The organism is Sphingobacterium sp. UBA1897 (assembly GCF_002337775.1).
Classification (GTDB): domain Bacteria; phylum Bacteroidota; class Bacteroidia; order Sphingobacteriales; family Sphingobacteriaceae; genus Sphingobacterium; species Sphingobacterium siyangense.
On sequence record NZ_DDGR01000025.1, the window covers coordinates 11876 to 69546 of the forward strand.

Consider the following 57671-nt stretch of genomic DNA (forward strand, 5'->3'; position numbering starts at 1 on the left):
ATGGATGGATGGATGGATGGACCGTTAACTGGTATTAGTAAGCGGGAGCTGTTTGATAAATAGCAATACTGGAATAAAAAATATATGCAAGCATAGTAAATATTTTGTATATTTATTCAGAAGCTATGCATGCTATAGCCGTATGGTCATCAACGATTATGCGTGTCATGTATGACGGTTGCCGATGGTGGAAAAGAATTGAAAGACGTACTTAAGTCATTTAAACAGGTGATAGTCATTTAAACAAGCGATCGGATCACCAATAGCAGGGAAAATTGAAAGAATTAAGTTCATAAAATAATAGACCCATGAAGAAAATTATGATGTCATTCATAATGCTGCTGATTACAGTAGCATTATTTGCGCAAACAGATCCCATCATCGGAAAGTGGGAAAACCCAAGCGGCGAAGGCCGCGTTGAAATTTACAAGAAAGGCGATAAGTTTTTCGGTAAGCTCTATTGGCTGAAATTTCCAAATAATGAAGCCGGTCAGCCGAAGAAAGATATAAAAAATCCAGATAAAGCACTGCAGAGTAGAAATGTACAAGGGCTAGAAATCTTGACCAATTTTGATAAAGATGGCAATACGTATGTTGACGGAAAGATCTATGATCCGAAGTCGGGCAAAACGTATAGCTGCAAGATGACCTTAAAAGGCGATAAGCTTGATATCAGAGGTTATGTGGGTGTGAGCTTGCTTGGACGCACCGAGACATGGAAAAGAATTAATTAAGATAGAAAATGGCTGCAAAATCAAAATAATCCGCTTGCATGGATAGGTCAGATTCCACCAAAAAGGCAATTTATTTCTAGGAAGTAAATTGCCTTTTTGGTTTTGTGCTGGAATTACAGTATTTTCATCCCTACAAATTATAAATACCAGCTCTATGGCCGTAAAAATGTCTTATGTTGAAAATGTCAAGCTTGCACTACAGTCCATTGTAGGGAATAAGCTGCGGACATTTTTAACAGCACTGATCATTGCCATAGGGATGATGGCATTAATAGGAGTATTGACCTCGATTGATGCCATGAAAAACTCGCTGACAGATTCCTTTTCGTCGATGGGATCCAATTCCTTCAACATACGCAACAGGGGATTGAATGTTCGGATCGGTAATGAAGGGACTCGCTCAAAAGTCTTTGCTAATATTACCTACGCACAGTCTGCAAGGTTCAGACAGGATTTTCACTTTAATGCGTTGACATCAATCAGTGCCAATGTGAGTTGGAATACGACCGCAAAATATCAATCCAAAAAGACAAACCCCAATATCGGCCTGATCGGGACAGATGAAAATTATCTGCAGACATCAGGGTATGTTGTCAGCGAAGGCCGTAATTTTTCTACGCGGGAGGTTGAAACAGGTAGTGGCGTGATCATCATCGGTAGTGAAGTGAGTAAAATGCTATTCAACGAAATTATTGATCCAATAGGACAGTTTATTACGGTTAACAATATCCGCTATTTGGTGATAGGAGTCTTAAAAAGTAAAGGTTCCTCTGCCGGGATGGGTGGGGACAGAGCCTGCTTTATTCCCCTGATCAAGGCCCGGGCAGTGATGCAAGGTACCGAGCCTTCCTATGTGATCACTGTTTCTTCCAATGACCCCATGCGATTGGAAGCCGCAATCGGCGAAGCTACCATCGTATTTCGAAATATTCGCGGATTGGCATCACGGCAGTCAAATGATTTTGAAATCACCAAATCAGATGCGGTTGCCCAGATGCTGATGCAAAATATGGCTATGGTTACTTTGGGTGCAGTGGTGATCGCTTTTATAACCCTTGTGGGAGCTTCAATCGGATTGATGAACATCATGTTAGTTTCGGTCACAGAACGTACGCGAGAGATCGGTATTCGTAAGGCAATCGGTGCAACACCGAGTGTTATACGTAAACAATTTCTGATGGAAGCCATTGTGATCTGTATGATTGGAGGTGTCGCCGGGATCTTTATTGGTATCTTGATTGGTAATATTCTGGCGCTGCAGCTCGGCACATCTTTTATTATACCTTGGGGAGCGATTATTTTGGGTTTTGCGGTATGTGGACTCGTCGGTATGCTATCGGGCTATTACCCGGCCTCAAAAGCATCTAAACTGGATCCAGTCGATGCGCTTCGTTACGAGTAATTCACATTGGCCCCCCTATCGCTCTATTTTTACATACACCCTGCTTGCAGGACGAAGATGTCTAGGGCTTGCCGCCCAGTTGCTCGCGATCAAAGCAAAAGGAAAAGTAGATCGATTGAAAAAAGAAATTTTATGCAATCGGTTTAATGTTACCAAATCATTGATTTGGGGTGAATTCTCCGTGAATAGCCCTTGTCTCGAAAGGTGAAGCAACTTATTCCAATGAAAAAACTGTAATATTGTATAAAAAAATAAAATCGAATTATGTACAATACATTACAACCAGTTTTAGAAAAGGAATTGGAAGCAATCAAAGAAGCGGGATTGTATAAACAAGAGCGAGTGATCGTTACTCCCCAAGGAGCAGACATCAAAGTGAGTACAGGACAAGAAGTTGTCAATTTTTGTGCGAACAATTATTTGGGTCTGTCTTCGCACCCAAAAGTAATCGAAGCTGCTAAGAAAGCGATTGATACACACGGTTATGGAATGTCTTCCGTACGTTTTATCTGTGGTACCCAAGATGTGCATAAAGAGTTAGAAGCAAAAATTTCTACGTTCCTCGGAACAGAAGATACTATTTTATATGCAGCGGCATTCGACGCTAACGGTGGGGTGTTTGAGCCATTATTTGGTGCCGAAGATGCCATCATTTCAGACGAATTGAATCACGCCTCTATCATTGACGGTGTTCGTTTGTGTAAAGCACAACGTTTCCGTTATAAAAATGCAGATATGGCTGATTTGGAAGCACAATTGCAGGCTGCATCCGGTGCTCGACATAAAATCATTGTTACAGATGGCGCATTTTCGATGGATGGATCTGTAGCTCCATTGGATCAGATCTGTGATCTTGCGGATAAATACCAGGCGCTCGTGATGATCGATGAATCGCATTGTACAGGATTTATCGGTGCAACTGGACGTGGTACGCACGAGCTTTTCAATGTAATTGATCGTGTAGATATCATTACAGGTACGTTGGGTAAGGCGCTAGGTGGTGCTTCCGGTGGTTTTACTTCTGGTAAAAAAGAGATCATCGATTTGTTACGTCAGCGTTCACGTCCTTATTTATTTTCGAATACCCTAGCACCCGCAATTGCAGGAGCTTCTGTTGCGGTCTTGGACATGCTGAGTGAGACAACTGCATTGCGTGATAAACTGGAATCCAATACGATCTACTTCCGTGAAAAAATGACGGCTGCTGGATTTGATATCAAGCCAGGTTTCCATCCAATCGTGCCTGTGATGCTGTATGACGCGAAATTAGCGCAGGAGTTCGCAGCCAAGATGTTGGACGAGGGAATTTATGTGATCGGTTTTTACTATCCCGTTGTACCTCAGGGAAAAGCTCGTATCCGTGTGCAGATTTCGGCAGGACACGAAGTCGCTCACCTGGATAAAGCAATCGCCGCCTTTACCAAAGTAGGTAAAGAATTAGGTGTAATTAAATAAAATACACATAGTTATAAATTTTATGGTGCAAAATGTTTATCTTTGCACCCTAAAATTTTATAAAAATATTCTTGCTCAATGCAAAACATTAGAAACATTGCGATCATCGCTCACGTCGACCACGGTAAAACTACGCTTGTAGACAAAATTTTATATTTTACCAATCAATTCAGAGAAAATGAAAATGCTGGTGAATTAATCCTAGACAATAATGATTTAGAGCGTGAACGCGGGATCACTATTGTATCTAAGAACGTATCAGTAACATATAAAGGTGTTAAAATCAACATCATCGATACCCCAGGTCACGCCGATTTCGGTGGTGAAGTAGAACGTGTATTGAAGATGGCCGATGGTGTAGTACTATTGGTAGATGCTTTTGAAGGACCAATGCCTCAAACACGTTTCGTTACAGGTAAAGCTTTGGGATTAGGTATCAAACCTATCGTCGTTGTCAATAAAGTCGATAAAGAAAACTGTCGTCCTGAAGAAGTATACGAACATGTTTTTGACCTATTCTTCAACTTAGGTGCTACTGAAGAGCAATTGGACTTCCCAGTATTGTACGGTTCTTCAAAACAAGGATGGATGTCTACCGATTGGAAAAATCGTACTGAAGACTTCACGGACTTGTTGGAAGCCATCATCAAATATATCCCTGCACCAGAAGTCTCTGAAGGTACTTTGCAAATGCAGGTAACATCATTGGATTATTCGACGTTCGTAGGACGTATCGCTATCGGTCGTGTTGCTCGTGGTACAATCAAAGAAAACCAACCTGTTTCTTTGGTGAAACGCGACGGAAAAGTTGTGAAATCACGTGTAAAAGAACTACAGGTATTTGAAGGCCTTGGCCGCATCAAAGTGCCTGAAGTACATGCAGGTGATATCTGTGCCGTAGTAGGTATCGAAGGTTTCGATATCGGTGATACCATTGCAGATTTTGAAAATCCAGAGCAATTGGAAGTTATCAGCATTGATGAACCAACAATGAACATGTTGTTTACCATCAATAACTCTCCTTTCTTCGGTAAAGAAGGTAAATTGGTAACATCACGTAACATCTACGATCGTTTACAAAAAGAGTTGGAGAAAAACTTAGCACTACGTGTCGTTCCTACAGAGTCTCCAGATGCTTGGTTGGTATACGGACGTGGTATCCTTCACTTGTCGGTATTGATCGAAACAATGCGTCGTGAAGGTTATGAATTGCAAGTAGGCCAGCCACAAGTTATCATCAAAGAAATTGATGGTCAAAAATGTGAGCCAATCGAAGAACTTGTTGTTGACGTTCCTTCTGATGTGTCAGGAAAAGTAATTGAGTTGGTGACCCAACGTAAAGGTGAGTTGTTGATTATGGAAGCTAGAGGAGATATGCAACATCTTGAGTTCTCTATCCCTTCTCGCGGTATCATCGGTTTACGTAACAACGTGTTGACAGCAACAGCTGGTGAAGCTGTTATGGCACACCGTTTGAAAGGTTACGAGCCTTGGAAAGGTACAATTCCTGGTCGTTTGGCTGGTGTATTGATCTCTTTGGATACAGGTTCAACAACAGCATACTCCATCGATAAGTTACAAGACCGTGGTCGTTTCTTCGTAGATCCAGGTGTGGATGTATATGAAGGACAAATCCTAGGTGAACACATCCGTGACAATGATTTAACGATCAACGTTACTAAAGGAAAACAGTTGACAAATATGCGTGCTTCTGGTTCTGACGACAACGTACGTATTGCACCAGCAATCAAATTCTCATTGGAAGAATGTATGGAGTATATTCAAGCTGACGAGTATATTGAGGTGACACCACAATCAATGCGTCTACGTAAAATCTATTTGACTGAAAACGAGCGTAAAGTTAACGCGAAGAAATTTCAATAGTCAATAGCGAAACGCGATAAAAGAAAAGCCCCCGAACATTGTTCGAGGGCTTTTTTTGATGATTTAAATCCTCCCCTTGGCAGTGCCTTAGGGAGATATCACGTTTTTTTGTTCTTTCCTCCCCGGTACAGTAAGTATCATCCGGCAGAAAACCGAATAGCTTTTTAATTCAAAGGAATATAATCAGCCAAGAATACGTAACTTTGTGTGAGATAAGGATTATTATGAGTAAACAGGTGGAGCACACTCCAAAAGAATATATTCAGATAAAGGGCGCAAGAGTTAATAACTTAAAGAATATTGACGTCGATATCCCTAAAAATAAATTAGTTGTTATCACTGGAATGTCGGGCTCAGGAAAATCATCCTTAGCTTTTGATACGCTCTATGCCGAAGGACAGCGACGTTATGTCGAAAGTCTTTCTTCGTACGCAAGACAATTTATGGGACGGATGAATAAACCGGAGGTGGATTACATCAAAGGTATCGCTCCTGCAATTGCCATTGAGCAACGTGTCATTACGTCCAACCCCCGTTCGACGGTGGGGACATCCACCGAGATCTATGATTATCTGAAATTGTTATATGCCCGGATCGGCAAGACAATTTCTCCTATATCAGGCCGCGAGGTGACCAAAGACAGTGTGAGTTCAGTGGTGGATTTTGCGTTGAATTTAGAAGAGGGGACAACGGTGACACTTCTCGCGCCACTTATTCCTGCTCATGGACGTAAACTTAAGGAAGAACTGTCGCTCCTGTTACAGAAAGGTTTTGTGCGTGTCGTCTTTGGGGATAGTATGCAGAAAATCGAAGCTATTATCGATGATAAGGCCATCGCCAATAAAGACCTTCAGGATGGTGAAGTGCTTATTGTCGTCGACCGGGTCCGTGTTGAACAGGACGATGATATCGTCAATCGACTTTCTGACTCTGTCCAAACAGGTTTTTTCGAAGGTAAGGGGGAGCTCTATATGGAAGAAAATGGTCAAAGACATCATTTCTCCCATAAATTTGAACTTGATGGAATAACATTTGAAGAACCTACACCAAATTTCTTCAGTTTTAATAATCCGTATGGTGCCTGTCGCCGATGTGAAGGTTATGGAAAGATCATTGGTATTGACCCTGATCTTGTTATTCCAGACAAAAGCCGTTCGGTCTACGATGGTGCAATTGCTCCCTGGCGAGGGGAGAAAATGGGGGAGTGGCTACAAGTGCTTGTTAAAAGTTCACTGAAATTTGATTTTCCCATACATCGTGCCTACATGGACCTGACTGCGGCGCAGAAAGAGCTGCTGTGGACGGGAAATAAATATTTTGCGGGTCTTACCCAATTCTTTGAAGAGCTCGAAGCTCAGACCTATAAAATTCAATACCGGGTGATGTTATCGCGCTACCGCGGGAAAACAGATTGCCCGGATTGCCGCGGTACCCGTTTACGCAAAGATGCGACTTACGTGAAAGTAGGGGGCAAGTCTATCACCGATATCGTTTTGATGCCGCTTGAAGAAGCCTTGGAATTCTTTAAAACCCTACCGCTGGTGGGTAATGAACTGGTCATTGCCAAAAGACTTCTTGCCGAAATTAATAATAGGTTGCAATTTTTGTGCGATGTTGGATTAAGTTACCTGACCTTGAACCGGCTATCGAATACCCTTTCTGGAGGGGAATCACAGCGGATCAATCTGGCAACTTCATTAGGAAGTTCACTCGTAGGCTCTATTTATGTGTTGGACGAGCCAAGTATTGGACTTCATCCACGTGATACACAGCGTCTGATTTCTGTGCTGAAATCCCTGCGCGATGTTGGTAATACGGTTGTGGTGGTCGAGCATGAGCAGGAGATGATGGAGGCGGCTGATTACCTGATCGATATCGGACCGGAAGCCGGGATCAATGGCGGCGAAATGGTCTTCGCAGGTACATATCAGCAGATTCTGAAAGATACAAAGAGCCTTACGGGGCAATACCTCAGTGGTAAAAGCCAGATTGAGGTACCCCAAAAGCGCCGCCCATGGTCCAAGAGTGTGACCATTAAAGGAGCGCATGAGAATAACCTCAAAGGGATTGATGTACAATTTCCATTGAATACGTTTACTGTGGTGACAGGTGTTTCAGGATCAGGTAAGACCTCCTTGGTCAAACGTATCCTTTACCCAGCATTGCAGAAGTCGATAGGCAATTACTCTGGTGAACAGACTGGGGTCTATGATGCGATCGAGGGGGATATTACCCAGATAGAACAAGTTGAAATGGTCGATCAAAACCCGATCGGTCGTTCTTCGCGATCCAACCCGGTGACTTACGTGAAAGCCTGGGATGAAATCAGGGCCTTATATGCCAACCAGGCAGCAGCCAAAGCTGCTGGACTGAAACCTGCGGCATTTTCATTTAATGTTGAAGGTGGACGTTGTGATGTCTGTCAGGGTGAAGGTGAAGTTAAAATTGAAATGCAATTTATGGCCGATATCGTTTTGCCATGTGAGGCCTGTGGGGGCAAGCGATTTAAACAGTTTGTGCTTGATGTACACTATAAGAACAAGTCGGTAGCAGATGTTCTCGAGCTGAGTGTTGATGAAGCGATCGTATTCTTTGCAGACCAGCCTAAAATATTAGCGAAATTGCAGCCTTTACAGGACGTTGGACTAGGCTACGTTAAGCTCGGGCAATCGTCAAGTACATTGTCTGGCGGTGAAGCACAGCGGATTAAACTGGCCTCCTTCCTCATTAAGGGAAATAATAGCAAGAAGACACTTTTTATCTTTGATGAACCAACAACAGGCTTACACTTTCAGGATATTAAAAAGCTATTGAAATCATTTGATGCACTGATTGCCTTAGGGAACAGTATATTAGTGATCGAGCATAATATGGATATGATCAAATCGGCAGATTGGGTCATCGATATTGGTCCTGAGGGCGGTAATAAAGGTGGAAAGCTCGTCTTTGCGGGACTTCCTGAAGAACTTATTCATTGTAAAGATTCTTATACAGGTCAATTTTTAAAGACACATTTAAAAGATTAAATCCTACTTTAGCGAAGTGAAGTAATCTGTCTCAGGACAACGGATCTGCCAATAAGTTCCGTTTATTGTTCCTTTTGTTAAGGTCTGATAGCATACTATACAGTAAATAAAAAACTAATATTTCAATACTTAATACGATTATGATTAAAAGATTTTTTTTAAGTGTCGTCCTTGGAATAGCGGCGCTTTCGTCCATGGCGCAACAACCGGAAAGACCAAAATTGGTTGTCGGCCTGATGGTGGATCAAATGCGTTGGGATTATTTATATCGTTTTGCAGATCGATATGGAAATGATGGTTTCAAACGACTTTTGAAAGAAGGATTCTCCTGTGAAAATACATTGATTAATTATATTCCGACATACACCGCTATTGGACACAGTTCGGTCTATACAGGATCCGTTCCTTCCATACATGGTATTGCGGGCAATGACTGGATTGAAGAACAGACGGGTAAAAATATGTACTGTACGCAGGACGATAATGTCGTTGGTGTAGGTACTACAGCCAAGGAGGGACAGCAGTCTCCACGTAATTTACTTGCATCGACCGTAACGGACCAATTGAAGCTCGCTTCTAACTTTAAATCCAAAGTGATCGGTATCGCGATCAAAGACCGCGGCGGTATTCTACCGGCGGGGCATTTTGCCGATGCAGCGTATTGGTTCGAAGCTAAATCCGGAGATTGGATCACCTCTAATTTCTATATGGATAAACTGCCAAAATGGGTGGTAGACTTCAACAAGAAAAAATTGGCTGAAAAATACCTGAAAGGCGACTGGAAACCAATGTATGATATCAGCACCTATGCTGCCAACAGTATTGCAGATGATAACATCTACGAAGGTAAGTACCCAGGTGAAGAAAAACCGACTTTGCCGCGTGCAACTTCTAAGCTAATGAAAGACGAAGGCTATGAGCTGATCAAAACCACACCAATGGGAAATCAGTTTACGTTGGATCTGGCTATGGAAGCAATCAAAAATGAGCAGATGGGAAATAACCCAACTAAAAATACCGACTTCCTTTGTGTGAGCCTTTCTGCAACAGACTACGTTGGACACCGTTACTCATTGACAGCAGTGGAGATTGAAGATATCTATCTGCAGCTCGATAAACAGCTTGCCGATTTCTTCAACTACCTCGATAAGACCGTGGGCAAGGGTAACTACACGTTCTTCCTGACAGCAGATCATGGCGCTTCTTATAACTCTCGTTTCTTTATGGATATGAAAGGAAACGGTGGTTATTTCTATTCCCGTCAGATTATCACAGGACTTAACAAAACCCTTAAAGAGAAATTTGGACAAGAGAAGCTTGTTAAAAGCATGATGAACTACCAGGTGCACTTAAATAATCAATTGATTGATTCTTTGAACTTGGATCGTGATAAAATAAAAGAGACCATCATTCGTGAACTTCGCCATACAGAAGGTGTCGCTTATGTTGCTGATATGGAAAAAGGGGAAAGTCTGATGATCCCGGCGCCTATTCGCGAAAAAATGATCAACGGTTACAACTTTAAACGTAGTGGTGCTATTCAGATCGTTTGTGAGCCACAATGGTATGACGGCACGCCGCGCTCGACCGGGACAACACATGGTACCTGGTCTGGCTATGATTCCCATATTCCTTTGGTATTTATGGGTTGGGGAATTAAACCGGGTGTATCTAATACGGAGGTACATATTGTGGATATTGCACCGACAATTTCTTCACTACTCCACATCACTGAGCCCAATGGTAGCATCGGAAAACCGATCACGGCGGTATTGGGGCAATAAGGAGACTGTTGCTGCATGCGTGAAATCATGAAGGTTTTATTCTATTGAATAAAAAACGTAAATTTGCAATTCAACAGGGGGTTAACAAATTATGCTGTCCAAAAAGACAAAATATGCAATAAAGGCACTGATGGTGCTTGGTCGTAATTACGGTAATGAGCCGATGCAAATCGTGAAGATTGCGCAGGAGGAGAATATTCCAAAAAAATTCTTGGAACAAATTCTACTTGAAATGCGAAATGCCGGAATTCTGTATAGCAAAAAAGGTGCTGGAGGTGGTTATAGCCTCAATAAGGCTCCCGAAGATGTTTTTTTATCGCAGGTGATGCGCCTGATTGATGGCCCCATAGCCTTGCTGCCATGCGTGAGCTTGAACTTCTACCGCTCCTGCGAAGAGTGTACACAAGAGCATGCCTGTGGCATACGCGATACTTTTGTCGAGGTGAGAAATGCCATGTTGCAGATTTTAAATGATACAAGTATTGCCCATTTAATCAATAAGGAAAAAGAATTGAACCTAAATGTAGATTAAAGGAAATAAAATATATTTTTCTATTTAGATTGGAGGCGTAACAAATAAGTTACGCCTCTTTTTTTATGCGGTAAAGTTATTGGTATAGCGTGAATTATCGTGTTTTATTTGACCGAGGTAAGTTTCATTTTTTAATTACATAATTATTTAACATTATTTTACGAATTTTCCGTAGCAACATTTATATATTTACCTCGACAATATATAAACGAAATTTATGAAACTAACCTATTCCCTAGTTTTGTTTCTTTTATTTTCAGTCCTGAGTTCCAAGTCCTATGCACAACATAAACTTGTGGGATCGGTGGCAGATATCAAAGATCTTGCAAAACTACATCAAGCTTCAATCGCGCTGCTCAGCCCCAAAGATTCGATTTTGGTTAAATTCGGTCGGACGAAGGAAAATGGAACATTCCAAATTGCGAATCTCGACACAGGTACCTATAAAATGGTGGTTTCCTATCCGCAGTATGCTGACTTGGTAAAAGATATCCATGTGGCCGCCGAAGATCTAGATATTGGTATTGTAAAGCTATCCAAAGCAGCGCTACTATTGGAGGAGGTGCAGGTGAATGGCAAAATTCCTGTGGTTATTAAAGGCGACACCATCGAATACGATGCCGGTAGTTTTAAAGTAGAGAAGGATGCTAAAGTAGAGGACCTATTGAAGGTCTTGCCGGGTATTACGATGGATGGATCAGGCAAGATCATTGCTCAGGGCAAGGAAGTAAAAAAGGTATTGCTTGATGGGGAAGAGTTTTTTGGTGATGATCCAACCCTGATTACCAAGAATATTCGGTCAGATATGGTTAGCAAGGTACAAGTGTATGAGAAGAAATCAGATCTTGCTGTACGTACCGGAGTAGATGATGGCGAACGAACGCAGACAATTGATATTAAGCTCAAAGAAGATAAGAAAAAAGGAATGTTCGGCCAAGCTGTTGCCGGAGCTGGTACAGATAAATATTATGGCGGAAAAGTCATGCTCAATAAGTTTAAGGGATCGCAGAAAATTGCAGCTTATGGCATTCTCGCCAATGATGGAATGGTCGGATTAGGATTTGAAGATAGCCAAAAATATGGTGTGGGCGGAAGCAGCAATGTACAGATGATGGACGGCGGCGGCATCATGATTTCTTCTAGTGGTGATGGCTCCGACGGTGGATGGGATGGTAATTACTATGGTGGTGGCGTGCCTAAGGCCGTGAACATGGGAGCAAGTTATTCCGACAAATCCAAAGATGATAAGCATAAGATCAATGTCAACTTCAAACGGAATCAGATCAATGTCACTAATACAAGTACCTATAATGCGCAGAACAATCTTCCTGAACGTGCGCAGGTCGATAATAATGTGACAGCATCTGAAACCGAAACACAGGCCAATATCGCGAATTTAAGGTATGACTATAAGCTTGATTCGCTCGCAGACTTGACTGTCACTATGGGCTTTACCAAATCTAGCCGCGACAATTTATCCAATTCCGAAGCAGACCAGCGTAAATTGGATGGCACATTGATTACACGGACTTCGTCCAAGACAGATTTAAATAACGATCAGGATAAGTTTAATGTCAATGCGATGCTTACACGTCGTTTTAAAAAGGACCGCCGCTCCATTACTTTCAATGTCAATGCGAATACAGATCAAAATCGTAACAAGACACAGTATTTTTCGGAAAATTTCTTCCAAAGTTCCGGAGATACAACCTTGATCGATCAATATAAAAATGATAAGTTGGCCAACAATACGTATGGTGCTTCAGTAACCTATTCGGAGCCTTTGTCTAAAAGGTTGACTGCTGCAATAGGTTATGCATTCAATCAAAATAAATCGGAAACACTCAATCAGTCATTTGATAGAGATCCGGTTACAGGAAAATATACGGTATTGGACCAAGACCTGCTAAACGATTTTGATTTTAACAGTTTAAAAAATGGTGTCAACGCCTCCTTGAACTACAAGTCCAACACATTAACTGTAAATTTGAGCAATAGGGTTGATTTTGAGCAGGTCAAGAGAACCTATAACAACCTGAATACAATACTACAGCGGAACCAGACTTCTGTTGCTCCAGTCCTTTCCGTCAACTACAAAATCTCGAAAAGCAAAAATGTGAGCTTCCGATACAGCGGCCGCACGAGCCAGCCATCGTTGACGCAAATAGAGCCGTTGAAACAAAATGCCCAGCCACTCGTCGAGTATTTGGACAATCCAGATCTGGAAGCGGGCTTTAACAACTCCTATTCAATTAATTTCAACAACTACAAGCAGTTAAAGGACCAGAGTATTTATTTTTATGTCAGTGCAGATCAAGGAAAGAAAAGTATCAACAATAGCGTACGCTATGATCTAGATAAAGGTACGCAGCAAATTTCCTACGTGAATATTGATAAAGACAATTGGCGTATGTATGGCGGTGGAGGATACAGTTTTGTATTGAAGAAAAAATGGGGATTAAAAATGAACTTGGGTATGAACGCGCAGTATAACAGCCAGTTTAGCTATTTATCTACTTACAACGAAGATCCTGAGCTCAATAGAAATCAAACATGGAGTGTGGCGCCGAGCCTTGGCTTCAGTCGGTACAAGGCAAATAAAATGGATTTTTACATCTCCATGAGCCCTGGTGTGGAGCAGATGAATTCCTATTTGCAACCTGAGTTAAATCGCACGACTTTTAAATTTAGGACGTTCTCGGAGATTACGTATTATTTACCAAAAGACTTCAAGATTTCCCTGTCGACAAACCAGAATTATCAGGCAGCGACGAAAACATTGCAATCCATTAATATCATTAATATGAATGGATATGTTTCCAAAAAATTATTGAAAGATAAGTCTTTGGAAGTACAGGTATTTGTCAACGATATTTTAAACAAAAATAATGGGGTGTACCGTTATCAAAATGGAACTTCATTTATCCAGACCAGCAACGATGTACTGCGTCGTTACGGAATGCTAAAAGTAATCTACAATTTTACAACAATGAAAGGAGATGCCAAATGAGTAAGTATATCAAGTTGATGGTCTGGGTATTATTGCTGAGCTCAGGAGCAGCCCATGCACAACATGCGTATTTTCCGAGCAGCGGAACGGTGACTTATGAACGGAAATTTCATGTGCAGAATTTCTTAAAACGTAATTACCTCAGCAAACCCGATTTAGATACCTGGGATAAGCTGATGGTCGACAATGCGGTAAAGAATGGGCCTGCAGAGGTGGTGACCCACCATATTCTGAAATTTTACGATAATGAAACCCTGTTTGAAACGGTGCAGGAAGATTATCCTGCAAATTATCGTCATGTGACTCACTATAATTCTATTCTTCCGGATTCAAAAACGTACATTAATTTCCAGAATCAGGAATTCTTAAAATTGCTCCCCTTTGGAGATGATCAGCTCTTGCTTAAAGATTCATTGCCTGCGGTTAAATGGAAATATACGGATGAATACCGAAATATTGCGGGATATGATTGTCGGAGAGCCAATGGAATTATTCAAGATTCGGTCTATGTAGTAGCTTTTTTTGCGGGACAAATACCAATCTCTGGTGGGCCTGAGCTTATCCATGGGCTCCCAGGTCTGGTAATGGGGGTATCTATCCCGAGCATGAATGTCAATATGTTTGCCACAAAGGTGGAGATTACCAATACAGCATTTTCCAATGTGCTGACCAAAAAGAAAAAGGTGGTTGCGGAATCCAGAGCGGAGATCATAAAGAAGCTGAAAGATACCGTCTATGACTATATGGATGAGAAGGCCTTTAAAAAACGACTGCAGAGTATACTCTTTTAGGGGATAATCTTATACCGTTCTTGTCCCGTCGAGATGAAAAAAAAAGCCTGTTCATACGAACAGGCTTTTTGTATAAAAGAAATACCGGTTTTATATTAACGTACCGTACTTCCTACTTTAATTGTTGTATCCGGTTTGACAAAATCCAATCGACCGTCAGCATCTTCTGCCATCAGGATCATTCCTTGTGACATAATTCCTTTGATTTCACGAGGTTCAAGGTTAACCAAAATAGATACCTGACGGCCTACGATTTCCTCAGGACTGAAGAACTCTGCGATACCCGAAACGACCGTGCGTGTATCTAAGCCAGTGTCTATCGTCAGTTTTAACAATTTCTTGGTTTTGGCAACTTTTTCAGCGGCTGCAATAGTTCCAACGCGGATATCCATTTTAACAAAATCATCGAAGCTAATGTTTTCTTTCGCAGGAGCAACTTTTGCATTATCAGCTAGATTTTTTGCTTTTGCTTCAGCAAGTTTGTTTAGTTGGAAGTCGACTTGTTCATCGGTTATTTTGTCAAATAACAATTGCACTTCACCCAATTGGTGTCCAGCTTGGATCAAAGCATCTGAACCTGCGTCGTTCCAGTTCCCTTGTGGAAAATTAAGCATTTCAAATAATTTGATCGCTGTTTTCGGTAAAAAGGGCTGTGCAAGAACGGCAAGATTGGCAACGATCTGTGCCGCTACATTTAGGATTGTTTTGACACGTTCCTCATCTGTTTTAATGATTTTCCATGGCTCTTCATCGGCAAGGTATTTATTGCCCAGACGAGCTACATTCATAAATTCTGCCAATGCCTCACGGAAGCGGAATTGCTCCAAAGACGATTTGATCGAAGTAGGGTATGTTTTTAATTCATCCAGTACCGCTTGGTCTACAGCTGTTAGTGGCGAACCGTTCAATACCTTGCCATCAAAATATTTGTGAGAAAGTACCAAGACACGGTTGACAAAGTTTCCAAAAATAGCAACGAGCTCATTGTTGATCCGAGCTTGGAAATCTTTCCAGGTAAACTCGGCATCCGAAGTTTCCGGTAATATGGCTGTCAATACATAACGCAATTCATCCTGTTTGTCAGGAAATTCCTGTAGGTATTCATGTAACCATACCGCATGATTTCTAGACGTAGATAGTTTATCGCCCTCCAGGTTAAGGAATTCGTTGGCGGGAATATTTTCTGGTAAAATATAGTCGCCGTGTGCATGAAGAATAGCTGGGAAAATAATGCAGTGGAAAACAATATTATCTTTTCCAATAAAATGGATCAGCGTAGAATCGTCTGCGGGGTTTTCATGGGTTTTCCAATAGTCTTCCCAGTTTTTACCATGGTCTAAAGCCCACTGTTTTGTTGCGGAGATATACCCGATAGGTGCATCTAACCAAACATATAGTTTTTTACCCGCTGCTTCAGCCAAAGGTACATCGACGCCCCAATCCAGATCTCTTGTCATTGAACGCGGCTGTAAACCGGATTTAAGCCAAGATTGACATTGGCCAAAAACGTTGGACTTCAGGATATTTTTCTTTCCTTCGATCAGCCATTTTTCAAGCCAAGGCTGGTATTTATCCAAAGGTAGATACCAATGTTTCGTTTCTTTCAAAACTGGCGTTTTTCCGCTTAACGTTGAAATCGGGTTGATCAAATCTGTTGGGCTAAGTGATGTCCCACACTTTTCACATTGGTCACCATAGGCGCCTTCGGACTTACAATTTGGACAAGTTCCCGTAATGTAACGATCGGCCAAAAACTGATGGTATTCCTCATCGTAGTACTGCTCCGAAAATTTCTCCACAAATTCGCCTTTGTTGTAAAGGTTCAAGAAGAAATCCTGCGATAACTGGTGGTGTATGGGCTCCGACGTACGGTGATAGATATCGAAAGAGATACCAAACTCCTCAAAGCTTTCTTTGATTTGTTTATTGTATTTGTCAATGATTTGTTGCGGGGTGATGCCCTCTTTTTTTGCACGGATGGTAATCGCCGCACCATGCTCATCTGAACCACATACATAGACTACATCTTTTTGATTCAGACGCAAATAGCGGACAAAGATATCCCCTGGGATATAAGCTCCGGCAAGGTGTCCAATATGTAAAGGACCATTGGCATAAGGTAATGCCGATGTGATGGTATAACGTTTTTTATCTAGAATACTCAATGCTTGAAAGTATATTAAAGTGTGTACTTGTTTTCTTTGGCAAACTTAGATAAATTGCTGTTTATATGCAATATAAATGCGTGTCATATCGAACAATTTATTCTTGAATTCTTGTTTTGACTTATTTCTACGATTGTTTCAACTTGATTAAAATGCGCTTTCACTTAACAGCTTGTTATCGTAGAAATATTATTCAACATAGCGGTAGAAAACTTAGATAAATTTACGTTTATTTGTACATATAAGCACCATATATCAAGTATATTTCTAATCGGACTTTGCAAAGTAGCGGTCCTTTTTTTTGAAAGTGTTTGATGTTATTGGCCAGAAAGATTCTTCAGTTCGCTTGCATAGCTGTTGCTGTCTTCGAAGCCATGAAGGTTTTGTTTGATCATTAGCGATAAAAAAGATGTCCAAAATACCTGATTTTCTGAAAGAAGGCGATAAAGTAGCTATCGTTTGTCCTGCGAGTTTTATACGTGGCTCTATTGATGTTGGCATAAAAACATTGGAGAACTGGGGGCTGGAGGTTGTGGTTGGGAAGACTGTTGGGACATCGTTCCATCAGTTTGCCGGAGATGACAATTTACGCGCTGCCGATCTGCAGTGGGCACTGGATGATCCGTCGATTAAAGCGGTTTTTGCCGCGCGCGGAGGTTACGGTTGTGTTCGTATTGTCGATCAGATAGATTTTTCGAGCTTTGAAAAAGATCCCAAATGGTTGGTGGGTTTTAGCGATATTACCGTATTGCATAGTCATATTCAACGGAACTATAAAATTGCAACAATACATGGACAGATGCCAAAGTCTTTTGAAACGGGCACAAAAGCATCGTTGGAAACGTTAAAAAATGCATTGTTTGGTCATACTATGGATTTTGACTACGAGCAAACGTTATTCCCCAATCGTGCGGGTAAAGGCGAAGGAAAATTGGTCGGCGGAAATTTAGCAATCTTACTATCTGTACTTGCTTCTAATTCGGATGTCAATTACAAGAATAAAATTCTATTTATTGAAGATGTCGGTGAAGCCTATTACTCCGTAGACAGAATGCTAAGGGCGTTGAAACGCGCGGGGAAATTAAAAAAATTGAATGGTCTAATTGTAGGTGGCTTTTCTGCGATGAAAGACAATGATCCTGCTTTTGGGCAGCGTGTGGAGGAAATTGTGTGGGATATAGTTAAAGAATATGATTTTCCGGTAGCATTTGGCTATCCTGCCGGGCATATTGATGATAATCACGCCCTGGTATTTGGGCGAAAAGTAAAATTGCAGACTACAGCTGATTCTGTTCAGTTAACCTATTTGTAGTGGAAGCTGAACAGAATCTCGTTGTTTTATTTATTGATTATCCCGTTTATTGATTATCCCGAATGTACAGGGATGACCATCATGGCAGCCTGACTCTTCCAGGCCATCTTTTGCGCAATGCTCGTATTGAAAATTCGACTTAATAAGCCCTTGTCCCGATGGAAAGTGACCATCATGTCGATATGATTTTCGTTGATGTATTGGTTGATTCCTGCAGCAATGTCTGCGTTTAGGATATAACTATAGATGGGATGATAAGGCGCCAGTAAATCCTGCATGGTTTTTATTTCGGCATTTACCGCCTTATTTGCAGGATCTTCTTTAGTCACATGGACGACATAGACCTCACTTTTCCGTAATACTTCGGACGCATTAACCAAAAGACGGTTTAATTTTAGTTTTACCTCTTTGAGATTGGTGGCGATCAACATCTTTTTGGGTACCCGAAATTCTGCTCGTGCGGGGACCACCAGTAATGGTGTGTGACAATTTTCGATCAGCTTGAGGGTATTGCTTCCAAGAAGCAGTTTCTTTAGGCCACTTTTACCTGCAGTTCCGACGATGACAAGATCAATGTCCTCCTCAGCACAGGTACGGTTTACGCCATAGCTCAGTTCATATTCTTCAAGAACTGATTTCCAGGCAATGCCCTCAGGAAAAAGCAACATCAGTTCCTGTTGCCAGGTATTGAGGTCCTTTTGTTTTTCTTCCAAGATTTCTGAATTGCTGATGACAACAGGTTCAGTACCTACGGTAGGGATTACTTCGTATGTGTGGTATAGGACAACCTTTTCAATGCCCCAAAGTGGAGCTAATTGTGCGGCATATCGAGCAGCAGCATAGGCATTGTCCGAAAAGTCTGTTAACAAGAGTAGGTTTTTCATCCTTTAGTTATTTGTTGATCCATAATCCGTGGCTAAGGTCTTTTACGCTGTCTTAGCCGTTCCAAAGCATTATAATCGGGTCTATAATCATCAAATTACGCATTAAGTATTATAAATGCAATAGCTTTATTTATTATGGTGAGTACTGTGAGCTGTTCAATTTAAATAATTTCATTAATTTAGGGAGATCGGTAATTCAAGTTTTAATAAATTAAACGTTTTTTATGGCAATTTGGAATTCATTGGGTAAATATAAGGATACGGGACTTTTGGTCTTGCGTGTTGGACTTGGGGTGATGATGATCATGCATGGTCTGCCCAAATTGCAGGGCGGTCCTGAGCTCTGGGCAGGTGTCGGAAAATCAATGGGTAATATTGGTATTCATTTTATGCCTACTTTTTGGGGCTTTATGGCAGCTGCGACCGAAACTGTTGGAGGGCTATTTTTACTGCTGGGGCTCTTTTTCCGACCAGCGGCATTATTGCTTGCATTTACGATGGTCATCGCTGGATTAATGCATCTTTCTAAAGGAGATGGTATCTCTGGTGCATCACATGCGATTGAGCTTTGCTTTGTGTTTTTAGGACTTATCCTTATTGGGCCGGGTAAACATTCGGTTGACAAGAAATAAGAGATTTCTCGGGAAGAGATTTCCCGGAGGAACAACGATACGACAAAAACGCCGCAATTTAGCATACATTGCGGCGTTTTTGTCGTATAATTTGTTTCTATTGGACAACGAGTCCATCGCTGTGGATATGTACAAAGTACAGATTTCTACGATCTATCCATGGGAATAACCAGTAAGTTGGCCGCGCCATTCCAGGCTATTTTTTTAGAAATGCTTGTTTTGAATAGGCTCGCTAATAGTCCTTGCTTTTTATGGAATGAAAGTATGAGATCAATATGTTTCTCTTTGGCATATTCTTCAATACCTAGTGCAATATCATCATGGCTGATGTAGTCATAAATCGGATGATATTTATCTAGGCGTTCATGGAGGTGCTTTAATTCCTGTGCCAAGTCTGCGGCTGAACCTTCTTTTTTAGCAACATTCAACACATACAATTGTGCATTGAACGTATCTAACACCTGATCTAAATTGAATAAATCCAGTTTTCTGTCTACCTCCTTCAGATCGGTTGTCGCCAACACATTTTTGGGGACGGCAGGATTTACCTTATGGGAAACGATAAGCATGGGCTTAATGCAGATGTCCATCAGTGTAATAGCATTACTTCCGACCAAGATCTTAGCAAAACCTGTTTGTCCGGTGATACCCAATGCGACAAGGTCAATGTCGTGCGATTTACACATGTCATTGACTCCCAATGGCAGATCAACATCTTCCATCTGATGTGTTAGTTCCACTTGTGGAGGGAACAATAATCTAATTTGGTCAAACCATGCTGTCAGTTCTTTCTCTTTAACCTCTTTTACCTCATCATTAACAATGACAATAGGTTCGTTATTGACAATGGTAACACTGTTGTACGTATGGTAGATAATAACCTTTTGCGTTTTCCAGGCTTCTGTACATAGGGCTACTTGTTGTGCTGCCAGAAGAGCATTTTCTGAAAAGTCAGTTAACAGGAGGATACGTTTCATGATGTTCTTTTTTATACGTTTAACTTCTATAACCTGGTTGGTGCATCCTGTCCTGCAAAATCTTTAGCGTATGAGCTATGGGAATCATTCGGACTTTAAGCAGTACCGGTATATTACTAAAACAATGAATGTAGCGATAAGTTACAAAGAAAACGTGAATTTAATGTTAAACTCTCCCTATTGTGATGAGGGTCATAAAACCTTCATGACTTCGTAAGGCACGAACAGCGATAAAAGCGAACTGAAGGTTCTTTCTGGCCAATAAGATCAGACACTTTCAGAAAAAAAAAGGCAACCGCGATTACGATTGCCTTTTTTAAGAGAGAGTATACGTTCTATTTTTTTGCTTGAAAGTTGATGATATAATCGGTCATCACTTTGGCACTTTCATCTTTCACAAAGTCAAGATCGATTTTAGGTTGGGACTTACCTTCCTCCCAAGCTGGTTTACCCTGCAATTTCAATAAAGCGTTGATGCGGTCCCTATTTTTCTTGAGGTTGTCATCTTTCTCTTTCTTGAATTTGTTTAATTCCAATGGAATTTTAACATCCTCATCTTTTTGAGCTTCTTCAATATCTTCTTTCAGATACTTATATTCCAATGAGTTTTTAATGCGTGCCTCATGCATTGCTTCTAATTTTTTGTCAACAGCACTTAGATCAGCTACTTTTTTGAAATTGCTCGATTGAATCTGATCCCAAGGAAGCGCTGATTTTTCTGAGCTCTCGCCAAATTTCTCTGCGGAGAACTGTGAAGGGAATACGATATCTGGTGTAACCCCTTTATGTTGTGTACTGCTACCGTTTACACGATAGAATTTACCTAGTGTGATATTGATCTGTCCATATTGAGGAGCACCTTCTGGGGTGTCCGGATCTTTTTCACCTGAGGCCTTTAGCAATAAGCGGCTGGTTGGGCTGATAACGCGTGACATGTCGATTGCCGATTGCACTGTTCCTTTACCATAACTTTGAGATCCCAAGATAATACCTCTTCCATAATCCTGGATCGCTCCAGCAAAGATTTCAGAAGCCGAAGCCGAGAAGCGGTTGATCATGATGCCCAATGGACCATCCCAGGATACACCCGCGTTTTTATCTTCTTCGACATCGATGTTATTTTTTGTGTCTCTTACTTGTACAACTGGACCTTTGTCGATAAATAAACCTGTTAAATCAATGGCTTCCGGTAAGGAACCGCCACCATTGAATCGTAAATCGATAACCACAGCATCTACTTTTTCCTGTTTCAAGGTGTCTAAGATTAACCTAACGTCTCTCGTTGTGCTCTTATAGTTTGGATCGCGTCTTCTGTAAGCTTCAAAATCCATGTAGAACTTCGGAATATTGATGATACCCACTTTGTACGTTTTTCCGTCTGATCCTTTAACGCTCGTAATTTCTTTTTTCGCAGACTCTTCTTCAACAACGATTTTCTCACGTACTAAAGATACAATGCGCGGATGAGAGTTCATGGGCTGACCAGCAGGTATAATTTTCAGGCGGACAATGGTTCCTTTTGGACCTTTGATTTTTGCTACGGCTGCATCAAGTCTCCAGCCAATAATGTCTTCGAATTCACCATCTTTTCCTTGGGCTACAGCGATGATTTTATCATTGACATGAATGCTCTTGTCTTTGAATATTGGTCCACCGGGGATAATTTCAAAGATGCTTACCGCTTCATTATCGATCGATAATCTTGCACCGATCCCTTCAAACGTATTGGCCATTCCCTCATTAAACGCCTGGGCAAAGGATGGGTTAAAATAGGACGTATGTGGGTCAACAGCATCGGTCAATGCTTGCATGACCACCTGAAAAGCATCGTTTGCGTTGGTTTTTTTGGCCTGAGAGATCAAATTGACGTAGCGTTTTTTTAATGTTTCTACCTGTTTGGTTCGCGCACTGTCGGTCGATTTACCACTGGCAGTTTCTAAGTTCAGTAGGTCGTATTTTACGCGTTTACGCCATTGGTCGTTGGCTTCATCTGCCGTTTTAAACCAGCCCAGTTTTTCACGATTAGGTTGGTAATACTCATCCTTTGTATAATCCTGTTTCTTGTCAATTTCTGAAAGCGCATATTGCATTCTGTCCAGGTATCTCTTCGAATAGACATTAAAAATATGGAATGCCGCAGAAAGATCTCCATTTTTGATATCCTGCGCAAGATTGTTTCTGTACGCTTGAAATTCATCAACATCCGCTTGAAGCAAATAATTTTTTCCTTGATCCAAACTTTTGATCAGATTATCGTATATGATGCCCGATATCGAATCATTCATTTTGACCTTTTTGTAGCTCGCATTTTCCAATAATCCAGAGACTTCTTTAGCGATAATTTGATGTTGTGTGCTTGGTTTAAGCCCTCCATCATCAGGAAGCGCTACCCGTGGTTTTGAACCACAAGAAACAATGGATACAACAAAAAGTGCAAATATGAGTTTCCTAAACATATTTTCGACGGTTTTAATAATCATTTTTATTTAAAAAATATTCAGCTCTTATTGATAAGCGTGCTAAATTTAGTGAAATTCGTAACACATTATCGCAGAATCTAAAAATTTATTTGATTTATCCTTCAATATTTACAAAAAGCTTAAAATCTCTTTGTAGACGGCTCTTTCAACAGACCACTAGAAGGGGTAGATTGTTTTAAATGTTTCAATTGTACAATTCATTTTTCAACTGCGTATAGGCTTTGTAGGTCTGATCAGCAGCTGGATAATCTTTTAGCACAAGATATACTTCACCAAGTTTGTCCAATATAGCCAGCGACAGTTGTTTATTATTTTCATCTGAAGCCAATTCAGCCGCCTGCACAAATTCTTTGATCGCCACCTTATAATTTCCATCTTTTTGCTTGGATGAGGCCAGCAAGTATTCGATTTCAGCGAGCTCGCTATATAGTTTTTTTGCATTGGCCAAGTCGCGAGCCTGTAGCAGAAACCACTGAGCCTCGGTAAATTTATCTTGCTTAAAATAAATTTCAGCAAGCATTTCCCATGCAAAAATCTTCCCCTCATAGGCTTTGGCCTTATTGAGTAAAGGGATCGCACTGCGGATAATATTGTTTTCGGCAGTTTTATAATTTCCCTGACCGGCTCGTGCCATAGCAATTAGAAGCCAGGCGTTGGCTTGGTCTGCATAGCTTTTGCTCTTCATGGCATAGGTATGATAATTTTGTGCGCTCTCTTCAGCACGTACAAAGTCTCCACGATACAGCTGGAAATTGCTGATGTTCATATTAATGGTAGCAATATCATCCCTGTTATCGGTACGATTTGCCAAGGAAAGCGCCTGATATAGAAATTTTGAGGCATTGCTGCTATCGTTATTTTTAATTGAAAATAGGGCTGCTTCATTGGCAAGCGCATAGCCAGCAATCCAGTTTTCAGCTTTTATTTGCCTCTCTATAGCACTATCCCAGCTATTTGCCGCAGTGGGCATGGGGTTCATCAAATATTGAAAATGGCCCACGTTATTGGTGCTCCGCAGTTGCAATAACAGTCGCTGGAGCAGGAGCTGCCTAGCAATTTCTTTGCTGAAAGACTTCTTGTGTGCATAATTGTCTGCTAGTATTTCATTGGCCGTTTTTGGAGGTGGTAAAAAATAGACCTCTGGACCGATACCTTTAAAGGAAGCATCGTATTGTTTTATTGCGCCCGTATAATCTTTGGCGGCATCCTGTGCGATTACCTGACCTGGTATATTCGTGAATGCAGTCAAAGCGGTAACTATAGCAATCCAGTATTTTGTCATTCTCATAAAATATTACGTTATTATTAACGTCTACATAAATTTAGCTAAAGGACAATTTGAGCAATCTACTACTTCATTCGATAAACCTGTACGGTCGGTTATGCGCTGCCAAAAGCAATTTACATATATCATAGCGCAAATATGACGAAAAATTGTGTGAAAAAATGTTAAAGTAATATCGAACGGCGAATGATGACCCTCAAAACTATGCGTGTGAAAGCTTGATGCTTATCGCTTTGCAGAAGTCTTCATCGAAAAGTTTGGATGAATAAAGCTAAAATATTTAGTTGCTATGCCGTTTAATTTTTAACTTTGTGTTATGGCGACACGAATTCCATTAGCAGAACGACTTAGACCGCGGCAATTGAGTGATTATGTGGGACAACAAAATATTGTGGGCCCAGATGCGGTACTCTATCATGCGATCCAGCAAAAAAATATTCCATCCATGATTTTGTGGGGACCTCCCGGGGTTGGGAAAACAAGTTTGGCCTTGCTGATCGCAAGAGAGCTCGACCGGCCTTTCTTTTCATTAAGTGCAATTCAGGCAGGGGTGAAAGATATTCGTGAAGTTATCGAAAAAGCCGAACGGCTGATGAACTTCAACCAAGATCAACCCATTTTATTTATTGATGAGATTCACCGTTTTTCCAAGTCGCAGCAAGATTCACTTTTAGGGGCTGTTGAACGCGGGCTTGTGACACTGATTGGTGCAACAACAGAAAACCCATCGTTCGAGGTCATCTCCGCATTGCTCTCGCGTTGCCAAGTGTATGTATTGGAACATCTTTCGGAACAAGATCTGATTGGATTAATTCAAAAAGCATTACATGAAGACGAATATTTACAGAAACAAGCGATTGTTGTCGAAGAATATGAGGCCTTGTTGCGGTTGTCTGGTGGCGATGCGCGTAAATTGTTGAATGTTCTCGAATTGGTTGTGAATGCTGCTGTACTGCACAAAGAGCCAATTACAAATGCTTTTGTTTTGAAGCAGGTACAGCAAAATATGGCCATTTATGATAAAGCGGGTGAGCAGCATTACGATATAATTTCGGCCTTTATTAAATCAATCCGGGGGTCTGATCCGAATGCCGCGGTCTATTGGCTTGCACGGATGATCGAAGGCGGGGAGGATCCATCCTTTATTGCACGGAGGTTGTTGATTTTAGCTTCTGAAGATATTGGCAATGCCAATCCGAATGCCTTGTTGTTGGCGAACAATTGCTTTCAGGCTGTCAATGTTATTGGGTGGCCCGAATCACGTATTATTCTTTCGCAAACGGTTATCTATTTGGCGACTTCAGTTAAAAGCAACGCTTCCTATGAAGCAATCAATAAAGCGCAGGCCTTGGTGAAACAAACTGGTGATCTGTCTGTACCGCTGCATATCCGTAATGCGCCGACCAAATTGATGAAGGACTTAAATTATGGGGCCGAATACAAATATGCACATGCCTATCCGGGAAACTTTGTCGTTCAGGAATTTCTGCCCAAAGAAATTAGTGGCGTCAAATTGTATGAGCCTGGGCAAAATTCACAGGAGGAAAAATTGAGACAGAGTTTACGGGACAAATGGAAAGAGAAATATAAGTATTAAATCAATATGTTATAAAAAACGGGCTTGGCGGGTATTTTTTGATTTTGTTAAAACTATCTTATGCCTTTGCTTGTTCTCCTAACGTTTTTCAATAGGTAGTAAACACGCTGGCACTCCCCATGGTCAGCGTGTTTTTTTTATTGTGGATCGGAGTAAATTATTTATGTTTGTTTTACAAATGTTTCAACTATGAACGTAGCGCCATTAAAACAAACAGGACGTCTGGCTATCCTAGCACTGACTGGACTTTTAGTTTTTTCTTGTAAAAAGGATAGCCCTGAACCTGAGCCTGAGCCTGAACCCGAACCAGTGGAGCGTACCGAAGCGCAGCTGATCAAAGATGATATCTATAAGTATTATAAGTTATATTCACTTTGGGACAAATCCATTCCTGATTATACCAGTGATCCTTCTCAATTCACCGATAAATATGGCTCAGCAGATTTGGTGCTCGACGCATTGAAGAAAATGACCCCAGCACATGCTTCTTATTCAGGAGGTGTATTGGACCGGTTTTCCTATATGTTGGGGCTAGATGGTTATAATACCGGAACAACAGCTTCTGGCAGGCTTAAAATGGATACGAACGACGGGTATGGCATCTATGTGCAATTGGGAACTGAAGATGGGAAGACAGCACAGCCTATCATCTATTTTGTCGAGGGCGGATCGCCTGCCCAAAAAGCGGGTTTCAGACGGTCTGATTTTATTACAGCTGTCAACGGCGATTCCGACTACTCCATTGCTGTTACCTGTACAGCAACTGGCTGCAGCATTGATGATGCCAGTGCTCGGGACAAGATGATGAACAAACTGAATGCAGCCTTGGACGCGGGTACACTTAAACTGCAGGTTAAACATCAGGACGGGACAACGATGAGCGAAGATCTTACTTACGCCAATGGTTATACGATCAATCCAATTTATAAAGATGAGGTCTACACCTACAATGGCAGTAGTGTTGGTTATTTGGCCCTGTCTTCGTTTGAAGAGATTGGCAGCAGTGCGACCAACAAAAAGAATATGGACGATGCCTTTACGAAGTTTCAAACTGCCGGTATTAAGAGCCTGATTGTTGATCTGCGTTACAATGGAGGAGGTTACGTCGAATCCTCCGTGTATGTTGCCGATAAAATCGCTGGAACCATCGGTGCGGATAAGCGATTGATGTTGACCTATGATGTAAACGATTACATCAAAAATGATGCACAGCTCAGCAAGGAATTTGCAAATACCTATTTCAGTGGGAGCAGTAGTCTCAATCTGACTAAGGTTTACTTTCTTGTGAGCGAAGGTACTGCCTCAGCGGCAGAGATGTTGATCAATGTGCTCAAACCACATCTGACCGTCGAGGTGATCGCTTCGGGTAGCCGAACCTACGGTAAGCCTGTAGGATTTTTTGAAGAAGTGATTCGTAATAAAGTCTCCTTTTGGCCAGTATCCTTTATGCTCCGCAATTCAAAAGGTGTATCTGAGTATTGGGACGGACTTAGTCCCGATAAAAGTAATGTTGATGATTATGTTTTTGTCGACTTTGGTGATAAAAAGGAGACGATGCTGGCTACGGCATTGAATGATGCTTTGCCCGGTATCACAACTAAGGCTGCATTGAATACTGTGAGCAGCAAAAGCCGCAGAAGCATTAGCCAAGGGCTGGTCAATCCCCGTCCCGAGCGCGGCATGTTCAAGAAACGCTAATCAAAAAAAGCTATAAAAAAAATCCCCCAAAGGTCTCGTCGACAAATGGGGGATTTTTTATTTCATTTCTTCGCACGTTCTTCGTATTGTGTTCGGACCGCGTTCGGGGCTGATGAATACGTATAGAAATTTTGTGCAGGTACTGAACAGATAATTCCTGTTCGGGATCTGGTCAAGGTCTGTTGCCTATTGGGTCAAAGTCTGTCCGCATCCGAAGCAGGTACGAACAAAGTACGAATCTGATCCCTTTTATTCGTTCGAAAAAAGATAAGAATGGCACAGTTCTGCTGCGGCAGCATCGCGTAAGCATTTTAAGTAGCCAACAGGAGCCTGAGCGATGATTTTTTCCAAAATGGTATTCATGTTGGAAAACAATTCCTTGTTCCACCGGATAGAAGTACAGCTGGGTAATACCGCGATAAAGCCTTTCGGTCCGGACTGCCACTCAAACTCATTTACTGGAGCCCGCTGCAGGCGTACAACGTCCTGCAATGTTAACTTCTCATTTTTATAACAAGGCGTTTTTCCGCTCCACGGAGTCCCATAAATGTCCACTCTTTCCGCTGTGATTCTTTACTCTATACCCAGAGCGCGAAGCAGCTTCTTCTTTTCATCCGAATCTTTTAGCGCATGGACATGATACTTTGCATCTAACAGGTTTGCGGCAGATTTTTTAGCGAGATAGCGATCGACATAGTGTGTTGCATGTTGCCGTATAAATCTGCGGCAGTCTATATTAACACTGATGCCTTTTTCAAAATTGCCATAGGTGAGCCCCGTTACAGCATCATTTGACGAGATGGATTTGATGCTATTTTTGTCTAATCCGCTGATATTTAATGTTAGCGCAGGGTAGTAGAAATCCGCTTGATTCGGTAATTTGACGTTCACGATCAACTTATTTCCATCGATCCGGCTGCTGATTAGGCTATTTTGTCGGTTATAATTGTATTCATAATACTCCTCTTGCGAAGGAAACCACAAGATGTCCTTGCCGTCTTTCCCATAGGTATCATTGAGCCAGAGCAGAAGCTGCGCCCAGTCCTGATCCGTTTCGTGCACACCAATATGGACTGCCTCGCGGTTACCCACATTTTTTGCGGCAGCATCGTTGACCAGCTTTTCTACCTCAGCAGCGCGATTGACAAATACCCGGGCCAAGGTCTTTTGGTTTAGGGACGAATTGACCTGATATGGGATGAGCTTATCGGCAGCGGTCTGCGCCGTCATGGTCTGAATCGCTGGAAACCCAAGTGCCGCTTGGAGGTACGATTTATTTCCATTGGGCTCGGCCAAAAACTTCATGTTTCGCCCATTCAATCGTTTTTTAGTGATTTGTTGTGCCAGGTCAAAATGCTTGATTAGCGAGTCCACATTATTGACTGCGGCGGTATTGAGATCGTGGAATGCAATGGCATTGCCATCGTTAAGCATTTCGATCACATTGTTCCACCGGAGACCAGATTTCATATAAAAGCGGAAGAAGTTTTCCGTAAAGCCTTTCTTTACTACTGTCGGGTCGTTCATAAACGTCCATTCCGGCGCCAGGGTGGTTGTAAAATGGAACCGCACTTCATTGCCAAAACCATCAGTACTGCCTAGTGTTTTGCCCAGCAGAAAGCTGTTTGGCGGCATATCATCGGCTTCCAGGTGCTCAATATCAAAATAATATTTTCGTTTTATGTCCGAGCGGTCTATCGGTTTGCCGTTGACGGCTGCCCAGGTCATGCTGAATGCCGATTGTTTACAGTCGTCCTGTGTGAGCATAAACAATAAGCTCTTGTTATATTTTAGGGGTGGAATACTTACAGTGGGGGCTTGGGATATTTCCTGCCCCGGTTGAAACTCGATGATAATTTCCGCTTCTTGTCCGGTCTTTTCCTCACCAAAAGGATACGCATACCGGTTTGCATTTTCGCCATTATCGGGAGGTGATACTTCTTTTCCATCTTCGCTCTTACTGCCTTGGTAAAGATCTTTTTTTAGGCAAGAAAACAATAGACCACATCCTAACGTAATAAGAATAGCTTTTGTGTAAATAATTTGGCGCATGCGCAAATATAAGCCTTCTTAACGGATTAGCTATTTCGTTAAATAAAAAAAATAATGCGATGGTTGCCCGCTACCCAATTGTGTAGCAAAAGGAATAGTTTTTACGTTTTTTACAATATACTTTTTCAAAACCTCGTTGAATAACAAATGAATTGCCCTAGAAAAGCCGATTCAGGAAATATTTCAATCATTTAATTAAATAGTTTTACTAATTTTGCGGCAAATACCGCGGTGTCGATGAAAAGAATAATAATATGGTTATGCATAGCAGGGCTTGTGGGTACAGTACACGCACAGACCAATCCTGCCAATATAAAAGTAGACAATCTAAGTGACGCACAGATCGAACAGTATGTCAAACAGGCCGCTTTGATGGGGTACGACGAAAGTCAGTTAGACGGTTTTGCTCGCGCGCAGGGCGTTTCAGCTGTCGAAGTCCAAAAATTAAAAGAACGTCTGGCGAATATCAAACGTAAAAAGCAGCAGCCAAATACGTCAGCAGGATCTTCCGGCCAATCGCGCAATACGCGCAGCAATGGCCGTCAGGTGGATGGTTACTCCAATCCAGATTCCTTACAACGCAAGCAATTAAATCAACGCGACTCCAGTGAAAATGAAGAAGGAAAGCTAAAAATCTTTGGTTCAGATCTTTTTAGAAATAACGCGATTACCTTTGAGCCGAACTTGCGTATGGCTACACCGAGCTCTTATATTATTGGTCCTGATGATGAGATTCTGTTAGATATTACAGGCGATAATGAAGCCTCTTATAAGCTTCCAGTAAGTCCCGATGGAACAATTAAAGTAGAATATGTGGGTCAGATCAATGTGGCCGGATTATCCATTGCTGCGGCAAAAAGTAAGATTGAGCAACGTTTGAGCGGGACTTATCCAGCGTTACGCTCCGGAAGAACCCAAGTGAGCGTCAACATCGGTAATATTCGCACCATTCGTGTGACCTTGACAGGGGCTGTTACTAAGCCGGGAACTTACAGCCTGCCTTCCTTGGCGACTGTATTCAATGCATTGTATGCCTCTGGCGGACCGAATAAAAACGGAACTTATCGTAAAATTCAGGTGATTCGTGGTAATCGTGTGGTGAGCACGATTGATGTCTATGATTTCTTGGCGAATGGCATACAACAAGGTAATATCCGTTTACAAGATCAAGATATCATTCATATCCCGGTTTACGGAGCCAGAGTACAATTTGAGGGCGAAGTGAAGCGTCCCGCCATTTTTGAGACCGTACCCGGAGAATCCCTTTCCGATATCTTGCGTTATGCAGGCGATTTTACCGAAAATGCCTATAGTGCAAAGGTTAAAGTTTTACAGACTACAGGACGTGAGCGCAGTGTACAAGATATCTACGCCGACCAATTTGCAAACTACACGCCCAAAAGTGGCGATCAATATATTGTAGAACCTATTTTGGATCGTTTTGCCAACCGTATCAGTGTATTAGGGGCCGTATTTCGTCCCGGCATATTTGGTTTGGAGCCAGGTATGACGTTAAGACAAGTGCTGGAGATGGCCGATGGCGTTCGTGAGGACGCCTTCTTGGAACGCGGCATCATCAATCGTCTTAAAGCAGATAATACCTCCGAATTGATCAATTTCAATGTACGCGATGTCCTTGCTGGAACTGCAACCGATATTCCATTAAAACGAGAAGATAAGATTGAGATTTCGTCCATCTTTGATTTAAGGGACGAATATAAATTCACTGTTCAAGGCGAGGTACGATTTCCCGGGGAATTCCCTTTTGCGAGCAACACAACTTTAGGTGATGTTATTCAGAAGGCAGGGGGGCTTACCGAAACTGCAAAAAATGCCCGTGTAGAAATTGCCCGTCGTATTCAGAACCAAGAGGTTACTGATCATCGATCTTCCAAAACAATTTTGGTGGATATTAAAGATGGTGTGCTCACAGATCCCAATATGACATTACAACCTTATGATGTTATTTCCATATTAGGCGATGCGGGTTTCCGAACACAACGTCAGGTCAAAATCGAAGGTGAGGTACTATATCCCGGTTTCTATACGATTGCACGTGAAGATGAACGTATTTCGGATATTATTAAACGTGCGGGAGGGCTTACACCCTATGCTTATACCGAAGGAGCTTCCCTGAAACGTACCGGTATGTCTAAATTGAAAGAACAAGAGAAGAAAGAAAAGGAGCGGTTGAAGAAAGAATTGGAAAAATACGACCTCGATGAAGATGGTAATAAAAAAGATGCTAGCCTAGATAAAGATCCTGACAAGAATAATGATGATTCCAAAGCAAAAAGTGCAGCTTTAGCAAAGGTTTCCCAAACTGGAGTGTCCACATCAGATATCGAGCCGAGTGACCTAGTAGGTATTGAATTAAATAAAATTTTAGAAAAGCCTTATGAAAAGGGTGACCTTCTCGTTCTAGACGGCGATATTATCACCGTGCCAAAAGAGCTAGAGACCGTGAAAGTTGTTGGTGAGGTCTTGAATCCAAACAACGTTGTGTATGTCAAAGGCAAGAGCTTAAAGTACTATGTCAACCAGGCAGGAGGGTTTACCGACAATGCCTTGAAAAAGCGTGTATTCGTTCAATATGCAAATGGTGCTGTAAAAGGCAAAGATGGGGGGTATCCAGAAGTTAAACCAGGGGCTGAGATTGTCGTGCCTAAACGGGCTCCGAGAGAACGTATGAGTGCGCAAGGCTGGGTTGGATTAGGAACAGGTATTGCTTCTTTGGCGGCTATTATAGTTTCTTTATTACGTTAATAAAATGAACCAAAAAGGTAATCATAGTGAAAGAGTAGCTTCTGACGAAATTTCAATTAAGGAGCTGGTTTTCAAGTTAAAGAAACCATTTAAATATCTAATATCTAAATGGTATATCTTGGTAATAACGGGGATCATTGGTGGGGCAGCAGGTTTTTTATTTGCTAAAAACAAAAAAACTACTTACACCGCGACAACCACATTCGTACTAGAGACTGGAGAACAAGGAGGTGGATTAGGCCAATATGCCGGTGTTGCAGCGATGGTAGGGATAGACTTACAGGGTGGGGGAAACGGTATTTTTCAAGGAGACAATCTTTTGGAATTGTATAAATCCAAAAAAATGATTGAGGCTGCTTTACTTCAAAAAACAAGTACAGAATCTCACAAAACACTTCTGGATCAATACCTCAATCAGGAACATATTAAAGAAAATTGGATAAAAAATTCGCCCGATCTTCTAAAAATAAATTATAATAATATAACACAACCGGATAAACTATTACAAAGAAAAAGGGATAGCGTTGTTACTGCTATAGTATCCGATATTAAGCGGAATGCACTTGACGTTGGAAAGTTAGATAAGAAATTGTCTCTATTAAAAATTGCGGTAAGATCAGATGATGAATCTTTTGCGCAGGAATTGAATATCTCATTAGTCGACCAAGTGAATGATTTTTATGTCCGGACAAAAACCAAAAAGTCTCTTGAGACAGTTAAAATTTTACAGAATAAGGTAGATTCTGTTCGATCGGTGATGAACGGTGCAATTTCATCAGCTGCAATTACAGTCGACCAGACCCCCAACTTAAACCCCACTAGGCAGGCCCAGAGAACTGCTCCAGTTCAGCGATCTCAATTTTCTGCAGAGACAAATAAAGCCATCTTAGGCCAATTGGTTCAACATTTAGAAATGTCGAAAATGAATCTTTTAAAGGATTCTCCTCTGATTCAGATTGTGGATGAACCGAGATTGCCCTTAGAAAACGACAAGATATCTTCGCTTAAAGCTGCTGTAATAGCCTTTATTGTAGGCGCATTTATAGCAGGGTTAGCCCTTTTATTTAAAGGGATTATCAAATAACAGAATAATTCGTAATGAATGAAATAACCATGAATTTAGCAAATAAATCAGTACTAATTACAGGAGGAACTGGATCTCTTGGCAAAGCATTAACGAAACACATCTTGCAACAATATCCAGAAGTAAAAAGATTGGTGATTTTTTCCCGAGATGAGCAAAAGCAGTTTCAAATGGCTCAAGAATATCCAGAATCGCTATACCCGCAAGTACGTTTTTTTATAGGGGATGTGCGAGATAAAAGTAGACTTGTGCGTGCGATGAAAGGGATTAATTATGTAATACACGCAGCAGCAATGAAGCATGTGCACATTGCTGAATATAATCCAGATGAATGTGTCAAAACGAACATTCATGGTGCTCAAAATGTAATTGATGCCTGCCTGGAGACAGAAGTTGAGCGTGTAGTAGCGCTATCTACTGATAAAGCGTGTGCTCCTATTAACTTATATGGTGCAACAAAACTAGCTTCAGATAAATTATTTGTTGCTGCAAATAATATCAAAGGAAATAATCCAATCCGGTTTTCTGTGGTTAGATATGGTAACGTTATGGGGTCTAATGGTTCTGTAATTCCCTTTTTTATCAATAAGAAACAAGAAGGTATTTTGCCTATTACAGATGCAAATATGACGAGGTTTAATATATCACTTAGTGGTGGTGTCGATATGGTCATGCATGCACTTTTTACGGCATGGGGAGGAGAAATATTTGTGCCTAAAATATCATCTTATAAGATTATGGACGTTGCTGAGGCAATAGGTCCGGAATGTGAGCATAAGGTGGTTGGCATTCGACCAGGGGAAAAGATACATGAAGAAATGATAACACCGTCCGACTCCTTTAATACCTATGATTTGGGTAAATACTATGTTATACTTCCTGCTGTTACAAATTGGAGTTTATCTAATTTTATTTCAACATTTAACGCTGTGAAAGTTGAGCTAGGTTTTAAATATAATTCTGGTGAAAATACAGATTGGGAAACGGTTGATTCTTTGAGGAGTTTAATCGTTGAGCATGTGGATCCAAGTTTTACAATATAATTTTTAATTATGGCGATACCATACGGAAAACAGCATATTACACAAGAAGATATCGAGGTTGTTATAGAAACTTTGCAATCTGATTTTTTGACGCAAGGACCAAAAATCCTAGAATTTGAAGAAGCTTTTGCAAAATATGTCGGTGCAAAGTATGCAGTTGCGGTAGCCAATGGAACTGCAGCTCTACATTTATGTGCTTTGGCTTTGGATGTTAAGGAAGGCCAAAAAGTGATCACTACGCCTATTACCTTTGCCGCCTCCGCAAATTGCATCCGTTATTGTGGCGGAGATGTTATTTTTGCTGATATAGATCCAAAAACCTATTTATTGGATATTAATTCCGTAAGGGAATTGCTTGAAGCTGCTCCAAGGGGTACGTATACTGGAATAATTCCTGTTGATTTTGCAGGCAGGCCAGTAGATTTAGAGGCATTTAGAATGCTAGCCGATGAGTTCGGTTTGTGGATTATTGAAGATGCTTGTCATGCTCCAGGGGGATATTTTATTGATTCTAAAGCTAATAAACAGCTTTGTGGCAATGGTGTTTTTGCCGATTTGGCAATCTTTTCATTTCATCCGGTCAAACACATTGCTTCGGGAGAGGGTGGAATGATAACAACTAACGATGAATCTTTATATCGTAGGTTACTTCAGTTGAGAACGCATGGAATCGTGAAAAACGATGATTCTTATCAGAATTCGATCGAATTCGCAGGCGGAAAAGATTCATACCCACAATGGTATATGGAAATGCAAATACTGGGTTATAATTATCGAATCACTGATTTTCAGGCGGCATTAGGTAATAGCCAGTTGAAACGAGCGGAGCAAGGACTTGAAAGGCGAAAGGAAATAGCCTCGATCTATAACAAGGCTTTTGCTACTAATCCGAATATTAAAGGGCAGTCCGGTGAAGTTGATGGACATGCGTATCATCTGTATGTTATTGAAGTCCCTAAAAGGAAAGAATTATACGATTATTTGCGTACCAACGATGTGTTTGCGCAGATTCATTATATTCCTTGTCATTTAATGCCGTATTATAGGCAGTTAGGCTGGAAAGAAGGTGATCGACCTAACGCTGAAAAGTATTACAAACAATGTATTAGCTTGCCAATGTATCCGACGTTAACACAAGAGGAACAGCAACTTGTTATTGATCTTATTGCAAAATTTTATGCTGAATAAGCTAATTTTAGGAACAGTTCAGCTCGGCTTACCATACGGTATTAACAATGCACATGGACAAATCACACTAGCTAATAGTTTGACATTGTTAGAGGAAGCATTCAAGTCAGGAATTACATTCTTGGATACGGCCGAAGCTTATGGTAATGCGCATGATATTATCGGCCTATTCCACCGTAGGAATGCCGCTACACGTTTTAATATACTAACAAAGCTGCCGCATGAGTTTACGGAGCAAATTGACGAAAAAGTTGAAAGGTATCTTGATCAGTTAGAGGTCGATAGCCTGTATGGTTTTTCTTTTCATTCTTTTGCCTCTTATAATCGTAGGATAAAAGAAGTTAGTAGACAGCTTCGTAAATTGAAAGAAAAGGGACAAATTAATAAGATAGGTGTTTCAGTTTATACAAATGAAGAAGCAATAAAATCGATTGAAGATCCTTTAATCGATTTCATCCAGATACCGTATAATCTTTTTGATAATTGCCATCTTCGAAATGAGGTTTTAGAAAAGGCCACAAATTCGGATAAAGAGATCCATACGCGATCCTGTTTCCTACAAGGCCTGTTCTTTATGTCTCCTGAAAATGAAAATCCGGTTGCAATAGCTTTAAAAGAGGAGTTGTCGGTTATTAATGATATTGCTGAGAGGTACAACATATCAATACAAGATTTGGCTCTCCATTATACTTTTAAAAACAGGATGATCAATAGCGTATTAATAGGGGTAGATAGTTGGGAACAATTGCTGCAGAATATTGTAAGTTTACAACGAAGGGTCCCAAAAGAAGCGTTAATGGAGGTCGAACGAATTAAAATAAAAGATATAGATTTAATTAATCCTACATTATGGAACAAGCTAAAGTAGTATTGATTACGCAGGCTCGTACAGGTAGTACCAGGTTGCCAGGTAAAGTGCTGATGGAAATTGATCATGAGCCGCTGTTGATCATACATTTAAATAGGATAAGAAAGGCGCATAGAGTCGATAAAGTAATCGTTGCAACAACAGATAATACAGCGGATAATATAATAAGGGATATTTCCGAGCAAAATAATTTTTATTGCTTTGCTGGTTCTGAAAATGATGTTCTTGATCGCTTTTATCAAAGTGTTAAAAATGAAAGACCCACATGGGTCGTAAGAGTTACATCAGATTGCCCACTTATAGACCCAGATTTAATAGATGCAGTGATTTCTTGCGCATTAGTGAACGATGTTGACTATTGTTCGACTGGAATTATAGAAAATTTTCCCGATGGACAAGATGTTGAAGTCTTTAAATTTAGCGCCTTGGAAAGCGCATGGGAGAAAGCGTCATTACTGTCTGAAAGAGAACATGTAACTCCTTATATTCGGAATTCTAAAAATGGATTTACATGTTTAGATTTCCCTTGTTCGGCAGATTATTCCAAAGTGCGCATGACTGTGGATGAACAGGTAGATTTTAAAGTAATTGAGCAGCTAATTTTAGCACTTGGGAAGGACGCTTCTTGGTTAGATTACACGAAATATTTATTAAATTCTAGTATTTCTGATCTAAACGCAGGGATTATTAGAAATGAAGGTTATCTCAAATCATTAAAAAACGATATATAATGGGAAAAGGACAAGAATTATATAAAAAGGCAAAAACTCTTATCCCTGGAGGAACAATGCTGTTGTCAAAAAGACCGGAAATGTTTTTACCTGATTTTTGGCCGGCATATTATTCTAAATCCAAGGGTTGTCAAGTTTGGGACTTGGATGGTAATATGTTTTATGATACTTCTTTAATGGGAGTCGGTACAAATACGTTGGGATACGCCGATAAAAGGGTAGATACAGCTGTAGAGGCGATTGTTGCTGCTGGAAATATGACTACTTTAAATTGCCCAGAAGAAGTCTATTTAGCTGAAAAATTAATTGAGATTAATCCATGGGCTGATATGGTGCGTTTCGCTAGAAGTGGTGGTGAGGCAAATGCTATTGCTATCCGAATTGCACGTGCGGCTTCGGGTAAAGATAAAGTGGCGATTTGCGGATATCATGGATGGCACGATTGGTATCTTTCGGTGAATCTAAATGAGCAGGGGGATGACCTTTCAAACCATTTACTGTCAGGATTAAGTGTAGCGGGAGTTCCTCAGCACCTCAAGAACTCAGTTTATCCTTTCATGTATAATGATTTTGATGAATTGTTGAACATCGTAAACAAACAAGATATAGGCGTAATAAAGATGGAAGTCGTGCGGAATTTTGGGCCGACAAATGACTTTCTTCAAAAAGTCCGTGACTTAGCAACAGAGCGAAACATTGTTCTAATATTTGATGAATGCACATCCGGGTTCCGAGAAACATATGGGGGGATATTTAAAAAGTACGGTGTTGAACCGGATTTGACAGTATTTGGAAAAACAATCGCTAATGGATATGCATTAACAGCAATCGTTGGAAAACGTGCTGTTATGGAAGCGGCTCAAGGAACATTTATTAGTAGTACTTTTTGGACAGAAAGAATTGGACCGACAGCTGCATTGGCGGCCCTTAAAGCCATCGAAGAAGAAAGATCTTATGAACAGATTACCATGATAGGAAAAACTATTCAAGAAGGTTGGAAAAAGCTAGCAGATCTACATAATTTAAAAATTACAGTTTCAGGTATTCCGGCTTTAAGTACTTATTCTTTTGATAGTTCAAATGCATTGGTATATAAAACATTCATCACTCAGGAAATGTTAAAGAAAGGATTTCTGGCTAGTACAAATTTTTATGCATGCATCAGACATTCTGAAGAAATAATTGACCAATATTTTAATGAGCTTAATGCGGTATATAAGCGAATAGCTACGGTAGAAAGCGATACGGATAGTGTTGAAAATCTCCTCGAAGGCGAGGTGTGTCATGCTGGATTCAAACGATTGAATTAGTAAAATAATAAAGTAATGCAAAAGTACTTTAAGGCTTTAGAAAATCAGGTTTTTGCAATAGGGCGTCATTCCTTGGTGCCAATTAGATTTGAAGATCGAATGGAAATTATGAAGTGGCGTAATGAACAAATCTACCACTTAAGACAAGATAAAGTACTGACGATGCAAGATCAAGATAGCTACTTTAGAAATGTTATCGATAAATCATTCGATGAAAGTCAGCCACCGCAGCTTTTGTTCTCATTTTTGGAGGATAATCGATGTATTGGTTATGGCGGGTTGGTGCATATCAATTGGGTCGATAAGAATGCAGAGATATCTTTTATAATAAACACCCAACTGGAAGAGCAACTTGCTTATTATTGGCATTTATATTTACAATTGATTGAAAAGGTTGCTTTTAATGATTTGAAATTACATAAAGTATATACCTATGCCTTTGATGTGAGACCTCAATTGTATTCTATTTTATTGCAATCTGGGTATGAAGAAGATGCTAGATTAAAAGATCACTGTCTTTTCAAGGGTAATTATATCGATGTTTTGATACATTGTAAAATCAATGGTGCTTTTCACTTTAGGAGAGCGCTTTATACTGACGTTAATATTACATTTAAATGGGCAAACGACCCCTTAGTTAGAAAATTTTCACTCACACAGTCTCCAATAACATGGGAAAGTCATTTGGAATGGTATAGAAAAAAAATAACAGATAATAACTGTGCTTATTTTATAGTAATGTACGAAAACATACCCATTGGATCGCTGCGGTTAGATGTCAGCAATACTGTGGCGACAATTAGTTATCTTTTGGATCCTATTGCCCATGGAAAAGGATTGGGGACGAAAGTTCTAAAAGCTGCACAAGAACTATGTACGTTTTTTAATATAAACATTGAAAAGCTCTGCGGTGTTGTTAAAAAGGGAAATATAGCATCTATCAAGATCTTTGAAAAATTAGGATACCAAAGTGAAGAAAATCTAGATACTTATCATTTTGAGAAAAAATTAAATGCAAATTAAGAATTTTAAAATAGATAGTGAGAGTGCTGTATTTATAATCGCAGAACTTTCAGCTAACCATAACGGGAATTTGTCTACAGCCTTGGAAACAGTGCGAGCAGCAAAAAGGGCTGGGGCGAATTGTATTAAGTTACAAACATATACAGCCGATACTATAACAATAGATTCTCGGAAAGATGATTTTTTAATAAAGGGAACTATTTGGGAGGGACGCAATTTACACGATCTTTACAAAGAAGCATATACACCGTGGGAATGGCATAAAGAGATTTTTGATCTTGCCGAAAAAGAAGGACTTATTTGTTTTTCATCACCTTTCGATCCGACATCAGTTGATTTTTTGGAATCTTTAGATACACCCGCTTATAAAATCGCATCATTTGAGATAACAGATATCCCGTTGATAGAGCTGATTGCTTCGAAAGGAAAGCCGGTCATTATTTCTACAGGGATTGCTTCAAAAGAAGACATTGAACTAGCCTTGGATGCATGTTATCGTATGGGAAATACTGATATTGCCTTGCTAAAATGCACATCTTCTTATCCCGCTCCTATTGAAGAAGCGAATATGGTAATGATCAAGGATTTTGCTGATAAATTCGGTGTGATTACGGGGTTGTCGGATCATACAATGGGGGCTACAGTACCAATTGTTGCGACTTGCTTTGGCGCCAAAATTATTGAAAAGCATTTCATTCTTGACCGTTCAATAGGTGGACCTGACGCGTCATTTTCAATGAACGAGCAGGAGTTCACCGATATGGTAAAAGCTGTACGCGAGGCAGAATCAGCAATAGGGAAAGTGACTTACGACTTGACAGATAAACAAATTAAAGGCAAAGATTTTTCACGGTCGTTATATTTCGTAGAAAACGTAGCTGAGGGAGATTTGATCACAACGGAAAATGTGAGGTCCATTCGTCCTGGATTTGGATTACATCCGAAATATTTATCAGCAATATTGGGGAAACATGTGAATAAGGCTCTCGAAAAGGGAACGAGGGTTAGTTTTGATGATATTTATTAAAATGCAAAAAGGTAATCATTATTTGAATTCGATTTCTACTGAACTCGCTGAACAGGAACTCTACGACATATTTTTATATGAGAGTAATGGGATTCTTTACAATTATGGCGACCATCAGAAGGGAAACGTTTATAGCCGATTTAATTTGCTCAAAAGTCTTGCTACCCGATGGATTCTGAAGATCAAATCAGTGGTTTCAGGGACTTTAATGACGGAACCTACGGATTTAATTATTAGTAATGCATATGTGACGGTGCCCCTCGGAGCTAGGATAGTGGCCCCACCGTGGTCTGCGTCGTTCAGAAACAACGTTTATCCTGGAAATGTTTATAAAACGATTAATGCAATTAATAAAGTCCGTAATGAGCGGAGCTTAAGGGCAATTTATAGTAAAGAATTTCATAATCTTATCAAAGCGTATAAGCGGTGTATTGAAGAGTTTGTAAAAAAAAATAAGTTAAAGGCTGCATTTTTTCCAAATGATTTATCATTTTATGAAAATTTGACGATTCATACACTTAATGAAATCGGCATTCCCACGTTTGTGTATTTGCATGGCTTACCTGCGCGATATAATCGTATTGACGATAATCGCGCAAAATATCTGGTTGTTTGGGGAGAGGGTATAAAGAAAAATTATGTAGATGCGGGTGTAGATCCGGATAAAATTTTAACATTAAAGCATCCCGTTTATCACAATTTTCAGTTCACATCCTTACGATCATCCTTAGACAACATTTTGGTATTGACGAAAGCAATCAATGGTACCCCCAGTTCCTCAGATTTCCTCAATTTGCCTAATCGTTCGGTATCGTTAACTTATCTTGAAAAAGTTAAAAGTATATTGGGGAAGGTTGGTGTAAAGAAAGCTAAATTAAGATTACATCCTTCCGAGAATACTGATTTTTATAGAAGGAATTTAATTGACGATTTTTTTACCATAAGTGAAGATTCTAAAGAGGATTGCCTCAAAAACGCATCTTTAGTGGTTGGCCCAACATCTACGATGGTATTGGATGCGATACTTGCCAATGTAAACTATATATTATTTGATCCAGTTGAAAACGACCTTACGTTAGAAGGTTTGAAACTCGTCTCACCTTTTGACGGTAAATCTTTTATTAAACTTACAGTCACTGAAGCTGATTTTGTAGCAAATTTTACTCATCCTTTGGATAATATAAATAAAGATCTTTTAAACGATTATTTCGAAACGACTTGTGAAAATCAGGCACTTATTAACCTGGTAGGGGCATGAAAGGGATATTAAAAATCTATTTTTGGCAGATACTCTCCTTGGTGTCGGGATTTGCCACGATGTTTATCGTTACACCTTATCTGTCATCAAACCAAAATTATTTCGGCATTTATAGTTTCGTTATCTCTTTAAATTTATTTTTGTCATATGCGGATTTTGGTTTTTTATCAGCGGGCATAAAATATGCGGCCGAAGCATTTATTCAAAAAGATAAAGAACAGGAATATAAAATTTTAGGCTTTGTCTTGTTCATTATGTTCACCATGTTTGCTCTTTTTGCGGTAATGATTTTCTATAGTTACCTAAACCCATCAATCGCCCTTAAGGGGATAGAATCGGCAGATGAGCTTCAAGTGGCAAAAGATCTTTTGTTGATATTTTTGGCCTCTTTGCCGATTACTCTTTTGCATCGGATCATCCAGCTTATTTTTAATATCAGGCTCGAAGATTTTAAATACCAGCGCGTTTACGCCATCGTTAATTTAGTAAAAATAGGAATAGCTGTAATTTTATTTCATTTTTTTGAATATCCAATTGTCACGTATTATTTTATTTTTCAATTGTTAAATCTCGTTGTCGTTCTCATTGGATTTCTTTTAGCAAAAAAAGATTACGACTATAATTTTAGGCTTTTCTTTAAATATTGCAAATTCAATAAGGTGATTTATAGTAAGATTAAGGGACTAGCCTACGGTAGCCTGATACTGACAATTTCATGGGTTTTATATTATGAAATAGATAGCGTCGTTATCGCAAAAATAGCGAGTTTGAAGGACGTTGCGCTATTCAGTGTATGTCTGAGCTTGATGACCTTTGCAAGGTCACTTTTCGGGATTATATATAATCCTTTTTCTGTTAAATTTAATCACTATATTGGTTTAGGATCAACAGATAAACTAAACGCAGCTTATCGCACTGTCATTTTATTTGGTGTCCCTTTGTCTATTTTTGCAACGCTAATTGTGGTATTCTCAATGGACAAGTTAATTCTCCTTTGGGTTGGTAGCCAATATGAACCAGCTATTTCGATCATCAAGATAATGTTTTTGATATATTTATTTAATTTTGTTACTTCTCCAGGAGGAATAGCCGTAGTAGCTAAAAATAAGTTAAAAGAAATGTACTTTGTTAGTCTATTCTTGCCGCTAATCTATTGGGTCGGAGTAGTTTTCAGCTTCAACCGCCTTGGGATACTTTCTTTTGCAATTTTCAAACTTGTAGCATTTGCCTTGTATGCTATTTTTTATTTATATTTTAGTAGCAGATATATGGCCGTTGACTGGAAAGATTTTGTATCCAAAAATGCTATTGGAATTGTATTGGGAGTAGTTATCATAGGGGTAATATCGTTAACCATTGGCCCGCTTTTGCCTGTAAAGAAAAGTGTGGCTCACTTGCTAATTTATTTTTCATATGTTGGCGGGCTTTTTATGCTCGCCTGTTTGGCTTTTTTTGCTTTTAGTAAAGATTTTAGAAATTCACTCACCAGTATGTTGGCGAGAAGATAATTTTTTAATTATGGGAAAGAGATTATTGGTATATAGTGATTGTTATATCTATGGAGGTAGCGAAAGGTTGATGTCCTTTTTAGTTCAGAATTCGGTTCTTTCGAAAAACTATGAAATTACTTTTGCATATAGAGCCCACGAACAATATTCATCTGCCATGGAATCTGATTTTGGTTCTTTTAAAGGGAAAATTATCCCTTTAAAATTGGTTTCCAATGATACTATTAACCACAATATCACAAAGAAAACTAACACTTTCCTTGCAATTTTGATAAAGATAGTATTAACCTCATTTTATTATTCCGGTATTTATTTCCTTTTTAATAGCATCAAATTCATACAAATGTTGCGTCAAATTGAGCCGGATATATTGCACATCAATAATGGCGGATATCCTGCGGCGAGGACCTGTTCGCAATTGGCTATCGTAGCTAAACTTTTTGGTATTAAAAAAATTGTTTACCAGGTCAATAATCAAGCTAGAAAGCCAAAGTTTTTTGGGTACCTTATTAATCCTATTATTAACTTGTGTGTAGGGAATTTTGTTACCGCTTCTAACCTCGCAAAATTTAATCTTTCTGTGAATGCGGGCTTTGAACCGGAAAAGATTACGCTAGTAAAAAATGTCGTAGCGGCGAAGCCTTTAACCACTAACCGTGAGTCTCTATTACAATTTTACAGTTTGCAAAAAGATGTTTTGGTTTTGGTTCAGGTCGCATTTTTGACGAAGAGAAAAGGTCAGATAAATGCGATAAAAGCTTTACATCGTTTGAAGATGAACAATAATAGGAGATTTGTATTGTTTTTGATCGGTGATGGAGAAGATAGATCTGATCTTGAAAAATCAATCATTGACATGGGGCTTCAGGATGATGTTTTTATGCTCGGCAACCGAAACGATTACCATGAATTTCTTGCAATAGCTGATTTTGTTTTGATGCCTTCTATTCAGGATGAGGATATGCCTTTGGTGGTGATAGAATCAATGTTATTACATAAGGTTATTATAGCAACTGATTTTGCCGGCATAGGAGAGGTGATCGAAAATCAGCATTCTGGCATCCTACTGAATCCTTCCTCTCCCAATCTGGCAGAGGAGATCGCTGAGAGCGTTACGGCATTGGTTTCAGATGATATTAGAAGGAAAGGTATGATTCAAAACGTCGCTAGCGCGGCATCACAATTCTCAGAAGAGAATTATGGGAAGCAATTGCTAGCAATATATAGATAAGATAACCGAATTATTATGAAGAAAATTCTTGTAATAGGTGGAGATGGTTTCATTGGAAAAAACGTAGTACATTACTTTAGTAACAATGATCTGGAGTTACCACCGAAAATTGTTGTACTTAGCCGCAAATTGAATGAAAAAGAAACAGAGACAACTCAAGTTGAGTTTTGTTATGGGGATTTTTCGGATATAAACATTTTAACAAATTTATTTTCAAAATATCAGTTTGACGCGGTATTTCATTTTGCAAATACAACAGTACCATCTGCAGCCCAAGACACAAATGTTCAGGACATTTACGAAAATGTTGTACCGTCGATACAGTTGATGGATGTGATGAAGCAATATCATTGCAATATGCTTTTGTATTTATCTTCTGGAGGAGCGGTGTATGGCAACTCGAAGGAAATTTTAAACGAAGAACATGTATGCCATCCCATTAGTTCTTATGGAATAGCTAAACTTACGGTCGAGAATTATATCCAACTCTACCATAGGCTCTTTGGCCTCGATTATCTGATTTTGCGTTTGTCAAACCCCTTCGGTAAATATCATACTTCATCAAAGCAAGGAATTGTTAATATTGCGATTCGAAATGCGTTGAAAGGAATCCCTATAAGTATTTGGGGCAACGGGGACCAAACTAAGGATTATATTTTTGTAGAGGACATTGTTAAAGTTATTTGGGACCTATTAAACCTTGGGATTAAGAACGAAATTTTTAACATTGGGGCGGGGCAATCTGTCAGCCTGAATGAAATTTTAAAAAAGATTAGCACTATAATTCCAAATGTCAAAATCTGTTATCAGGAATCCAAGGTTACGGATGTTGGTTTTTTTCATTTGGACATAACAAAATTAAAAAGTTTTATTGGTTTCGAACCACTTGATTTAGATTCAGGTATCATAAAAACAATCGAATGGGAACACAGGCAGATGAAATAAAAGGACTGGTATCGGTCATTGTAGTTACTTACCAAAGACTGAATTATTTAAAAGAGACACTTCAGTCTGTTTTGAGCCAAAATTTTAATAATATTGAGGTTGTGGTGGCATCAGATGGATATGAATCTGATGTGGAGCAGCATGTCAATGAGTTGAAAGAAATTGGATATTCGATATCCTATTGCTTTACCGAGCATTGTGGATATCCTGCTAAACCCAGAAACTTAGCATTAAGTAAATGTAACGGCGAATATATTGCTTTTTGTGATGATGACGATTTATGGGAAAAAGATAAGATAAGGAAACAATTTGTGTTTTTGGAAGAACACCCAGAATACATCCTATGTGCAACAAATCGTCGGACTATCGATTCAAACAATAAGCCATTGAATGAAAGGAACCTAAAATGGTTACCGAAGAAAAATTTTAATACAATGATTTTTCTTACGAATTATATCACATATTCGTCTGTCATGGCGCGCAAAAAAAATATTATCCAAGCAAAGGCGTTCAAAGATGATCATCGATTTAGAGCGGTAGAAGATTATCATTTATGGTTAAAACTAAGTCAGATGGGCAAGTTTGGCGTATTGCAGTCAGTGGAGACATATTACCGTGTTCATGCCTCCAATATTTCCAAGTCCTTATTGGAAGGTAACAAAAAGTTGCTTCTGGTTTTTAAAGATGCATTTCCTACATTAAGTATTTCAGTATGGTGGAAAAATTTAGCTTATTTACTCGTGTATTTTAAAATAGTATGTTACAAAGTTTTCATTAGATGAGACAGATTCACTTAATAAGAGCCTTTATTATTCTGATATTCTTGGTAGTCATTACAAATGGCCCAATGTTATCGGATGTATTACTTCCTAAAGTCACACGTTATTTACCGATTTTAGGGGTGTTAGGCTGTTATTTTATGATTGAATTAAATAACAAGAAGACAAATACTAGCGTCTTCTTATTTGCAGGCTTGAGTGTTTGTCTACTGGCAATCTGGGCCATTCTAGGTTCTTATATTTTTTCTAATGCTTTTTTGTTACTTTTTTCAGTTTTTATAATCGTGGCTTTAAGAACGATTGAACTGTCGGACAGTGATTCTATATTTATTTTCAAAATTTGGGATACTTTCGTAAAAGTTGCGCTATTTTCAACCTGTTTTTCCTTTTTGGTGTTTAATTTTTTAGGAAGAATAGGGTACCCTGCAATAACCTTGGGTAATTATTCTGAATTTAACACTTTTTTTAACCCTTTATTGGGCGTTATATCGGAAAGAGACTTGTTAATATTCAAACTCGGGCGCCCGGTGTGGTATATGACTGAACCAAGTTATCTCGGATTCTTTCATGGTCTTAATATTTTTTGGGTTTTATTTCGTAAAGAAAATTTTTCTAAGTTTTATAAAAAATATTTTACACTGAGTGTTGTCGCTTTTTTATTAACATTTTCACTTGGGGCCTGGCTATCTATGCTAGTTTCTATTACGCTCGTATCTCTATGTTTTTTTGTACTTTTTCTGTTCAATATTATTAAACTGAAAACAAACATTTTTAAAATCATTCTGTTGATTTTGGGTATATTTGGGATTGTGACCCTCTTTTTTGGGAGCCCTATCCTAGCTTCCTTGAATGATTTTATTGACAATTATGATAAATATACATCCTTAGAAGATCGGAGTGATCGTATTGAAGTATCACTCAATTTAATCAAAAACATGGACTTGATCCGTTTTTTTATCGGTTATGGTCCGGGTACTATTGAGACCATTTCAGAGGCGGGCGAATCAAATGGATGGTTGAAATATTTTATCGAATTGGGAATATTTCCTATATTCGCCTATATCGCTATGTTATTCTATTTCTTTTTCAGAATTAGATTTCTTTATCTCTTATTATTGTTTTTTGTTGCTGTCTCCTTTAATTCAGTAGTAGTTATGTTTAGTCCATTGGTACTCCTATACCTCTATCTTTTGGGAGCTGTTCAACACAATCAACAAATGGTAAACGATGAATTTTTAATTAATCGTGGAGTAACAAGTTGAAAACTATAGAAGGCGACTACGTATATCGTGGTCGTCGGATGTAATAAAGTAATATGAACAAAATAATGGAAAGTAAAAGAGTTTTAATTACAGGAGCAGCAGGGTTTTTAGGCTCGCATTTATGTGATTTGTTTATTGGGAAAGGTTATGACGTTGTAGGTATGGACAATCTAATCACCGGCGATTTGAGTAATATCGAGCATTTATTTAAGCTCGAAAATTTTGAATTCTATAATCATGATGTTTCCACATTTGTACATGTATCTGGTAAGCTAGATTATATTCTTCACTTTGCATCACCTGCAAGTCCGATCGATTATTTAAAGATTCCCATTCAAACCTTAAAGGTAGGCTCTTTGGGAATACATAACTTGTTGGGACTGGCAAAATCGAAGGGCGCCAGAATCTTAATCGCTTCAACTTCGGAGGTCTACGGAGATCCTTCGGTGAACCCGCAGCCGGAAGACTATTGGGGAAATGTGAATCCTGTTGGTCCAAGGGGAGTATATGATGAAGCGAAGCGATTTCAGGAGGCGATGACGATGGCCTATCATACATTTCATGGTGTAGAGACACGAATTGTAAGGATATTTAATACCTATGGGCCTCGTATGCGATTGAATGATGGGCGAGTGTTGCCTGCGTTTATCGGGCAAGCATTGAGAGGTGAAGATTTAACGATCTTTGGCGACGGATCTCAAACACGCTCATTTTGTTATGTAGATGATCTGATCGAAGGAATTTATAGATTACTTTTATCAGATCATGCCTATCCGGTAAATATTGGCAATCCTGACGAAATTACAATTGGACAATTTGCTGAAGAAATTATCAAATTAACAGGCACGGACCAGAAGGTTGTTTACAAAGACCTCCCCCAGGACGATCCCAAACAGCGTAGGCCAGATATCTCAAAAGCCAAAGAATTACTTGGTTGGGAACCAAAGGTTAACCGTGCAGAAGGCCTGAAATTGACCTACCAATATTTCCGTTCATTAACTAAAGAACAGCTAGAAAAGGTTGAACATAAGGATTTTGCCGAATTTACACGGTAAGAGTGTTTAAAAATGTTCTCGTAATTTTAGCTCTTTAGCGAACACAATCACCACGCTATTATCGGATTTTATTAAACTCAACGTGCAATAATGAAGAAAATTTTACATGTCATCAACGTATCTTTTGTAATTAACCACTTTTTTGGAAATCAGTTTACCCATTTTTCAAAAAAGGGATACGACTTCACTGTGGCTTGTACAGAAGATGATGAGCTTCACGTCCAAGCAAAAAGAAAAGGATTTAAAGCCTTTCCAATTCCAATTCTTAAGGCCATTTCTCCGATTCAGGATATTATTTCTATTTTCAAATTATACCGCTTTATCAAACAGGAGAATTTCCCCGTCGTCGTCGCTCATTCCCCCAAAGGCGGGCTTATTGGTATGTCAGCAGCTTATTTAGCTGGGGTAAAGAAAAGAGTTTTCTTCCGGCATGGTGTTATATTTGAGACAGCTTTCGGCTTAAAAAAATGGTTATTTATTCTTATCGAAAAGCTGGTGGGGGCGTTGGCGACAGAGGTGGTTGTCGTCAGTGAATCATTAGAACGGTTGTCCAATGCTTATAAATTGAACGATCCTACTAAAAACACACTTCTTGGAAAAGGCACCTGCAGCGGCATCGATGTTGACCGTTATCACTATAGAGCCAAATCAAACAATGATTTTGTAGTAGGTTATGTCGGACGTCTTGTCCGTGATAAAGGTGTGATTGAGCTAATAGAAGGCTGGATGACTTTTGCCGCAGGCAAATCGAATGTTTATTTGTACATTATTGGTCCTAGAGAGCAGCGGGATGGGATCCCAGCGGAAACTTTTGATAAGATTAGTGAAAATCCAACTATTCGCTTCTTTGACTATGTCGCGGATGTAGCTCCCTTATACAATGAAATGGATGTATTTATCCTACCGTCGTATCGCGAAGGTCTCCCAATTTCAATATTGGAGGCCTCAGCAAGTGGTATTCCCGTTATTACGACCCGCCGTACAGGCTGTATCAATGCTATCCAAGAAAATGTGACGGGTATTTTTACCCAAATCACCAGTAGCGATATCTCTCAAGCTTTCGAATTTTATTACAATAATCCCGTCATTAGAAAAGAGCACGGCAAAAATGGTATTAAATTTGTTGCTGATAATTTTTCCGAATACAAAGTCTTTTCTGAGATAGAAACTAAGGTTTTAAAATAGCGAAGACGATAACAAATTTTTTTGTGTTATGGTCTTGTAGGTTGCTTATTTTAACTTGCTTATGTTTTTTCGTTTGATAGCAAAAAAACTGTGTATTTTATTATAAAATAATACACAAAAGTGTAGCGTTTAAAATACAAATCACGTTTGTTGAATAGAACTTAATATTCTTATATTTGCACAGCTTTATTTGACTCACTAATTATAATTTATGGCTTATATTATTACGCTGATATTTCTTTTCCTTTTAACGCGGCTCTATTTAAAAATAGCTGATAAGTTTAATATCATTGATAAACCGAATGAGCGATCTTCGCATACCAATGTGACTATTCGTGGGGCAGGAATTATTTTTTATGCCGCATCAGTTATATATTTTGTTTCTTCTGGATTCCAGTATACTTGGTTCTTTTTAGGACTTAGCCTTTTAACCTATATTTCATTCCTAGACGACATCCGAGGTGTACATCCCACTTGGCGTCTAGCAGTACATTTTACATCTGTTTTGTTAATGGTATATGAGTTTGGTGTCTTTAACTATCCTTGGTATTATTTGGTATTGGCTTTTGTCTTTACGATAGGTGTAATTAATGCCTACAATTTTATGGATGGGATAAACGGTATGACTGCTTTTTGCACGTTGGTGATGGGCGGTCTTCTGGCATATGTAAATACCAAGATCAATTTTATCGAGCAGGACTTCCTTATCTATACGCTATTGGGAGTTGTTGTTTTTGGATTCTTCAATTTCCGCAAAAAGGCAGCTTGCTTTGCTGGCGATGTTGGCCCTGCCGTATTATCTTTTATGTTGTTATTTGCCTTGGGCAAATTGATTATGAAAACAGGAGATTTTACCTATATCCTTTTTCTAGCCGTTTATGGTATAGAAATAGGTTGGTCTGTAGCCCGCCGCGTTTATCAAGGTTACCATATTTTTGAGCCACACCGTACGTTTTTGTTGCACATGCTAAGCAATGAATTGGGACATAGTAGTTTAAAAGTTTCTGTTGGATACGGCTTAGTCCAATTGGCTCTTGGTGCTGCTGTGATCTATATTGTACAGTTTGGTGCCTCCATTCAGTGGGCATTCGCTATTACGATACTTGGTGGGCTCAGTGCTTTTTATCTTACCTGGAAGCAGCATATTTTCAATAACTATTATATCAAAGGGGAGGAGCGCTATGCCATTCGTCACCGGCGGTTAAAGCAGCTTAGGGCACATAGAAGAAGGAAGAAAGCTCATGCACCCCAAGTTAAGTTGACACCAGAGGCAAAAGTTATTGAAATGCCGCAAAAAGAGGTTGCCAGCACTTTGATGCAACGTGGTGTCTGATTTAACGTATAGAGTTTGGGTAGAATTAAAAAAGTAGTAATTTTGCCACAACTTTGGAGAAGTGATTATGCAATCAGAATTAAGTTTTACCGCAATAGATTTCGAAACAGCTACAGCAAATCAGAACTCGGCTTGTGCCGTTGGGCTGGTCGTTGTTGAGCAGGGAATTATTGTAGATGAATTTTATTCTTTAATACAACCTCCTAATAATCAGTATATGTGGCAGACCACCCGTGTTCATGGCATACGCCCTAGGGATACTGCGCAAGCCCCTACATTTAAAGATCTCTTTCCAAGTATTTATCCCCTCATTAATAATCGGATTATGGTGGCCCATAATGAATTATTTGACCGTGGTGTGTTACGTAAGACAATGGGGTACTACAATTTGCCTTACGATCATTTGGGACTGATGGAGAAGTGGGAATGCACCTTTAAAATTTATCAAGGTAAAGGGTTTAAACCCGCTCGTTTAAATGCTTGCTGTGAGGTACTTGGTATTGAACTTAATCACCACGAAGCGCTTTCCGATGCGCGCGCTTGCGCGCAATTGTATTTGCGGCATGCCGATATTCCTTCTTTGGCATGATTTTTACGTTAAATCTATTATAAATTCGGTATAAAGAGTACGCTAAGTGGGATATTTTTATATCTTTGAGTAGCTATACAGCCGTTTTATTAATAAATTTTATATCCATATTTTTGATGATGATAACAATCCCAGCCAAGGGAATGCGAATAGGTATTACCTTTAGTGCATTCGACCTACTCCATGCAGGGCATATCAAAATGCTCGAAGATGCCAAAAGACAATGTGATTATTTGATCTGCGGCTTGCAGACAGATCCAACACTGGACCGACCTGAGAAGAATAAGCCAGCACAGACCGTAGTAGAGCGTTATATTCAGCTTAAAGGCTGTAAATATGTAGATCAGATTGTTCCCTATGCTACCGAGCAAGATCTCGAAGATATCTTACGTTCCTTCAATATTGATGTACGGATCGTTGGGGATGAATACCGCGAGAAGAACTTTACGGGAAGAGCATATTGTGAGGAAAAAGGAATTGAACTTTATTTCAATAGTCGAGATCATCGCTTTTCCAGTTCGGGCTTACGTCAAATTGTAGCTCAAGCTAATTCGGACAATGAAACCGTATTGAAATCTATTTAATTAAGTTTTCATCAGCTATTAAAAAACATGAAAATAGGAATTACTTTTGGCGTCTTTGATTTATTGCATGCCGGACATATCATGATGCTTGAAGAAGCAAAGAGACACTGCGATTATTTAATTATTGGTCTTAATACCGACCCATCAGAGGTATTCCCTGAGAAGGCCAAACCAACCCAAACCATTGTGGAGCGTTATATCCAATTGGAGGGATGTCGGTATGTGGACGAAATCATTCCCTATGAGACTGAGCAAGATTTGATTGACCTTATTAAAGCTTTGCCGATCGATATGCGTATTATCGGGGAAGAATATCGCGACAAAGATTTCTCTGGCCGTAAGTACTGTGTAGAAGAAAATATTGAGATCTATTACAATAAGCGTACACACCGTTTCTCCAGTGAGGGTTTACGCCGCGTTGTTGCAGATAAGGAAGCTGGGAAACACTAATCTAATATGAGTAATATTATACATGTTGTCTTAACCGGTGGTGTAGGGAGCCGTCTATGGCCACTTTCGCGAAAAAGTTACCCGAAGCAATATCTTTCGCTATTTAAGGATGGATCGTTGTTCGAAATGACTGTAAAGCGGAATCAATCGTTGTGTGGACAGGTGATTGTGGTTGGAAATCGCGACAACCATACTTTGAGTAGAGAAGTGATGGAAAATAATAAAATCGATTACATCGATATTGTTGAGGCGACTCCGCGTAATACCGCTGCAGCAATTGCTTTCGCTGCCTTTGCGGCGCAGGCAGATGATATTTTGGTGGTTACACCGTCTGATCATGTGATTGTCGGGGATGAAGCGTATGCTGCGGCCATCAAAGAGGGTGTTGAAAAAGCGAATAAGGGCTATATCGTTACTTTTGGTATTCAGCCAACCCGACCTGAAACTGGGTATGGCTATATCGAATATAAGGAGGACAAAGTATTGTCTTTCCGCGAGAAGCCAAACCAGGATACGGCGGAGGACTTTATCGAACGTGGCAATTTTCTTTGGAATTCAGGTATGTTCTGTTTTCGGGCAGATACCTTTTTGGCCGAACTGCAGAATTTTGAGCCTAAAGTGTATGCAACGGCTTATAACGCTTGGAAACATCGTCAAAATGGCGAATTGGATCTTCAGCTTTCGAAAGATATTCCATCGATTTCCATTGACTATGCCGTGATGGAGCGCTCTAAGAAAATTCGCGTGGTTGCTACCAGCTTCCAATGGTCAGATTTGGGCTCTTTTGAATCAATGTATGATTACTTGAAGCAGACAGGTCACGCTGTGGATGAGAATGGTAATATGGTTATCGGTACGGATATCTATACTGCATTTGTGGGATTGCGCGATAGTATACTTGTTCATACCAAAGATGCGATCTTGGTATTGCAGAAGGAAAAATCCCAAGATGTTAAAAAGATTTACAATACGTTAGAACGTCATCAGTCGAAGTTGATTGATTAATGGGCGCCATTATTTTCAATTTTCGAATTATACTCACGTTTTTTGTCAATTAGTTGAGCTCGTATAACAGCTTAAATCACTAAAAGGCCTGTCCCTCGGATAGGCCTTTTTTGCCCTGTTAAAGTCTGTTTAATCATTGTCCCCTTTTTGTCCCCTTCCCATTTTCGTGTACTATAGATGATTACCCTATTTTTGGGTTCACCTATTCCTATTCATTAACTATTTTATTATGGCAACTTTTATAGCACTTACGGTACTTGTTTTGAGTTCCATTTATCTCATCTTAAATACAAAACAAAAACAAAAGCAAAAGCTCTTTAACGAGGCTATTTCGATGGAAGTCAATTACCTGTTTCAGGCCAGGCCGGGGCAATATAGCGGCGACTATCGAACAAAAAGTGGCGTTTTTGTCTTTCGTACGCAATCGAAAGACGAGGCACTTAAAAATTTGGTGATCAAGGAGGTCAAACCCAGCCATCCTGCTTTAGTGGTCAATCTGGAACAGATTGTGGTGGTGCCTTTTGATAAGAAGAAGGAAGGGAACTCCGACGTATCCGTCCGCTTTAAATTGCTCAAAAAAAAAGGTGAACTCAGCACCTTGGAAGGAAAAGGAATCCGCGTATCGGGTGTGTTGAATTTTGGAAAAAGTAAACCAAAAACATTCAGTACCGTATTGAAGATCGGGGAGCCTTATCAATCTAAAGCCCTCTAGGATCGGACGACATAATTTGCGTAATTCTTATTTTATGGGAAAGGGTTTGCTTCATTGCAAACCCTTATTTTTTTGTCTCAAAATTTAAGCAGATGCTGATGTTCGATCGCCCAAGATAACAGGGCATTATTTTCTTCATTGAGATCAAGTTTTCGGCAGATGCGGTGTCTTGTATTTTTGATGGTATATGGACTCAGGAATAATGATTCGGCGATATATTTGGTGGTATGTCGGAGAGCAATCAGCTTAAGGATATTTAACTCGGCCGGAGTCAACGTCTTCAGCTTTTCCGCCGCCTGATTTTTATCGTTCTGTTGCTGGAGGCGCTGGATCACCCTATGCGTGCCTGCATAGAGGCGATTTTCTCCCAATGGCTTAATGATATAGTTTTCAGGATTTAGGGCTACTGCGCGATCTATACTCCCTTTGGACTGATAAGAAGTGATAAAGATTAGACTGAAATGCTTCGCTGCTGTATATTTCTCCATTAACTCAATACCATCCAGCCGGTCGTTGAGCTGTATATCGCAGAGCACCAAATCGGGTGTGTTTTGTTCCATGTATTGATCCACTTCATCCACAGTAAGTGCAATGTGCAGCTCCAGACCGGTGTAAAGTGAATGCAATTGATATTCAATAAATCGGGCAATGATCATTTCGTCTTCTACAATTAATACTTTTAGGCTCATATGATATTGGTAAATTCAAATAAATATTTAAATCCGTTTTCCGGATGAATGCTCACTGTTCCTTTAATCTGCCGTGTCAGGTCCTTTACGAGGCCAATTCCGAACGAAGTTGTAGGCGCAGGAGCCTTCGCACCGATGCCATTGTCCTCAAACCGCATGGTCGTTCCCCATTCATTTTTGAGTATACTCAAGTAAATCGACGGCGAACCGACTGTACCCTTTGGAAAAGCATACTTATAGCTATTCGTCAAGAGCTCCGTAATGATGAGCGCCAAGGGAATAGAGGTTTGGGTGGTGACCAACCAGTCTTGGCTAACATCAACCTGGATCGCTATCGTTTCTTCGGGATCATGCATTTGCCTCAGGTAGTTAACAGTTTCCGTTACTAAAATGTTCAATTTCAGCTGACTATTCTGATTGTACACCAGAAATTGGTTCACCAGCATCATCGCATGTATTCTATCCTGCATGGATTGTATGGGCTGCATGTTTTGGTTGCCATGATCTGAGTGGTACAGGCTGCCCAAGCTATACAGCAACTGGAGGTTGTTTTTAACCCGGTGGTTGACCTCATCAATGAGGGTTTCTATATAATGGTTTTTCTGAAGCAGTTGAATCTGCTGCTCGTAGAGGGCATCATTCGCTTTTTTAAGCTCTGCTGTCCGCTCCAGTACAATGGTCTCGGTGGTTTTATGATATTCCAGTTCTGATTTGCGTATTTTTAGCCGGATGCCGATCAAGAGGATCATGGTGATGCATAAAACAAAAAACTGCGTCATGATGGAGACATATTGGATGGACTGTTCCTTCAAGATCAATCCACAATAGATCAATATGCTGATGCCGATGACGAGAAAGATACCCGAATAAATCAAGAAGCGCTGCATCCTGTCTATCTTTTTCCAGAGCGATATAAATAAGTTCGAAAAGAAGAGCACATATAGCACCCCCACAAAGAGGTTAATAGAATTGCTCTGTTTAAAATTGGCGAAACAATAGTTATTGATAAAGTTAAAAGTTGACGCAATAACGACCAGCAGAATCAGACCAAGCATCAGCTTATAATACTGACGGCTTATTTTTTTGAGACTTAAAAAGGCAATGGTCAACAGGCAGAAACTGATACCAGCCAGATTTCTAAATACCGATACCAGGCTCCATCCAAGCTGCGGGTCGTCGGCGAAAAATAGATCAATAAATTGATTTTGCAGTCCGTAGCTATAAAATCCGATAGAGAGTAAAAAGAAAAAGATCCAAATGTAGGGTCTATAGCGCGAAACGAGCCAAGCAAAAGCCATGTACAGCAGCAGTACAATAATGGCACCTTCCATAAAAGCATGGATAAGATTGATGCCTTGCACTTTCTTGAGGTAGTCCTTCTGTGTTTGTAAGCGGAAGTCATAAAACGGTGTATAGCCTTTTACGTGTTTGACCCGCAGTAAAATAGTATAAACTTTTTTGCTATCTAAATGAATATTAAAATGGTCACGCCCCCCTTTTGGGGATAGTGTTACTTTTTTTCGGAATAAGCCGGCGCTCCTTCGCTCGATGATTTGTCCTTCCATACCGATGAGCACCATGTCGACGAACGTTAGGTTGTCAAACGACAGCACATAATCGCCCGTTAAGGCATTTTCATCCAGAGAAATTACCTTTTTTAACCAATAGCTATTTTTATCTTGGTTTGTTGCCGGTTTGAATTGTGCGAGCGGTTTGAACAGTTGTTTATTGGTGTAATAATAGCGGGCATCGGTTTGGTTTTGTTTTTCCTGGGCGATAACTATAGGAGATTCACTGGCCATATAGGTGCTTTGAATAGCTCTATTATGTGAAACGATCGCTTCCATTCCATAGTGAGTGGCAATTATGCTCAGCAGCAGTAATAGGATGATTATAATGTTTGGTCTCATATAGCAAAACAAAAATGCATTATTTTCCAATAAATTTAATAAGGTTTTATTTTTCTAATTATAAATAAGACCCTAGGGTCTCTGTTTTGATGGCTATTTAGTCGTTATTTTTGCTTTACGCATTTAATATTAGAAAGAACGCAGACCATATGTTGATTCCGATACAGTATTTATTCGATTATGATTTACTTATATATAAGCCTGTTTATTGCGATTGTGTATATCCTATTTAAACTTGTTGCTAGCGGCAAGAAGCCGCAGGATATCTCTTTAAGTGTTTATTACCGTTTTCAGGAACATCCGGGGCAGTATAGCGGGCGGCTCAGTTCTACCCATGGTGCTTTGGTGTTTCGAGCCGAACGCTTTCACGATGATGTGCTTAATATTGTGGTAAAAGATGTCCGCTCTACTGATCATAAGGTCGAGGTGAGGCTGC

Annotated in this window: 46 protein-coding genes (1 of these 46 cut by a window edge); 37 read left to right on the forward strand and 9 right to left on the reverse strand. The window is 39.9% G+C overall.

Features of this window, described 5'->3' with window-relative positions; all coding sequences use genetic code 11:
• Window positions 1-308: 308 nt before the first annotated feature.
• From B4N43_RS15930 to B4N43_RS15970, 9 genes are all read left to right on the forward strand, one after another.
• Entirely contained in the window at window positions 309-734 is a 426-nt protein-coding gene (locus tag B4N43_RS15930; RefSeq protein ID WP_286735553.1) for a DUF2147 domain-containing protein, read from the forward strand.
• Window positions 735-888: 154 nt separating this feature from the next.
• Window positions 889-2136, forward strand: coding sequence for an ABC transporter permease (locus B4N43_RS15935; RefSeq protein ID WP_088159803.1), 1248 nt, complete (start codon window positions 889-891; stop codon window positions 2134-2136).
• Window positions 2137-2400: 264 nt separating this feature from the next.
• Window positions 2401-3591, forward strand: coding sequence for a glycine C-acetyltransferase (kbl, locus tag B4N43_RS15940; RefSeq protein WP_075990514.1), 1191 nt, complete (start codon window positions 2401-2403; stop codon window positions 3589-3591).
• A gap of 78 nt (window positions 3592-3669) precedes the next feature.
• Window positions 3670-5475, forward strand: a complete 1806-nt coding sequence (typA, locus tag B4N43_RS15945; protein ID WP_286735554.1) for a translational GTPase TypA — start codon at window positions 3670-3672, stop codon at window positions 5473-5475.
• 224 nt (window positions 5476-5699) lie between these two features.
• Complete coding sequence (gene uvrA, locus B4N43_RS15950; protein WP_286735555.1) at window positions 5700-8501, forward strand: excinuclease ABC subunit UvrA; 2802 nt, start codon at window positions 5700-5702, stop codon at window positions 8499-8501.
• 140 nt (window positions 8502-8641) lie between these two features.
• On the forward strand, window positions 8642-10285 hold the full coding sequence (gene pafA / locus B4N43_RS15955) for an alkaline phosphatase PafA (RefSeq protein ID WP_248932776.1): 1644 nt from the start codon (window positions 8642-8644) through the stop codon (window positions 10283-10285).
• A 91-nt stretch (window positions 10286-10376) separates the two neighbouring features.
• Window positions 10377-10817: an RrF2 family transcriptional regulator gene (locus B4N43_RS15960; protein WP_046673766.1), complete on the forward strand. Its 441-nt coding sequence runs from the start codon at window positions 10377-10379 to the stop codon at window positions 10815-10817.
• Window positions 10818-11034: 217 nt separating this feature from the next.
• Complete coding sequence (locus tag B4N43_RS15965; protein ID WP_286735556.1) at window positions 11035-13827, forward strand: outer membrane beta-barrel protein; 2793 nt, start codon at window positions 11035-11037, stop codon at window positions 13825-13827.
• Window positions 13824-14618 (forward strand): GLPGLI family protein, encoded by a 795-nt coding sequence (locus B4N43_RS15970; RefSeq protein WP_286735557.1) that lies wholly within the window; start codon window positions 13824-13826, stop codon window positions 14616-14618. The genes B4N43_RS15965 and B4N43_RS15970 overlap by 4 nt, the downstream gene beginning before the upstream one ends.
• 95 nt (window positions 14619-14713) lie before the next feature.
• Here the strand turns inward: B4N43_RS15970 and metG are convergent, their stop codons facing one another.
• Window positions 14714-16783: a methionine--tRNA ligase gene (gene metG, locus B4N43_RS15975; RefSeq protein ID WP_286735558.1), complete on the reverse strand. Its 2070-nt coding sequence runs from the start codon at window positions 16781-16783 to the stop codon at window positions 14714-14716.
• Between the two features lie 409 nt (window positions 16784-17192).
• On the opposite strand from metG, the gene B4N43_RS15980 reads away from it, so the two are divergent.
• Window positions 17193-18095, forward strand: a complete 903-nt coding sequence (locus B4N43_RS15980; protein WP_286735559.1) for a S66 peptidase family protein — start codon at window positions 17193-17195, stop codon at window positions 18093-18095.
• Window positions 18096-18148: 53 nt separating this feature from the next.
• Here the strand turns inward: B4N43_RS15980 and B4N43_RS15985 are convergent, their stop codons facing one another.
• The gene (locus B4N43_RS15985; RefSeq protein WP_075990521.1) at window positions 18149-18979 is read right to left on the reverse strand and encodes a universal stress protein; all 831 of its coding nucleotides are present in this window, start codon (window positions 18977-18979) and stop codon (window positions 18149-18151) included.
• 224 nt (window positions 18980-19203) lie between these two features.
• Here B4N43_RS15985 and B4N43_RS15990 point away from each other — a divergent pair, with 224 nt between their 5' ends.
• The gene (locus tag B4N43_RS15990; RefSeq protein WP_070565871.1) at window positions 19204-19611 is read left to right on the forward strand and encodes a DoxX family protein; all 408 of its coding nucleotides are present in this window, start codon (window positions 19204-19206) and stop codon (window positions 19609-19611) included.
• Between the two features lie 146 nt (window positions 19612-19757).
• Here the strand turns inward: B4N43_RS15990 and B4N43_RS15995 are convergent, their stop codons facing one another.
• The 3 genes from B4N43_RS15995 to B4N43_RS16005 form a co-directional block, all read right to left on the reverse strand.
• The gene (locus B4N43_RS15995) at window positions 19758-20588 is read right to left on the reverse strand and encodes a universal stress protein (RefSeq protein WP_286735560.1); all 831 of its coding nucleotides are present in this window, start codon (window positions 20586-20588) and stop codon (window positions 19758-19760) included.
• 335 nt (window positions 20589-20923) lie between these two features.
• Window positions 20924-23044 carry a carboxy terminal-processing peptidase gene (locus tag B4N43_RS16000; protein WP_286735561.1) on the reverse strand — a complete coding sequence of 707 codons (2121 nt, stop codon included), beginning with the start codon at window positions 23042-23044 and terminating at the stop codon, window positions 20924-20926.
• Window positions 23045-23252: 208 nt separating this feature from the next.
• Complete coding sequence (locus tag B4N43_RS16005) at window positions 23253-24356, reverse strand: tetratricopeptide repeat protein (RefSeq protein WP_286735562.1); 1104 nt, start codon at window positions 24354-24356, stop codon at window positions 23253-23255.
• Between the two features lie 313 nt (window positions 24357-24669).
• On the opposite strand from B4N43_RS16005, the gene B4N43_RS16010 reads away from it, so the two are divergent.
• Window positions 24670-25950, forward strand: coding sequence for a replication-associated recombination protein A (locus B4N43_RS16010; protein ID WP_286735563.1), 1281 nt, complete (start codon window positions 24670-24672; stop codon window positions 25948-25950).
• 189 nt (window positions 25951-26139) lie between these two features.
• On the forward strand, window positions 26140-27648 hold the full coding sequence (locus B4N43_RS16015; RefSeq protein WP_286735564.1) for a S41 family peptidase: 1509 nt from the start codon (window positions 26140-26142) through the stop codon (window positions 27646-27648).
• 249 nt (window positions 27649-27897) lie between these two features.
• Here B4N43_RS16015 and B4N43_RS16020 read toward each other — a convergent pair whose 3' ends face one another.
• Complete coding sequence (locus tag B4N43_RS16020; protein ID WP_286735565.1) at window positions 27898-28203, reverse strand: hypothetical protein; 306 nt, start codon at window positions 28201-28203, stop codon at window positions 27898-27900.
• Between the two features lie 18 nt (window positions 28204-28221).
• Window positions 28222-29700, reverse strand: a complete 1479-nt coding sequence (locus B4N43_RS16025; RefSeq protein ID WP_286735566.1) for a hypothetical protein — start codon at window positions 29698-29700, stop codon at window positions 28222-28224.
• Between the two features lie 237 nt (window positions 29701-29937).
• On the opposite strand from B4N43_RS16025, the gene B4N43_RS16030 reads away from it, so the two are divergent.
• The 23 genes from B4N43_RS16030 (at window position 29938) to B4N43_RS16140 (ending at window position 54636) form a co-directional block, all read left to right on the forward strand.
• Entirely contained in the window at window positions 29938-32466 is a 2529-nt protein-coding gene (locus B4N43_RS16030) for an SLBB domain-containing protein (protein WP_286735567.1), read from the forward strand.
• Between the two features lie 4 nt (window positions 32467-32470).
• The gene (locus B4N43_RS16035) at window positions 32471-33550 is read left to right on the forward strand and encodes a lipopolysaccharide biosynthesis protein (RefSeq protein ID WP_286735568.1); all 1080 of its coding nucleotides are present in this window, start codon (window positions 32471-32473) and stop codon (window positions 33548-33550) included.
• A gap of 14 nt (window positions 33551-33564) precedes the next feature.
• Window positions 33565-34593, forward strand: a complete 1029-nt coding sequence (gene pseB, locus B4N43_RS16040) for a UDP-N-acetylglucosamine 4,6-dehydratase (inverting) (RefSeq protein WP_286735569.1) — start codon at window positions 33565-33567, stop codon at window positions 34591-34593.
• Window positions 34594-34602: 9 nt separating this feature from the next.
• Window positions 34603-35781 carry a UDP-4-amino-4,6-dideoxy-N-acetyl-beta-L-altrosamine transaminase gene (gene pseC / locus B4N43_RS16045; protein ID WP_286727549.1) on the forward strand — a complete coding sequence of 393 codons (1179 nt, stop codon included), beginning with the start codon at window positions 34603-34605 and terminating at the stop codon, window positions 35779-35781.
• The gene (locus B4N43_RS16050; RefSeq protein WP_286735570.1) at window positions 35771-36649 is read left to right on the forward strand and encodes an aldo/keto reductase; all 879 of its coding nucleotides are present in this window, start codon (window positions 35771-35773) and stop codon (window positions 36647-36649) included. The genes pseC and B4N43_RS16050 overlap by 11 nt, the downstream gene beginning before the upstream one ends.
• The gene (locus B4N43_RS16055) at window positions 36631-37380 is read left to right on the forward strand and encodes a glycosyltransferase family protein (protein WP_286735571.1); all 750 of its coding nucleotides are present in this window, start codon (window positions 36631-36633) and stop codon (window positions 37378-37380) included. Before B4N43_RS16050 ends, B4N43_RS16055 begins: the two co-directional genes overlap by 19 nt.
• Window positions 37380-38690 (forward strand): aminotransferase class III-fold pyridoxal phosphate-dependent enzyme, encoded by a 1311-nt coding sequence (locus B4N43_RS16060; protein ID WP_286735572.1) that lies wholly within the window; start codon window positions 37380-37382, stop codon window positions 38688-38690. The genes B4N43_RS16055 and B4N43_RS16060 overlap by 1 nt, the downstream gene beginning before the upstream one ends.
• Window positions 38691-38705: 15 nt before the next feature.
• Entirely contained in the window at window positions 38706-39713 is a 1008-nt protein-coding gene (locus B4N43_RS16065; RefSeq protein WP_286735573.1) for a GNAT family N-acetyltransferase, read from the forward strand.
• Complete coding sequence (gene pseI, locus B4N43_RS16070; RefSeq protein WP_286735574.1) at window positions 39703-40740, forward strand: pseudaminic acid synthase; 1038 nt, start codon at window positions 39703-39705, stop codon at window positions 40738-40740. Before B4N43_RS16065 ends, pseI begins: the two co-directional genes overlap by 11 nt.
• 1 nt (window position 40741) lies before the next feature.
• Window positions 40742-41998: a hypothetical protein gene (locus tag B4N43_RS16075; protein ID WP_286735575.1), complete on the forward strand. Its 1257-nt coding sequence runs from the start codon at window positions 40742-40744 to the stop codon at window positions 41996-41998.
• Window positions 41995-43506, forward strand: coding sequence for an oligosaccharide flippase family protein (locus tag B4N43_RS16080; RefSeq protein WP_286735576.1), 1512 nt, complete (start codon window positions 41995-41997; stop codon window positions 43504-43506). Before B4N43_RS16075 ends, B4N43_RS16080 begins: the two co-directional genes overlap by 4 nt.
• Window positions 43507-43516: 10 nt before the next feature.
• Window positions 43517-44737, forward strand: a complete 1221-nt coding sequence (locus B4N43_RS16085) for a glycosyltransferase family 4 protein (RefSeq protein WP_286735577.1) — start codon at window positions 43517-43519, stop codon at window positions 44735-44737.
• Between the two features lie 15 nt (window positions 44738-44752).
• A complete protein-coding gene (locus B4N43_RS16090) occupies window positions 44753-45682 on the forward strand; it encodes an NAD-dependent epimerase/dehydratase family protein (protein ID WP_286735578.1) in 930 nt (309 codons plus the stop codon).
• Window positions 45658-46464 (forward strand): glycosyltransferase family A protein, encoded by an 807-nt coding sequence (locus B4N43_RS16095; RefSeq protein ID WP_286735579.1) that lies wholly within the window; start codon window positions 45658-45660, stop codon window positions 46462-46464. The genes B4N43_RS16090 and B4N43_RS16095 overlap by 25 nt, the downstream gene beginning before the upstream one ends.
• A 782-nt stretch (window positions 46465-47246) precedes the next feature.
• Window positions 47247-47723 carry a hypothetical protein gene (locus B4N43_RS16100; RefSeq protein WP_286735580.1) on the forward strand — a complete coding sequence of 159 codons (477 nt, stop codon included), beginning with the start codon at window positions 47247-47249 and terminating at the stop codon, window positions 47721-47723.
• A 65-nt stretch (window positions 47724-47788) separates the two neighbouring features.
• Window positions 47789-48778 (forward strand): UDP-glucuronic acid decarboxylase family protein, encoded by a 990-nt coding sequence (locus B4N43_RS16105; protein ID WP_286735581.1) that lies wholly within the window; start codon window positions 47789-47791, stop codon window positions 48776-48778.
• A gap of 90 nt (window positions 48779-48868) precedes the next feature.
• Window positions 48869-49963: a glycosyltransferase family 4 protein gene (locus B4N43_RS16110; RefSeq protein ID WP_286735582.1), complete on the forward strand. Its 1095-nt coding sequence runs from the start codon at window positions 48869-48871 to the stop codon at window positions 49961-49963.
• 211 nt (window positions 49964-50174) lie between these two features.
• Window positions 50175-51296: a UDP-GlcNAc--UDP-phosphate GlcNAc-1-phosphate transferase gene (locus B4N43_RS16115; RefSeq protein WP_286735583.1), complete on the forward strand. Its 1122-nt coding sequence runs from the start codon at window positions 50175-50177 to the stop codon at window positions 51294-51296.
• Window positions 51297-51363: 67 nt separating this feature from the next.
• Window positions 51364-51885: a 3'-5' exonuclease gene (locus B4N43_RS16120; RefSeq protein ID WP_286735584.1), complete on the forward strand. Its 522-nt coding sequence runs from the start codon at window positions 51364-51366 to the stop codon at window positions 51883-51885.
• A 116-nt stretch (window positions 51886-52001) separates the two neighbouring features.
• Window positions 52002-52469 carry an adenylyltransferase/cytidyltransferase family protein gene (locus B4N43_RS16125; RefSeq protein WP_286735585.1) on the forward strand — a complete coding sequence of 156 codons (468 nt, stop codon included), beginning with the start codon at window positions 52002-52004 and terminating at the stop codon, window positions 52467-52469.
• Between the two features lie 27 nt (window positions 52470-52496).
• Window positions 52497-52919: an adenylyltransferase/cytidyltransferase family protein gene (locus B4N43_RS16130; RefSeq protein WP_286735586.1), complete on the forward strand. Its 423-nt coding sequence runs from the start codon at window positions 52497-52499 to the stop codon at window positions 52917-52919.
• A gap of 6 nt (window positions 52920-52925) precedes the next feature.
• Window positions 52926-53924 (forward strand): mannose-1-phosphate guanylyltransferase, encoded by a 999-nt coding sequence (locus B4N43_RS16135; RefSeq protein ID WP_286735587.1) that lies wholly within the window; start codon window positions 52926-52928, stop codon window positions 53922-53924.
• Between the two features lie 229 nt (window positions 53925-54153).
• Window positions 54154-54636 carry a hypothetical protein gene (locus B4N43_RS16140; RefSeq protein ID WP_286735588.1) on the forward strand — a complete coding sequence of 161 codons (483 nt, stop codon included), beginning with the start codon at window positions 54154-54156 and terminating at the stop codon, window positions 54634-54636.
• 77 nt (window positions 54637-54713) lie between these two features.
• Here the strand turns inward: B4N43_RS16140 and B4N43_RS16145 are convergent, their stop codons facing one another.
• Together B4N43_RS16145 and B4N43_RS16150 are read right to left on the reverse strand one after the other, a co-directional pair.
• Window positions 54714-55325 (reverse strand): response regulator, encoded by a 612-nt coding sequence (locus tag B4N43_RS16145; RefSeq protein ID WP_286735589.1) that lies wholly within the window; start codon window positions 55323-55325, stop codon window positions 54714-54716.
• Window positions 55322-57235 (reverse strand): 7TM diverse intracellular signaling domain-containing protein, encoded by a 1914-nt coding sequence (locus B4N43_RS16150; protein ID WP_286735590.1) that lies wholly within the window; start codon window positions 57233-57235, stop codon window positions 55322-55324. The genes B4N43_RS16145 and B4N43_RS16150 overlap by 4 nt, the downstream gene beginning before the upstream one ends.
• 180 nt (window positions 57236-57415) lie before the next feature.
• On the opposite strand from B4N43_RS16150, the gene B4N43_RS16155 reads away from it, so the two are divergent.
• Window positions 57416-57671: the 5' portion of a hypothetical protein gene (locus tag B4N43_RS16155; protein WP_286735591.1), read on the forward strand. The gene runs 236 nt beyond the window's last position; 256 of the gene's 492 nt are visible here — the first part of the coding sequence; it begins with the start codon at window positions 57416-57418; its stop codon lies off the right edge, out of view.

Bases quoted from the DNA above. Each gene is read 5' to 3' on its own strand.
- B4N43_RS15930 (WP_286735553.1), top strand. From the start codon at position 309: ATGAAGAAAATTATGATGTCATTCATAATGCTGCTGATTACAGTAGCA.
- B4N43_RS15935 (WP_088159803.1), top strand. From the start codon at position 889: ATGGCCGTAAAAATGTCTTATGTTGAAAATGTCAAGCTTGCACTACAG.
- kbl (WP_075990514.1), top strand. From the start codon at position 2,401: ATGTACAATACATTACAACCAGTTTTAGAAAAGGAATTGGAAGCAATC.
- typA (WP_286735554.1), top strand. From the start codon at position 3,670: ATGCAAAACATTAGAAACATTGCGATCATCGCTCACGTCGACCACGGT.
- uvrA (WP_286735555.1), top strand. From the start codon at position 5,700: ATGAGTAAACAGGTGGAGCACACTCCAAAAGAATATATTCAGATAAAG.
- pafA (WP_248932776.1), top strand. From the start codon at position 8,642: ATGATTAAAAGATTTTTTTTAAGTGTCGTCCTTGGAATAGCGGCGCTT.
- B4N43_RS15960 (WP_046673766.1), top strand. From the start codon at position 10,377: ATGCTGTCCAAAAAGACAAAATATGCAATAAAGGCACTGATGGTGCTT.
- B4N43_RS15965 (WP_286735556.1), top strand. From the start codon at position 11,035: ATGAAACTAACCTATTCCCTAGTTTTGTTTCTTTTATTTTCAGTCCTG.
- B4N43_RS15970 (WP_286735557.1), top strand. From the start codon at position 13,824: ATGAGTAAGTATATCAAGTTGATGGTCTGGGTATTATTGCTGAGCTCA.
- B4N43_RS15980 (WP_286735559.1), top strand. From the start codon at position 17,193: ATGTCCAAAATACCTGATTTTCTGAAAGAAGGCGATAAAGTAGCTATC.
- B4N43_RS15985 (WP_075990521.1), bottom strand. From the start codon at position 18,979: ATGAAAAACCTACTCTTGTTAACAGACTTTTCGGACAATGCCTATGCT.
- B4N43_RS15990 (WP_070565871.1), top strand. From the start codon at position 19,204: ATGGCAATTTGGAATTCATTGGGTAAATATAAGGATACGGGACTTTTG.
- B4N43_RS15995 (WP_286735560.1), bottom strand. From the start codon at position 20,588: ATGAAACGTATCCTCCTGTTAACTGACTTTTCAGAAAATGCTCTTCTG.
- B4N43_RS16000 (WP_286735561.1), bottom strand. From the start codon at position 23,044: ATGTTTAGGAAACTCATATTTGCACTTTTTGTTGTATCCATTGTTTCT.
- B4N43_RS16005 (WP_286735562.1), bottom strand. From the start codon at position 24,356: ATGAGAATGACAAAATACTGGATTGCTATAGTTACCGCTTTGACTGCA.
- B4N43_RS16010 (WP_286735563.1), top strand. From the start codon at position 24,670: ATGGCGACACGAATTCCATTAGCAGAACGACTTAGACCGCGGCAATTG.
- B4N43_RS16015 (WP_286735564.1), top strand. From the start codon at position 26,140: ATGAACGTAGCGCCATTAAAACAAACAGGACGTCTGGCTATCCTAGCA.
- B4N43_RS16025 (WP_286735566.1), bottom strand. From the start codon at position 29,700: ATGCGCCAAATTATTTACACAAAAGCTATTCTTATTACGTTAGGATGT.
- B4N43_RS16030 (WP_286735567.1), top strand. From the start codon at position 29,938: ATGAAAAGAATAATAATATGGTTATGCATAGCAGGGCTTGTGGGTACA.
- B4N43_RS16035 (WP_286735568.1), top strand. From the start codon at position 32,471: ATGAACCAAAAAGGTAATCATAGTGAAAGAGTAGCTTCTGACGAAATT.
- pseB (WP_286735569.1), top strand. From the start codon at position 33,565: ATGAATGAAATAACCATGAATTTAGCAAATAAATCAGTACTAATTACA.
- pseC (WP_286727549.1), top strand. From the start codon at position 34,603: ATGGCGATACCATACGGAAAACAGCATATTACACAAGAAGATATCGAG.
- B4N43_RS16050 (WP_286735570.1), top strand. From the start codon at position 35,771: ATGCTGAATAAGCTAATTTTAGGAACAGTTCAGCTCGGCTTACCATAC.
- B4N43_RS16055 (WP_286735571.1), top strand. From the start codon at position 36,631: ATGGAACAAGCTAAAGTAGTATTGATTACGCAGGCTCGTACAGGTAGT.
- B4N43_RS16060 (WP_286735572.1), top strand. From the start codon at position 37,380: ATGGGAAAAGGACAAGAATTATATAAAAAGGCAAAAACTCTTATCCCT.
- B4N43_RS16065 (WP_286735573.1), top strand. From the start codon at position 38,706: ATGCAAAAGTACTTTAAGGCTTTAGAAAATCAGGTTTTTGCAATAGGG.
- pseI (WP_286735574.1), top strand. From the start codon at position 39,703: ATGCAAATTAAGAATTTTAAAATAGATAGTGAGAGTGCTGTATTTATA.
- B4N43_RS16075 (WP_286735575.1), top strand. From the start codon at position 40,742: ATGCAAAAAGGTAATCATTATTTGAATTCGATTTCTACTGAACTCGCT.
- B4N43_RS16080 (WP_286735576.1), top strand. From the start codon at position 41,995: ATGAAAGGGATATTAAAAATCTATTTTTGGCAGATACTCTCCTTGGTG.
- B4N43_RS16085 (WP_286735577.1), top strand. From the start codon at position 43,517: ATGGGAAAGAGATTATTGGTATATAGTGATTGTTATATCTATGGAGGT.
- B4N43_RS16090 (WP_286735578.1), top strand. From the start codon at position 44,753: ATGAAGAAAATTCTTGTAATAGGTGGAGATGGTTTCATTGGAAAAAAC.
- B4N43_RS16095 (WP_286735579.1), top strand. From the start codon at position 45,658: ATGGGAACACAGGCAGATGAAATAAAAGGACTGGTATCGGTCATTGTA.
- B4N43_RS16105 (WP_286735581.1), top strand. From the start codon at position 47,789: ATGGAAAGTAAAAGAGTTTTAATTACAGGAGCAGCAGGGTTTTTAGGC.
- B4N43_RS16110 (WP_286735582.1), top strand. From the start codon at position 48,869: ATGAAGAAAATTTTACATGTCATCAACGTATCTTTTGTAATTAACCAC.
- B4N43_RS16115 (WP_286735583.1), top strand. From the start codon at position 50,175: ATGGCTTATATTATTACGCTGATATTTCTTTTCCTTTTAACGCGGCTC.
- B4N43_RS16120 (WP_286735584.1), top strand. From the start codon at position 51,364: ATGCAATCAGAATTAAGTTTTACCGCAATAGATTTCGAAACAGCTACA.
- B4N43_RS16125 (WP_286735585.1), top strand. From the start codon at position 52,002: ATGATGATAACAATCCCAGCCAAGGGAATGCGAATAGGTATTACCTTT.
- B4N43_RS16130 (WP_286735586.1), top strand. From the start codon at position 52,497: ATGAAAATAGGAATTACTTTTGGCGTCTTTGATTTATTGCATGCCGGA.
- B4N43_RS16135 (WP_286735587.1), top strand. From the start codon at position 52,926: ATGAGTAATATTATACATGTTGTCTTAACCGGTGGTGTAGGGAGCCGT.
- B4N43_RS16140 (WP_286735588.1), top strand. From the start codon at position 54,154: ATGGCAACTTTTATAGCACTTACGGTACTTGTTTTGAGTTCCATTTAT.
- B4N43_RS16145 (WP_286735589.1), bottom strand. From the start codon at position 55,325: ATGAGCCTAAAAGTATTAATTGTAGAAGACGAAATGATCATTGCCCGA.
- B4N43_RS16150 (WP_286735590.1), bottom strand. From the start codon at position 57,235: ATGAGACCAAACATTATAATCATCCTATTACTGCTGCTGAGCATAATT.